Source organism: Oceanobacter sp. 5_MG-2023 (assembly GCF_030548165.1).
GTDB lineage: Bacteria > Pseudomonadota > Gammaproteobacteria > Pseudomonadales > Oceanobacteraceae > Oceanobacter.
This window is the reverse complement of sequence record NZ_JAUORS010000012.1, coordinates 1-57,671: the sequence shown is the minus strand read 5'-3', so window position 1 is coordinate 57,671 and position 57,671 is coordinate 1. Positions and strand designations below refer to the sequence as shown.

Sequence of the window (57,671 nt, the reverse complement as noted above, 5' to 3'; positions counted from 1 at the left end):
GTCCATTTTGGCGGATACGGTAGAGGCTCTGATTGGTGCCATCTATCTGGACGCTGGCCTGGATGCTGCGCGTCGCTGTATTCTGAGCTGGTATCAGACCCGGCTGGATGAACTGTCTCTGGAAGACCCGATCAAGGACCCCAAAACCCGCTTGCAGGAGTATCAGCAGAGCAAACACTTGCCTCTGCCCAAATACAATGTATTGGCGTTGACGGGGCCAACCAACGAGCAGATATTCAAGGTCGAAGTCCAGATTCAGGATGCTGAACCCCAGGTCGCCGAAGGTGCCAGTCGTCGGGCTGCAGAACAGGCTGCGGCGATGCAAGTACTGACCGAGCTCGGTATCCGAGAGGAAGAAAAATGACACAACGCACCGGGTTTGTTGCCATCGTCGGTCGCCCCAATGTGGGCAAGTCGACACTGCTCAATCGTATTCTCGGGCAGAAACTGTCCATTACCTCCCGCAAGCCACAAACCACTCGCCACCAGATTCTGGGTATCAAGACAGAAGAAGATGTGCAGGTGGTATATGTCGATACACCAGGCATACACCTGCATCAGGAAAAAGCCATCAACCGCTATATGAACAAGGCGGCCACAACGGCAGTAAAAGATGTTGATCTGGTTGTTATGGTCGTCGACCGGACGCGCTGGACGGAAGAAGACGACCTGGTGTTACAAGCCGTCAGCCAACAGCGGGCGCCGGTGGTGCTGGTGGTCAACAAGGTCGACTTTATCAAGGATAAAGACGAAGAATTGCTGCCGTATCTGCAAACCCTGTCCGAGCGGTATGCCTTCGCCCAGATCGTTCCGCTGAGCGCCAAAACCGGCCGTAACGTCGATCGGCTGGAATCCTTGATCAACAGTTATTTGCCAGAAGCCGGGTATTTTTATCCGGAAGACCAGATTACTGATCGCAGCTCCCGCTTTCTGGCGGCAGAACTGGTGCGCGAAAAAATCATGCGTCAGCTGGGAGATGAGCTTCCTTACGCCATGACGGTTGAAATCGAAGAGTTTACCCACGACGGTCGGCTGGCAGAAATCAGCGCCCTGATTCTGGTCGAACGCTCATCGCAAAAGCGTATCGTGATCGGTGATGCTGGCTCTCGTATCAAACAAATTGGCCAGGATGCCCGTAAGGATATGGAGATTCTGTTCGACTGCAAGGTGATGCTGAACCTGTGGGTCAAGGTCAAAGCCAACTGGTCTGATGATGAGCGTGCCTTGCGTAGTTTGGGTTACGACGACCGCGTCTGATGCAAGCACTGGTGGTGTTACACCGGCAACCGGCCGGAGAATCCGGCTGGCTGCTGTCTGCCCTGTGTGAGCAAGACGGTTTTCAGCTGTTGCTGGCTCCCCGGCGCAAAACATTACACCTGCACCAGGTTTATCAGGGGGTTTGGCAAGCCGAACAGGATTGGCCCCGATTGGTGCTGGCTGACCCTCAGCAGACGTTTTTCCTGACAGGAGAGGCGCTGTTTTGTACCGCTTACCTGAACGAGCTGTTGTTACGTCTGTTACCTCAGGGTGAATCGTTTCCCGGCTTGTATCAGCGTTATACCCATACCTTGAGGGCACTGGCCGACGGGCAGGCAGCGGAACCCTGGTTGCGTATGTTTGAGTATCAGCTGCTGTCGGATTTGGGGCTGGGTTTTCATTGGCATCGGGATCAGACTGGCGCTGCAATCCAGGCATCGGCTTATTATGCTTTTGAAGCGCAGGCCGGGTTTGCCGTAACCCGAGATCCTGCTGGTTTCCCCGGCTCGATATTACTGGCGATTCATCAGGGCCAGTTAGGCATAACCGAACTGCGGCTGGCCAAGTGGGTATTGCGGCAGGCGTTATCGGAATGCTTGTCACGGCCGCTAAACAGCCGCCGCTTGTTTGACCTGCCTGGTCATGCGGTACAGGCACCGGATGCCGGACGCCTCGCTGCTGTTAAATTCCCCGCTGGTGATTTACCCTCTGATTGTCATTGAGCTGTTCAAAGACTGCTTGTTCAGTGACTTATCCCCTATTGATTGAGGAAATTGTTGTGATTAAAAACGGCCGTGTTCTTCTTGGCGTTAATATCGATCATATAGCCACTTTGCGGCAGGCTCGTGGTACCCGTTACCCTGACCCGGTACAGGCTGCTTTTGTGGCTGAGCAGGCCGGTGCCGATGGTATTACCATTCATCCCCGTGAAGACCGTCGTCATATCCAGACCCGCGATGTGTACGTCTTGAAAGAAACTCTGACTACGCGCATGAATCTGGAAATGGCCGTTACCGAAGCCATGTTGCAACTGGCAGAAGAAGTAGAGCCGGAATGTGTTTGTCTTGTGCCAGAAAAGAGAGAAGAACTGACCACGGAAGGTGGCCTGGATGTGGTGGGGCAAGAAGACCAAATCCGGAAAGCCGTGGCCCGTTTGCAACAGGTCGGCAGTGTGGTGTCCTTGTTTATCGACCCGGATACCGCCCAGATTGACGCTGCGGTTCGCACAGGAGCCCCTGTAATTGAGTTGCACACCGGTCGTTATGCCGATGCCTCTGCTGCTGTGGTTGATGAAGAGCTGCAGCGGATTCAGGAAGCGGCGCGTTATGCTCATGGCTGTGGATTGGTGGTTAATGCCGGACATGGCCTGAACTACCACAATGTGGAGCCAATCGCGGCTATTGCTGAAATCAATGAATTGAATATCGGCCATGGGATTGTTGCCCAGGCGCTGTTTGTTGGTATGGAACGAGCGGTTGCCGATATGCGTAGCTTGTTGGCTGCTGCTTCAGCGTGATGCCAGACAGCCTGCCCGTTGGCGAGTCAGCGGTGGTTGGTGTCGGCACGGATATCCTTCAGGTGGAGCGTATCGGGCTGGTCTTTCGCCGCAAGGGTGAGCGATTGGTGACGCGTATCCTGACGCCGGCGGAGCAGGCCTTGTGGCGACAACGTGGTGGCACGGTGAACTTCCTTGCCAAGCAGTTTGCCGCCAAGGAAGCCCTCGCCAAGGCACTGGGTACCGGGATTGCCAAAGGAGTGGGGTTCCAGCAGCTGGAGGTGTTGCGGAACGCTGCAGGGGCGCCGCGCGTGTCACTCTACGGCGCGGCCGCCGACCGCTTGCAACAGCTGGGAGGCAAACAGGCCTGGGTCAGCTTGTCGGATGAGGAAGCGCTGGTATTGGCATTTGCGGTGCTGTCCCGTTAATCCAGACAGTGGGTTGGGGTTTCGGTGATTTAATCCCGGTTACTGTTACTGAGGTCGCTGCGCCAGTCGTGCTGATCTGCCCATTGTTGCAGTTTTTCAGCGCTTTCAATCATCGCTCGCAACCGTCCTGGCAAGTGACTGTGTTGTTTGCATTTGAGTGCTGTCTCAAGCGCATCAAGATCATGTCGCAGGGCTGGTATGCCGCAATAACGTGAGGCGCCATGCAGACGGTGCACTGCCGCCTGCAAATCTTCCAGTGCTTCTTCTTCCCACAGTGTGCGGATGTTCATGATCTCTTTGGGTAATGATGTCAGTAGCATTTCCATCATGTCACACGCCAGGCCAGGTTTGCCGCTGGCACAGCGCAAGGCCAGCTCCAGCGAAAACAGACAGGGCTGATCGGTTTGCTCACCTTGCTGTCGGTTATCGGCGCTTGTTTCTGCCGCTGTTTGCATCGGCTCCGTCGGTGGCATATACCCTGTCCAGCGATGAATGCACTGCACCAGCTGATCCATGGAGATCGGTTTGGTTTGATAGTCGTTCATACCATTATTGAGCAGTTGCTGGCGTTCATCGGCCATGGCGTGAGCGGTGAGGGCAATGACAGGAATACTTTGTTTGTTTGGTAACAAACGAATTTTGCGGGTGGCTTCCAGGCCATTCATCCCCGGCATCTGAATATCCATAAACACAAGATCAATAGATTGCTGCTGGATAATCTGGATGGCCTCCTGGCCAGAGGAGGCACCATAAGTGGGTAAGCCAAGCTCTCTCAGTAGTGTGACCACCAAACGTAAATTGGCTTCATTATCGTCGACTGCCAGCACGTGTGGAGGTAGGCCACTGGCCTGGTTGAGTTGATGCAGGGCCGTGGAGGGTTCGTCCTCTACGGACTCACCCTTCAGGATGCTGGCCAGTAGCGCGTGCAGTTTGCGGCTGCTGAATGGCCGGGTCATACAGGCGAATGCACCAATGCGGCGGAACTGATCTTGCTGGTCGTGATCGAGGCTGTCTATCAGGGTAATAATCGGAACATCATAGGGCAGCAGTTGCCGGGTAATTTGCTGGTATAAATTGTTGTTCAGGTGATCATGATCGACGGTGATAATAATGACATCCGGTCGATTGCCTTGAGCCTGTAGCCGTTGCTCCAGTTCCGGGATGGAGGAGCAGGGAGTACCAACCAGTTGCCATTCCTTGAGCAAAATACACAGGTTGCGGTTACTACCCGGATGTTCATCCAGTACCGCGATCTGGCCCGGTTTCAGGCTGCACAGCGGTGGTGGCGGGTTCTGGTCGATATCCGCACTGACGTAAAAACTGAACTCGGACCCCTCGCCTGGTTTGCTACTGACACTGATATCACCGTGCATGGACTGCACCAACGCGCGTGAGATAATCAGCCCCAGCCCGGTGCCGCCAAACTGGCGGGCGGTACTGGCATCGGCCTGGCTAAAAGCACTGAACAAGCGTTTCTGCTGCTCCGCTGACATGCCGATACCGGTATCCTTGATGGTAATACTGATGTTGGCCTGACTGTCGCGGACATTAATCAGACTGATATCAACGGCGACTGAGCCGGACGGGGTGAACTTGATGGCGTTCCCCACCAAGTTGGTCAGCACCTGCTTCAGGCGTAATTCATCGCTGAGCAGTTGGCAGGGGACGTCGTCCGCAATCGAGAGAGACAGTGCCAGCCGTTTGTTGATGGCGTCCGGCGTCAGGGCAATCAGTACATCCTCGGTGAGTTCCCTGAGGTTGACCGGATTGTGCTCGATGATCAACTTGCCTGCTTCGAGTTTGGAAAGGTCGAGAATATCGTTAATGATGCGCATCAGGTCATCGGATGATTTGCGCATCGTGTCGATATAATCACTTTGTCGTTCACTGAGGGTGGTGCGCTCCATCAGTTGTACGTAGCCTTTAATCCCTGTCAGCGGGGTACGTAGTTCATGGCTGACATTGGCAAGGAATTCGGATTTCAGGCGACTGGCTGCTTGAGCCTCTTGCTGGTCGAGCTGTAACTGGCGGTTACGGATTTCAAGGTCATCCATGGTTTCCAGTATGTCGCGCGTTGCTTCTTCGATCTGGCGCTGCTGCTCGACCGCGTTCTGATGCAGACCAGCGGCAAGACTGTTGATCGCACTGGCCATCTCACCCATCTCGCCACCTTCTTCAACCCGCACCCTGACTTCATGTTTGCCTTCTTCCAGTGAGCGGATTGCTTGCAGGATGCTGGTAATGGGGCGGGAAATCAGGCGGCTGATATAAGCTGCCGAGATAAAACCGCAGATCAGCGCAAACAGAATAATCAGTATTGAGGAGGCGGCGTAATGGTAGCGCTGCAGGCGAGTGTTGTTGGATGACAATTCCAGCTCTGCCCATCCCAGTAACTTGGGTTCGGCCACCTGCTCGGCAAAAAACTGGGTGGATACCTGATCCGAAATAACCAGATTCTGTGCCAGTACCGGAGTGCGTACCCGTACCGACTCGCTGGTATGCATCAGATGTAATTGACCGCGCTTCAGTGTGGAATCGGACAGCTGGTGGCTGATCATTCGCGGCCCAGCGTGGGCCATCAATTCCATATCCTGGTTATAGATACTGACGGAACGAACGTCGGGCTCTTCCAGCATGTTATTGGCAATATTTTGCAGAATGGCCACATTGCCAATGGTGACGCCATATTCGCAGACCGGCGCCAGCTGTTTGGCCATGGCCAGTGCGCGTTGATCGAGCAAATCATTGAGGTCGCGGAAACGCTGGCTGATAAAATAACCGCCAAGAGTGACAGAGGCGATCAGGACAGGCACCAGCCCCATTAATAACGCGCGCTTTTGAATCTTCCAGGTTTTCATGGTGTTCGCCAGACAACCTGAACCAGCAGGTCGATAAATGAACCTGAAGAGTACTGAGTAATAGCGCTATACGCAATCTTCGAACATCTGTCTGGCGCAGGTTGACGGTAATCACAATGGCTACTTGCATTGGTGAGAGGATAAGTGAGGGCTATATGGAAATCAGTAATTGTTATTAACGAATTATTCAGCCAACACGTACTATATCGCGTATTTGGTTATATGAATAACAGGCAAGGTGACGACGGTGATAAACCAATCCGATTGTAACTACCCAACCATTGCAGATTGCATTGGTCATACGCCGTTGGTACGGCTGCAGCGTATGGGGATCAACAGCAAGGGTAATCAGATACTACTGAAGCTGGAAGGTAATAACCCGGCCGGTTCGGTTAAAGACCGGCCAGCACTGTCGATGATCCGGTTGGCTGAGCAGCAGGGTAATATCCAGCCTGGAGATACACTGATTGAAGCGACCAGCGGTAATACTGGCATTGCGCTGGCGATGGCCGCGGCAATGATGGGGTATCGCATCATTCTTATCATGCCAGACACCAGTACCATGGAGCGGCGCTGGGCCATGCAAGCCTATGGGGCGGAACTGATCCTGGTCAGTAATGGGATGGAAGGCGCTCGTGATCTGGCCCTGGCGATGGAGGCCGAAGGTCAGGGCAAGGTGCTGAACCAGTTTGGCAACCTGGCCAACCCGGAGGCGCATTATGTCGGTACGGGGCCGGAAATCTGGCAGCAGACTGGTGGGCGAGTCACTCATTTTGTCAGCTCGATGGGAACAACCGGTACCATCATGGGCATCTCGCGCTACCTCAAGGAGCAAAACCCGAATGTATGTGTTGTCGGTTTGCAGCCGGCAGATAACGCCTCCATCCCGGGAATCCGGCGTTGGCCGGAAGAGTATTTGCCTACCATTTTTGAGCGGCAGCGGGTCGATCAAATCCTTGATATCGGCCAGCAAGAGGCTGAAAACACCATGCGACAATTGGCCCGGGAAGAAGGCATTTTTTGTGGCGTGTCGTCCGGTGGTGCGGTATACGCTGCGTTGCAGTTGGCGTTACAGCTAGAGGACGCCACGATTGTAGCGATCGTCTGTGACCGGGGTGATCGTTATTTGTCGTCCGGGATTTTTGCGCCCGAGCAGGAATAAACCCGGAAATAGCCACCAATCCGGTCGTGACAGGGCTTCAGGGTTGCAATCCCGCTGAGAGTACCAATACTGTGCGCCGTTACCGCCAGCGGAGCTATATCCAGCTGGCATTTGCTCAGGAGATACGGGTGGCTACGGCAAAAACCTTGCAGCTGAATATAGATAACATGACATCGGATGGACAAGGGGTCGCACGCCTTGGCCGCGATGTCTATTTTGTACCGGGCGCCTTGCCTGGAGAACAGGTGACTGCCCGCCTGGATGGTCGCCGCAAAAAAGTCTGGATGACCAAGCTGACCACGATCGACACCATGTCCCCCGACCGGGTGACACCAGCCTGCCCACACTACCAGCGTTGTGGTGGCTGCGACTTGCAGCATCTGTCATACCCCGCCCAGGTTACTTTCAAGCAGCAACGTGTTGAGCGCGAGTTCAGTCGGCAGGGCCTGATCGTGCCCGAATGGACCACACCGATTACCGCGGAACCGTGGGGCTATCGACGCAAGGCCCGCCTGGGCGTGCGTTTCAGTAAAAACAAGCAGCGTAACTTTCTTGGCTTTCGTGAAGCCGCTTCCGAACATCTGACCAATATCGATCGTTGCCCGGTGTTACCAGCCTTACCGGCGTTGGATTGGAGCCGTTGGCGTGAGTGTATTTCGACCTTGCAAGGCCGGGATCATATTACCCAGATTGAAGTGGTGGCGGCAGATAGCGCGCTGGCACTGGTGTTCCGCATCCTCAAGCCGCTGTCATTGGCTGACCAGAAAATCTTGTGTGCCCAGGCCGAAGCCTTGACGGGGGATTCGTTATTGCAGCTATGGCTGAACCCGGGGCGTGATGAGCCATCGGTGTGCATTTTTCCCGACCAGCCGGTCGATCTGGTTCATTTTGTCGATGAGCAGCCATTAAAAATGCAACTGAGCGACTTTTTTCAGGTCAATGGCCCGGTTAATCGGGCAATGGTGCAACAGGCTTTGGACTGGCTGCAGCCTCAATCTGAGGACGTCATCTGGGATTTGTTTGCCGGACACGGCAATTTCAGTATGCCGCTGGCGCGGCGTAGCCAACAGGTCTGTGCTGTCGAGGTGCAAGAGAGCATGATTGGCAGTTTGCAGCGTCAGGCAGAGTCTCTGGCGCTGTCTTTGCATGCGATTGAAGCCGATTTATCAAATACTGGCGTGCTGGCTCACCTGCCGGCCCCCGACAAAGTGCTGCTGGATCCGCCACGAGCAGGTGCGGCAGCCCTTATGCAAGAATTGAACACCCGTCAGGTATCGCAGGTACTTTACGTGTCTTGTGACGCTGCGACCCTTGCGCGGGACTTGAGTACGCTGGTGGCTGGTGGCTACCAGATAGAAAAGGCAGGAATTATGGATATGTTTCCCCAGACGCATCATGTCGAAACCATGGTGCTGCTCCGCTATAAGGACAAGCGTCGTGGTTAAGGTAAGAGAAGATCTTCCTCTTTGGCACGATGGTTCCCTGGACGCTGAACGCTGGTTGGAGCGGGCCGCCCAGAGATATGAAATCCGCGATCCTGATGTGTTGTTAAAAGCACTGCAGCTGGCCAAGCAGTTGTCCGATGAAGCCATTGCCAACCAGACCTACTGGTCGGTCGACAGTGTGCAGATGGGCATTGAAATGGCTCAACTGTTGATGGATCTGCGACTGGACACCGAATCGCTGGTGGCAGCTATTCTGTACCGTGCGGTACGGGAAGGGCGCTTGTCGCTGCCACGCGTCGAACGTGACTTTGGTGGCACGGTGGCCAAGTTGATTGAAGGCGTGCTGCGCATGGCCGCCATCAGTGCCATTCAGAACTCAACCGATGATGTAGTGCTGGGCCAGCGTGAAGCCCAGGTTGATAACCTGCGCAAAATGCTGGTGGCCATGATTGATGATGTCCGGGTGGCACTGATCAAACTGGCAGAACGCACCTCGGCCATCCGTGCCGTCAAGGATGCACCACCGGACCGGCGTCAGAAAGTGGCCGAAGAAGTGTTTAATATTTATGCGCCACTGGCTCACCGGTTAGGGATTGGTCATCTTAAATGGGAGCTGGAAGACCTGGCATTTCGCTATCTGCAGCCGGACTCCTATAAACAGATTGCCAGTTTGCTGGATGAAAAACGGATTGCCCGGCAAGACTATATTGAAGATGTCGTGCAGCGCCTGCGGGAAGAATTACTGGATTACGGTATCCGTTGTGATGTGTATGGCCGGGTCAAGCACATCTACAGTATCTGGCGCAAAATGAGCCGCAAGAATCTCGACTTCTCGCAGATCTATGACATTCGGGCTGTCCGGATTCTGGTACCGGAACGACGCGACTGTTACGCCGCTCTCGGCACAGTGCATACGCTCTGGCGTCATATTCCCAATGAATTTGATGACTACATCGCCAACCCGAAAGAAAACGGCTATCGCTCTTTGCATACGGCGGTGATTGGTCCGGAAGGCAAGATTCTGGAAGTGCAGATTCGTACTCATGAAATGCACGAAGACGCCGAGCTGGGAGTCTGCGCCCACTGGCTATACAAGGGCACGGACACCAACGGCAAGGATAACGGCTACGAACAGAAAATTACCTGGCTGCGTCAGGTACTGGAATGGCACGAAGAACTGGATGATCTGCCCGAGCTGGCGCAGGCCTTGCGCAGTGATATCAACCCGGACCGTATCTACGTGTTTACGCCGAGTGGCCATGTGGTGGATTTACCGCCCAATGCGACCCCGGTGGATTTTGCCTATCGGGTACATACCGAAGTGGGTAACAAGTGTCGTGGTGCCAAGGTCAACGGCCGGATTGTGCCTCTGACCTACACCCTTAAAACCGGTGAGCAGATCGAGATTCTGACCCATCCCGACGCCAACCCCAGCCGTGACTGGCTGTATGTCGAATCCGGCTATATCCACACCAACAGAGCCAGAGCCAAGGTGGCGCACTGGTTCAAGTTGCAGGCCAGGGATCAGAACATCGAAGAAGGCCGTGCGCTGGTGTTACGGGAACTGGATCGCATGGATCTGGCGCAAGAGCCACTGCATGACATCGCCCAGAAAATGAACATGAAATCGATAGATGACATGTTTGCCGCCGTGGGTGCCGGTGATATGCGTGTTGGCCAAATAGTGAACGCTGTCTTGCGGCAGACCGATGCAGGCCAGTCACAGCAAGAATTACCCCTTATCCGCAAAGCATTGGAAGCAACCGTCAAACCGGGTAAGGATGATATTTACATCGAAGGCGTTGGCAATCTGCTGACCCAGATGGCGCAGTGTTGCCAGCCGCTGCCCGGTGATGATATCCGGGGCTACGTTACCATGGGGCGAGGAGTGACCGTGCATCGCAGCGATTGTGAAAACCTGCTGCATCTGGAAGCAATCGAACCCAGCCGAGTGCTGCAAGTTACCTGGGGCGTCAAACCGACCCGCACCTATCCGGTCGAGTTATCGATCCTGGCGTATGACCGTACGGGTCTGCTACGGGACGTCAGTGCGGTGTTGGCCAATGAACGGGTCAACGTCGTCGGTGTTACCACCCAGTCAAACCAGGGGGACAATACCGCCAGCATGCAGCTGATGGTCGAGGTTGAAAGTCTGGAAAATCTGGGTCGCCTGATGAACAAGGTTGAACAACTGCCCAATATTATGTCAGCGCGGCGTATTCGCGGAGAGAAATCCTGATGTATCAACTGGAAGACCTGGTCACCCTGATGGCCCGTTTGCGTCACCCGCAAACCGGCTGTCCCTGGGATCTGCAACAGGATTTCGCCAGTATTGTGCCGCACACACTGGAAGAAGCCTACGAAGTAGCCGATGCCATTGAACGTCAGGACTGGCCACACCTTGAAGAAGAGCTGGGTGATTTGCTGTTTCAGGTGATTTTTTACGGGCAGTTAGGGGTTGAAAAACAGTATTTTTCCCTTGCTAGCATTATCGACCGCCTGGTGGCCAAACTGATCCGTCGCCATCCTCATGTGTTTCCTGAAGGGACCCTGGAGAGTGAACGGGAGGCTGGGCTTGCTCCACAGGAAGTGGATATCAGCCGTCAATGGGAAGCCATTAAAACAGCCGAGAAAGCAGCCAAATCACAACAGCCAGATCGATTGCTGGATTCGGTCCCGGCGAATCTGCCGGGGCTTACCCGGGCAGTCAAACTGCAGAAAAAAACCGCGACGGTCGGTTTTGACTGGCAAGACCCACAAGCGGTCATGGATAAAATCCGTGAAGAACTGGAAGAAGTAAGCGTGGAAGTGGAGGCCAATGATCGTCAGCGTCTGGAGTCTGAAATTGGCGACTTGCTGTTTGCGGTAACCAATCTGGCGCGTCATTACCAAATTGACCCGGAAGTGGCCATTCGTGGTACCAACCAGCGCTTCAGTCAGCGTTTTGCCGTGGTTGAAGAGCGGGCACTGGCGGCTGGTGGCTGGCAGCAGGCCACACTCAGCGATATGGAAGCATCCTGGCAAATCGCCAAACAGCAGGAAAAACAACAGGCCGATTGACGCAGTCGCTTATCCGCCCTGTTGTTGATCTGCTATTGTCCCGCGGTTGGTTTTTAATGCTGGCCGGGATCCATCCTGGCCCGATGTTTACGGCTTAACGCCAGAAAGGTCGGTGTTGGGCCGATATCCTCATAGAGCGGAAATCCTTCTTCGTCCCGTGCAACAATCGTGTTGCCAGCGACATAAGGAAAACCGCTGGTCAGATCGTTTAATGCCGCCTGTACCAGGTCTGCCAGTAATCGCTCTCGCGACAGGCCGGGAAACATATCCAGTAACGCCTCCACCCGGGCGGCATCCTTGATGTTGAGTGAAACGGGATAGTGGTGCTCAGCCACCGGGTCGCCATATTCCTGCTGCCAGTGAGCCATCAAAGCTGACGCTTTCATATTAATCTCCTTTCACAAGGTCCCTTTATTTTGGTATGAATTACAGGGATGGTTCAGAAAATTTATGGATATCACGGGGCAACCTGAGCAGCACAAGACCACTGCCAGCTCTGTCGCGTCACTATTGGACGTCAAACCGATCAGTCAGGAGGGAGCGTGATGAGCGAACTGGATCCACTATTACGAGACAAGGTAAAAATGCTTGGCACCATGCTGGGCAAGACCATTCAGGCCAGTCAGGGCAGTGATGTACTGGACTCGATTGAATCGATACGCCAACAGGCCAAGCGAGCTCGCCAGGGGAACCCGGCAGAACGGGAGCAGTTGCTGCAAACCCTGAAAAACCTGCCTGAAAAAAACTTGCTGCCGGTTGTACGGGGATTTAACCAGTTTCTTAACCTCGCCAATATTGCCGACCAGCAACATGGCAGCAGCTGGCGTCGGGCCGGAGAGTTATCGCCCGGTCTGGATACCATGTTTCCGGATTTGCTCGAACGGCTTGAGGCCGCCGGGGTCAAGGCCGACGGCTTGAGTGAGCGTATCGCCGACCTCAATATTGAACTGGTATTAACAGCCCATCCTACCGAAATCACGCGTCGTACCCTGATTCAGAAATACGACACCATCACCAGTTTGCTACAGCAGCGTGATGATTTGCATGACCAGCATCCACTGCTGCAGGAACTGGATCAACGTCTGGCGAGATTGATCGAAGAAGTCTGGCATACCAATGAAATCCGCAAGACCCGGCCAACTGCCATTGATGAAGCCCGCTGGGGGTTTGCCGTGGTGGAAAACTCGCTTTGGGCAGCGGTGCCGAAAATGATGCGTGACCTCGACCAGCAGCTATTGGCACATGGTGGCAAGGTACTGCCGCTGGATTCTGCGCCGGTACGATTTGCTTCCTGGATGGGCGGTGATCGTGATGGCAACCCTAATGTAACGGCACCAGTAACACGGGAAGTACTCTACCTGGCGCGTTGGATGGCGGCCGACCTGTATTTACGCGACATCGATAAACTGGGGAACCAGCTGTCGATGATGGCAGCGTCAGAGGAGCTTTTGCAGGCCTTTCCACAAGACCCTGACGAACCTTACCGGGCGTGCTTGCACGTCTTGCGCTCGCGGCTGGAAGATACCAAACAATGGGCAACAGACTGCATTCAGCAGCGGGAAACCAGTGGTAATCCCCTGACCCGGGATGAAGAACTGCTGGAACCGTTAACCCTGTGTTACCGCAGCTTGCTTGAGAACGGTATGGAGACCATTGCCGATGGCCAGCTGCTCGATACCATTCGCCGCGTGGCTTGTTTCGGGGTCTCACTGGTACGACTCGATGTACGGCAGGAGTCATCCCGTCATGCCGGAGTGATGCAGGCCATTTGCCAGTATTACGGCTGGGGTGATTACCTCAGTTGGAACGAAGACGAAAAACAGGCGTTTTTACTGCGTGAGCTGGCTTCCCGGCGACCGCTGGTGCCCAAGCACTGGCAACCGTCCGCAGAAGTGCAGGAGGTGCTGGATACCGTGGCAGTACTGGCAACCGAAGCCGGTGAAGGGGTGTCGTGCTACATTATCTCGATGGCCAGCGAGCCTTCGGATATCCTTGCCGTGATCCTGCTGCTACAGGACGCCGGCGTGCGGGCGCATTTTCCGGTGGTACCGCTGTTCGAAACCCTGGGCGACCTGCAACAGGCATCGTTACGCATGAGCAAGCTGTGGGCGGTGGACTGGTATCGCGACTATTGTCAGCACCGTCAGCAAGTGATGATTGGCTATTCGGATTCATCCAAGGATGCCGGTCAGCTGGCGGCAGTTTGGGCGCAGTATCAGGCTCAGGAAGCCTTGACCCGGACTGCCAGTGACGCCGGGATCTCACTGACCCTGTTTCATGGCCGTGGTGGTACCGTTGGTCGCGGAGGTGGCCCGGCGCATCGGGCGATTCTGGCACAGCCGCCGGGGTCTGTTGCCGGTGGCTTGCGGGTGACGGAACAGGGCGAAATGATTCGTTTCAAGTTTGGCCAGCCAGACGTTGCACGGCGTAACCTGAAGATCTATGTGTCGGCGGTATTGGAAGCCAATTTACTGCCACCGGAGCCTGCGCGGGATGAATGGCGGGCACAAATGACCCGATTGGCCGAGCGAGGCGTGGCATCGTATCGGGCGATGGTGCGCGATACGCCGGAATTCGTACGCTACTTTCGTAGCGCCACACCGGAACCGGAGCTGGGAAAACTGGCTCTGGGCAGTCGTCCGGCCCGCCGTAAAGCCGGTGGCGGTATCGAAACCTTGCGGGCTATTCCCTGGATTTTTGCCTGGACCCAGATGCGGCTGATGCTACCGGCCTGGTTAGGGTCGGATGACGCATTGAATGACTGCCAACAACGGGGAGAGTTACCGGTTTTGCAGGGCATGTACCGGGATTGGCCTTTCTTTCGTACCTATATCGATATGCTGGAGATGGTCGTTTCGAAAGCCGACAGTGCAATCGCCGAGTATTATGAATCACGTCTGGTTGAGCCAGGCTTGCAGCCACTGGGAGAGCAACTGCGTCAGCGGCTGGATAACGTCAAGGCGCGGGTACTGGCCATCAATGGCCAGCAGGCATTGCTCGACAGTCAGCCGGTATTGCGTGATTCCATGACGGTACGTGATCCATATACCGACCCGTTACACTATTTGCAGGTGGAATTGTTATATCGTGAGCGGCGACATCCGGAAATGATCAATCCGGAAGTTGAGCAGGCATTGATGGTCACAATGGCCGGTATTGCTGCCGGTATGAGGAATACCGGTTAAGAATAAAGTATGGCCGGTTCGATGGATCACCAGATTGCCTGCCCCTGTTTTCTGAGCAAGAAACAGGATTTTTTGACCAAGACAAGCGGGCCAGATTGATTGATTATATACGACCTGGGGATAGCACCTCAGGTCGTAATACGCCGCGTTAAAATGATAACAATCAATGCGGTATACCAAAGTCGGGCGTTACTCCCACAGGATTTTGGTCACAATAAGTTGAGATCAGACCTGTGCCAGAGTAAGGTTACAGCTATTTTTTGGCTGGTTAAAAAATAACCATAAATTAACCAGATGGATCCAAACCAATCTAACAACGAGGGGAAGCGCATGCGCGTAATTCTTTTGGGCGCACCAGGTGCCGGCAAAGGCACTCAGGCCAAGTTCATTTGTGAAAAGTACGATATTCCACAAATTTCAACCGGTGACATGCTGCGTGCCGCAGTCAAGGCAGGTTCTGAGCTGGGCCTCAAGGTCAAGGAAATCATGGAGACCGGTGGTCTGGTTTCGGATGAAATCATTATCGGTCTGGTCAAGGAACGTATTACTCAGGAAGACTGTGTTAACGGTTTTCTGTTTGATGGATTTCCTCGCACTATTCCTCAAGCGGAAGCCATGCTGGAAGCTGGCGTGGTGATCGATCATGTCGTTGAAATCGATGTTGATGATGAAGAAATCGTCAAACGTCTGAGTGGCCGTCGTGTGCACCCAGGCTCTGGCCGTGTCTACCACGTAATCTACAATGCGCCAAAAGTGGCCGGTAAAGACGATGAAACCGGTGAAGATCTGGTACAACGTGACGACGACCAGGAAGTGACCATTCGCAAACGTTTGTCTATTTACCACGAACAAACCGAGCCGCTGGTTGCTTTCTACAAGCAACTGGAAGCCAAGCAGGATGCCAGCTCACCCAAGTACAGCCATATTCCGGGTGTAGGCTCCATGCAAGACATTACCAATACCGTGATGTCTGCGCTGGGTTAACCACCTGCCAGCCATAAAAAAAGCTCCTTCGGGGGCTTTTTTTATGGCTGCTGTTTGTGCGCCGTATTTATGTCCGGTGTTTTGCCAGCGCGTCGGATTGGCTCTGCTATACTGCGCGCTTTTTACGAGAGGGCAGGGTTTGGAATGGCCAATTTGCTGATTGTTGATGCCTCGTCGGCATTATGTTCCGTCAGCCTGATTTCCGCCGCGGGTGTCCAGGATCTGACCGAAAGACAGCCCCGCCGCCATGCCCAGCGCTTGTTGCCGATGATCGATGAGGTGCTGGTAGCTGCCGCAGTGGACAAGTCAGCGCTGGATGGTTTGGCGTTTAGCCGTGGTCCGGGTTCGTTTACCGGTATTCGTATTGCCGTCAGTGTGATTCAAGGGATTGCCCTGGGTTTGAATGTGCCGGTATATGGCTTTTCTACCCTGCAACTGTTGGCGCAACAGGCGCTGACGCAGACAACAGCAGGCCGGGTGGTAACTGTGCTGGATGCTCATATGGGTGAAGTATTCTGGGCTGTGTACGAGCGTAATGGGCCGCTTTGTCGGCTGCTGGGTACTGAGCAAGTCAGTCAGCCCCGACACTGTGTCGAACAGTTGCAGGCGTTGCTACAGACCCGGCAGCTTGATCCGAATGACTGTGTGATGGCTGGCAATGGCGTATCGCTGCTGGCTGCGCTGGATGATAACCCGGTCGCGCTAGCGCTGATCGAAGGGATTGAGCCTTTGAGCCACTACGCCGCAGATCAGGTCATGGCTGCCTGGCAGCAAGGGGAATTTGCTGGCATCGAGGATTTCCCCCCCGTATATTTGCGCGATTCCGTCGCATGGAAAAAACTGGACGAGCAACCAAGCCTGCTCAAACGCTGAGGAACCAATCGTGGGAATTTTTGAAACTGTTGTCTTGGCAATTCTGCAAGGGATTACCGAGTTTTTACCGATCTCCAGCTCGGCTCACCTGATTTTACCCTCACAGGTGTTCGGTTGGCCGGATCAGGGACTGGCGTTTGATGTCGCGGTGCATTTTGGCACCTTGCTGGCGGTTGTCTGGTATTTCCGCAATGAGCTGCAACGCATGATTGTCGGTTGGGTCACGACCGGGTTTAGCCGCACCCCCAATGAAGATGGTCGCTTGTCCTGGATGGTGGCGATTGCCACGGTACCGGCGGTGATTGTTGGCTTGCTGGGTGAGAGTTTTATTGAAGCCAACCTGCGCTCGACCATGGTGATTGCAACCACGACAATCCTCTTTGGTGTGGTACTGGGGCTGTCGGACCGCTGTCAGTCACGCCGTCATAGCCTGGTCGAGATGACCGTTGCCCTGGCTCTGATTATCGGGGTGGCTCAGGCGCTGGCACTGATTCCAGGGACTTCGCGTTCTGGTATCACCATGACGGCGGCGCTGTTTTTGGGTTTTCATCGCCTGGATGCGGCCCGTTTTTCCTTCCTGTTGTCGGTCCCGCTGATTTTGGCAGCATCCGGCCTCAAAGTGGTGGAGCTGATTCAGGCTGCCGATGGAGTGGACTGGTTTAGCCTGTTGCTGGGGATGGCGGTGTCGGGCATCAGCGCCTGGGCGGGGATTCACTACTTCCTGCAGCTGGTCGACAAGCTGGGTATGCTGCCGTTTGTGATTTACCGCTTGTTGCTGGGTGCGATGCTGTTTCTGTTTTTTGTCTGAGTGGCAGCACCATGGCTGAGTTGATTTGTTTGGCGCCAGAGTATGCGGCTGAAGCAGCGGTCTGGTCTGAACGTTATGGCCTGACGGCGGCCACTGTGGAGCGGCTGCAGCAGCCCGGTTTTCATTTGTGTCTGGGTGGCGATGGCTTGTCGCTGCGAGAAGGTGCAGGTGGCAAGGCGGTGGTGCGAGTTGATTTTGCGGCCGGTGCTACGGCGCATCGTCGCCGTTTTGGTGGCGGGCTGGGTCAGGATATCGCCAAAGCGGTTGGCGTTTCCGGGGCTTATCAGCCAAGTGTTATCGATGCAACCGCCGGCTTGGGACGCGACAGCTTTGTGCTGGCAACACTGGGCTGCCAGGTGGTTGCCCATGAACGGCAACCGGTCGTGGCGGCCTTGCTGGACGATGGGTTGATACGTGGTCGACAAGATGTTGAAGCCGGGGACATTGTGCGCCGTATCCGTTTTTCGTTTGGCTCCAGCCATACGTTACTGATCCCGGAAGCGGATATGGCACGTCGGCCGGATGTGGTCTATCTCGACCCTATGTTTGGCGAGGATGCCAAGGGGTCGGCCCAGGTTAAAAAAGACATGCAGGCATTCCGGTCGCTGGTGGGGGGTGATGCGGATGCCGATGAGTTACTCGATGCTGCGTTACAAGCGGCGCGTTGCCGGGTGGTGGTAAAGCGGGGCCGCAAGGCGGCACCGCTGGCCAATCGTGCTCCTTCCTATGCCCTGAGGGGCAAGTCCAATCGCTTCGATGTGTATGTGTTGGCGAAAGTGGCGCCATTGGCTGAGTCAGCTTCTGGCGCTTGTATATGATCGGTTTCTGTCTATATACAGCGCAGGATGCTGTGACGCATGGGGCCGTCGAGCGCCTGTTCGAGCTGCTCGGTCAATGTGACCAGGGCTTCACCAAATACCAGTACCCCATGGTTGTCTTGTCGGGTCAGAATCTGCTGTTCCAGTAGCTCTGCAACCAGAGTCCGGAACAAGCTGGTATCAAAGAACTCGGGGGCATTCAGGCCATGTAGCAAGCTGATTCGCTGAGCGATCAGTGAGCATTGCCGCTCCAGCTGCTCTGCCGTCAGGGTAGCGGACCGCCGCTGACGCAGCAGGGCCAGTGTCAGGTAATAACGTTCCAGGGTTGGCATCATCAGGGTTGCCAGTGCCGTGAGTTCGGTATAACTGGCTTCACGGTCATCCACGGCGCAATAGTGATGGTTGCTGCATTCGAGATAGTCGGCCTGGCACAGGGTGTCGAGCCAGTCGTTAATCACTGCTTCCAGTTGTGCCTTTGACCAGGGTAAAAACAGCTCGGCCTGCAAATAGGGGTAAAGGGTCAGCACCAGAGCGTGTAATTGTTTGGCCTGGTGTGGCTGGCGGTGCACCAGCAGGCAACTCAGTACCGACGGGATGGCCAAGAGGTGTAAGACGTTATTGCGATAGTAGGTCAGGGCGATCGCGCGGCGATCGTCGGCGTATATCAGGTCGCCCATGCTGTGGCTCTGGCGCTGGATGCTGCCAAGTGTCTCGGCTTGCTGAATCCAGTCGCTGGCACTGCCTTCTGTTACCTGGGTACGATTGCTGAGTGGTTGTTGCCGAATCAGGGCTGCCCAGTTTTCCAGTCGCTGGATCAGGACGCTTTCTTCCATGGCTTCACGAGGGCTGGTCAGTAGTGCCATGGCGACCAGGTTGATGGGGTTGACGGAGGTAGCCTGATTGATACCTGTGACGATACGCCGGGCCAGTTGATCGACCACTGGCCGTGCCCAGTCCGGGCGGTAATGATGATCGGCAGCAGTCTGTTGACGCCAGTCGGGGTACTGCTGGTTCAGGAATTCGGTCAGGTAGATCGGTTCGCCGAAAGTAACCTGTACCTTGCCAAAATGGCGTCGAAAGGACTTCAGTGTGGCGAAAACACCAAGCAGGCTTTCTTGCCGTTTTTTCTTGCCATTCAGTTCTTTCTGGTAGCTGCCTGCTTCAAAGACCTTTTCGTAGCCCAGATACACGGGCATAAAGAGAATGGGTTTGCGGCAGTCACGCAGATAGCTGCGCACCGTCATGGCCAGCATGCCGGCTTTGGGCTGCAGGGTTCGACCAGTCCGACTGCGGCCTCCTTCAACAAAATACTCGGCTGCATAACCCCGGGTAAAAATACTGTGTAAATACTCGTCGAACACCGCGGCATACAAGGGGTTGTCACGAAATGAACGACGCATGAAAAATGCCCCGCTTCGACGTAATATGGGTCCCGCCACTGGCAGATTCAGATTGATACCAGCAGCGATTTGCGGCAGTTGCAAGCCATTGTGATACAGCACGTAAGACAACAACAGGTAGTCAATATGGCTGCGGTGACAAGGGACGTAGATGATCTCGTTATCGCGGGCGGCTGTTTTGAGCGGGTCGATATGGTTGACCTGAACGCCGTCATAAAGGGTATTCCAGACCCAGCTGAGCAGGACATCCATAAACCGCACCGTGGTATAGGAAATATTGGAGGCGATTTCGTCGGCATACTGGCGTGTTTTCTGACGCGCCTGGGGCAGGGTCAGGTTCTGTTCCTTTATCGCCTGTTCAATGGCTGTCTGCACCAGTGGGCGATTCGGAATCTGGCTGATCAGGGTACGACGGTGAGAGAGATCAGGGCCAATGACAGTGGCGGAGACCTGACGGAAATGGATACGCAGCAAGAGCGCGGTTTTACGGGCCAGGCGGTGGGGAGTGCGAGCCTTTTGCGCCAGCTGTTGCAGTGATAACGGTTGGCTGAAATGGACAAAGGTATTGCGGCCATTAAATAAAATCGCCAGCAGGGTCAGAAGACGGCCACCAAACGAGCCGCTGTTTTGCAGCCAGATACGCAGGAAAGAGCCTTCTTTTTGGGGGCCTCGGCCCCAGAAAACCCGTACAGGAACCACTTCAAGAGGACGATCCGGGTGGGCCAATTGCCATTCGGCCAGCATTTTCAGTGAATCGCAGATGACCGGTTTGCCAGCACGGTGGAAAAGGCTTCTTGAACGGCCGTAAACATGGAAAAACGATGGCAGTCCCGTCTGGTTGAGCGAGTTGGCGGCATCCAGGGGGCTGGCCCAGTTCAGCTCCTGTACTTCGCGGTCAATGACCAGGGTTTCTGAGAGCGAAGGATAAAGCAGGGCATAAACCCGCAAGGTATTGTGGGTGGCGGGTTGTTGGGCCGGGCCAATCAGGCGGGTTTTGATCAGGCTGTAAAGTAGTGCCTGCAGCCATCCAAGTGGCCGCAGTTGCCAGCGAGAGAACCGGTTCATCGATACTGTCCTTTTGTGTGATCCCTTTGGGGTGATCGGGCGGGCACAGATTAATAGTGTGGAGGTGGGGCATCATCCTGGCTGGATTTGAGGTCGCCGGTATTGGCTGCCAGTTGTTCCAGACGGCGATTCATCAGCTGCATGGCCTGACGAGCAAGGGTGAAGTCTGCCGACAGGTGAGTGATTTGCTCATTCAGGGTGTCGACGGTTTCATCCATATAGCTCAGCCGGGTTTCCAGCTCAGTAATACGGTCGAGCAGCTGCAGTGTGTCAGAACGGTGCTGATCGGGGGTCTTTGTACTACTATTCATACGGGTTTGCTCACTGTGTTGGGGGGCAATGGCTATCATATTGATTTTTTAAGGGATTTAGGATTTCATGCGGAGAGGCCCGATGGCCTCATGATCCAGAATTAAAAACAGTTTTAAACGTTAATTATAGGTATCGCAATGGTTCGTAAATTAAGTTTGGCATTACTGACAGCTGTTATTGTGTCAGTCGCTTTGTGGTTGTCGTTTCAAGGGCTGATGGATGGTGTTTCATTGCCCGCTGGTTTGGTCTTGATTGTCTTTGCCGCTGCCTTTGGCGCTGGCTTGCTGGTGGTTTCACTGGGTAATGCCAGTGTTGAACAGCCAGTCAGCAGTCGCAGCAGCACCGGCACTGTGGTGGAGGAAGATGTTGAAGATGGACGTGAACGAGGCGTAGTGAAATGGTTTAACGTCAAAAAAGGATTTGGCTTTATCACCTGGGATAACGGTGAAGATGTGTTTGTGCATTTCCGTTCGATTCGTGGTCAAGGGCATCGTTCCTTGGCAGAAGGGCAGCGAGTCAAGTTTACTGTGGTGCGAGGCGATAAAGGCCCTCAAGCCGAAGATGTCTCTGCGGTGCAGTAAGCCTGCTGATACTGCACAAAAAAAGCGGCCTTGGCCGCTTTTTTTGTGGGACCTGCCAGACCATTGGATAGAAAATACCCAAGGATGGCAGTCGAATGCCTGTTAGTCTTTGAACATCAGGCTTTTGAGCAAGCGTGGGTTGCTGACCAGCAAGTTACCGCCCTGGCGCACACGTGGTTCACCATGGATATCTGAGATCAGACAGCCCGCTTCAGAGGCGATCAGACCGCCAGCGAGCAGGCTGAATTCGTCAACGTTGCTTAATGCGGCGGCCTGGAAACGGTCGGCGGCGACATAGGCGATAGACAAGGCATTGGAACCGATATTACGCAACTCATAGGTCTTGCCCATCAGTTTCATAATACGTTCGCGCTGGACGTAGGCATCTTCACCAACACCAACGGGCTGGGTATAGCCAACGATGGCATCGGACAGATTGTTGATCTGGCCGCAGCGGATACGACGGCCACTCAGTTGGGCACCACGTCCACGGGAAGCCGTAAATTCATCGCCATTGATTGGGTTGGTTACCACCGCATGCTCGGTTTTGCCATTGATCTGGCAGCCAACGATAATGGCAAACGCAGGGATACCGACACGGAAGTTGGCGATATCATCAATGACACAGATCTGCCAGATTGGCTGTTTCTCAACACCTGAGTTCACACCGGTTTCACGGCCGTTATAGCTGTGCTCCGGATAGGACTTTTTCAGTTCAAAGATGATGCTTTTTTCCAGACCAATGGTGCAGTCTGCAATAAACTTCGCTTTTTCCTGATCCGTACTCTGGTACGAATCGAAGCGGTCCAGTCGGCGGACCAAATCCTGACCCGCATTGCGCGCAGCGCGCAACGCCAAGTTCACCATGGGCTGCATTGCGATAACTATCTCTTAAAGAACGGGGAACCGGTGATTATATCAGTACTGCTCTGGTTGGCGAAGCATGTTTTCGCTACACTTCGCGGTTTTTAGCAGTTCCTGCCACATAAATCAGACGATTGGCGGGTGCTGCGTCCAGCAAGCCATCCTTGATGGTTGCACAGTGAAAGGTGGGTGAAGTGATTTCAGACGCAGGTGACCATTATCCTCTGCTCGATGCCATTGACATCGTGATGGTAAATACCACGCATTCCGGCAATATTGGCGCTGCTGCCCGGGCCATGAAAAACATGGGGCTGGGGCAATTGATTCTGGTTGATCCGATCGCGACCGTTAACGATGAGGCCCTGGCACGTTCATCCCGGGCGGAGGATATTCTGCAGCGGGTGCGTATTGTACCAACCCTGGAAGAGGCCATTGCCGATGCCAGTCTGGTCGTCGGCACCAGTGCTCGCAGTCGGCATATTCCCTGGCCTTTGATGACCCCAAGGCAAGCGGCCGAGAGTGTGTGTCAGGTAACAGGAACCGGCGCTCGTGCGGCGTTGGTGTTTGGGCGAGAGTCCCGCGGCCTGACCAATGAAGAACTGCACCTCTGCCATGCCCATGTTCATATTCCGACGGTGGAATCCTTTTCCTCCTTGAATGTTGCGCAGGCCGTTCAGGTGTTGTGTTACGAAATGCGACTGGCAGCCATTGCGGCGGCGGATAACCATGCCGACAACACGGCGGCGGTGATGGGGCAACGCTGGGGAGTGGAATGGGATCACCCGCCAGCCACACACAAGGAGCTGAACGGCATGATGTTGCACCTTGAGCAAACACTGGTGGATATCGGCTTTCTGGACCCAAATACCCCCAAGCAACTGATGACCCGATTACGTCGCCTGTATCAACGGGCGGAGCCAGACAAGATGGAAATCAATATGGTGCGCGGTATGTTGGCAGCGATACAGCAACATGCTGGACGTCGCCAGGATCAACCAGTCACCGATGTATCATTCTCACCTCAGACACCACCGCGATCGGATGCCCAGCTACCGATGGATGATGCCATTGATGGTGCTACCCAAGGGAGCCATTCTGATGTTTAAACAACTCCGTGAAGATGTCGCCTGCGTCTTCGAGCGCGACCCCGCAGCCCGTAATACGTTTGAAGTCCTGACCACTTATCCGGGGGTTCATGCCATTTTGCATTATCGGCTGGCCAATGGTTTATGGCGTCGTGGCTTCAAATGGTTGGCACGGCTGTTATCGACCGGCAGTCGCTGGCTGACGGGTATCGAAATCCACCCGGGTGCGACGATTGGTCACCGCTTTTTTATCGATCACGGCATGGGCGTGGTGATTGGGGAAACCGCAGAGATCGGTGATGACTGCACCCTGTATCACGGCGTCACCCTGGGTGGCACCAGCTGGAACAAGGGCAAGCGTCACCCGACCTTGCACAACGGTGTTGTCGTGGGTGCCGGTGCCAAGGTATTGGGGCCAATTGAAGTGGGCGAAAATGCCCGTATCGGCTCCAATGCGGTCGTGACCAAGCCCGTGCCGGACGGCGCTACCGTGGTGGGGATTCCTGGTCGTATTGTACGGATGGCAGGCAAGAAAAATCCCTTGCCAGAAGGGACTGTCCGTATGGCTGAAAAACTGGGATTTGACGCCTACGGTATTGCCGATGGTACCCCGGACCCGATTGCTCGCTCGATCCACAATATGATGGATCATATGGATGCGGTGGACAGCAAGATTGATCGCATGTGCAAGGCCCTGCATCAGGTGGGTATTCATAACTGCGACGACGCACTGCCAGAGCTGGAGCGGGAGCATTTTGTCTGCCTGGGGGATGATCAGGATGAGGCAACGCCAGATTCGCTTGGCGCATCCAAACAAGGCGCGGTGGATAAGGATGAATTACCAGCCACCGAAGCACCAAACACTGCAGCAACAGAAGCTGAACCTGAACGGACTACTGAACGGACTTCTGATTGAAGCCCCTCAGAGGGCTGATCAAAAGGCCTGTGTGGGTGGATCAGAGCGGTGAGAACTGAAACCGGGGCAACGGACAGGCTTTACCGCTTACTTTACGTTTTACTTAGTTGACTGTATTAGTCGGATATAAACATAATACCGACCCGATCGGAGGAATTGTTATATGCGACTGACAACCAAGGGCCGCTACGCGGTGACAGCCATGCTGGATCTGGCCATACACGCAGAAGATGGCCCTGTCAGCCTGAACGATATATCTGGACGGCAGGGCATCTCCCTGTCGTATCTTGAGCAGTTGTTTGCTCGTTTGCGACGTCGTGAACTGGTTTCCAGTGTCCGTGGGCCGGGAGGTGGTTATCGTCTTGGCCGGGCAATGGATACCATCAATGTGGCAGAAATTGTTGATGCCGTGAATGAATCCATGGATGCCACGCGCTGCAGTAAACGCGGAGATTGCCAGAAGGGTGATGAATGCCTGACCCATCATCTGTGGCTGGATCTGAGTGAGCAGATACACGATTTTCTGTCGGCCATCAGCTTGCAAGAACTGATTGCCCGCCAGGAAATCCAGCACACGGCACACCGTCAGGATATGCAGACCGGCAATCGTATCAATGCATTTTTATCGGATGCCATGAACGGCTAGCCCTTGCAGCCTTGCAGAACTGTTCTTTTCTGGCGCTGACAGCAACGCAACAAGCGTATGGCAAACACGGTCAAACACGGCCTTGTTTGATCATCTTCACCGTTGGCACTCGGTAACAGCCAGGGGCAGTGACAGACAAGCGGGTGTTTGAACGGTGTCTTTGGGTTAACGGATCGACCTGCTTGGTTTGATTGGATGGTTTGATTGAACGGTTTGATTGGATGGTTAGGTTAGCCGGATCAAAGAGGTCCGCGACGCCATAAGCCGACCAGTCGTATCAGGAGAGTAAACTGCGGTTGTTGTCGATCAGCGGCAATTTTGCGTTATTATTCCCCGTTGCCGCCATGTGTTTACTGTATTCTGACGCTCTTGGTGGCAGCGCTACACTATCTGTTATCTGTTTCGCCCGATGTGATTTGGATCTGCAATGAAAACCCTTTATCTTGATTATGCTGCCACGACGCCAGTTGACCCGGCGGTGGCTGAGGCCATGACGGCTTGCCTTACCATGGATGGCAATTTTGCCAACCCGGCTTCACGCTCCCATCGCTTTGGCTGGCAAGCGGAACAGGCGGTTGAAAAAGCCCGGCGTCAGGTGGCTGACGTATTGGGTGCCGAACCGCGTGAAATTGTCTGGACCTCCGGTGCAACAGAAAGCAATAACCTGGCCCTTAAAGGGGTGGTTGAATATTACCGCCGCCATCATCCGGGCAAATCCTGCCATATCATCAGTTCCGCCATTGAGCACAAGGCGATACTCGATACCCTGGCCTGGCTGAAGCAACAGGATGTCGCCATTACCCTGCTGACGCCAGATGCCGATGGTCTGATCCAGCCGCAACAGGTCGCCGATGCCTTGCGGGACGATACCGTACTGGTTTCCCTGATGGCGGTGAACAACGAAATCGGTACCCTGACGGATATCGCCGCAGTGGCAGAGCAGTTGAGTGATCACCCGGCGCTGCTGCATGTGGATGCTGCCCAGGCGGTTGGCAAGCTGCCGGTGAATGTTAACCACTGGCGGGTAGATCTGTTATCGGTATCGGCCCACAAGTTTTATGGCCCCAAAGGCATCGGCGTGTTGTATGTACGCCGTCAGCCACAGGTGCATATTGATGCCCAGATTCACGGTGGTGGCCATGAGCGCGGCATGCGCTCAGGCACCTTGCCAACCCACCAGATCGTCGGTATCGGTACGGCTGCGCAAATGGCCGCGACCCTGCTGGCGGAAGAGTTACCGCGTATCACGGCCTTGCGCGAGCGGTTACAGCAGGCCTTGCTGGAGTTGGGGGATGTCTATCTGAATGGCCATGCCCAGCAGCGGGTTGCTGGTCTGCTTAATCTGTCATTTGACGGGGTTGACGGTGAAATCCTGCTCGCTTCATTGGCGCAAGTGGCGGTATCGTCCGGGTCGGCCTGTACCTCTGCCAGTATCGAGCCTTCTTACGTGTTAAAAGCCATTGGACGCAGCAATGCGCTGGCTCATGCCGGGCTGCGTTTCAGTGTCGGCCGTTACACCACTGAGGACGATATTGACTTTGCCATTGAGCAGGTGAGCCGGATTGTAACGCGGTTACGTCAGCAGACCAGCCGGGGTTGAGACGGGGTTGGGTCTGACAGCGGTTACATGCGTACACCTTTTACCAAAACGTGCGTATAATCCGCCGGATTTTTAACCCCCTGAATACATTTACTATTGGAGTTACACATGGCTGTTGAACGTACACTGTCTATTATCAAACCAGATGCCGTTGCCAAAAATGCAATCGGTGACATCATTGCCCGTTTCGAAAAAGCTGGCCTGAGTGTTGTTGCTGCCAAAATGGTGCGCCTGGATGATGATAAAGCAGGCGGTTTTTACGCTGAGCACAAAGAACGTCCTTTCTACAAGGATCTGGTTGGTTTCATGACTTCTGGTCCTGTCGTTGTACAGGTTCTGGAAGGTGAAAACGCTATCCTGCTGAACCGCGAACTGATGGGTGCAACCAACCCTAAAGAAGCTGAAGCCGGTACTATCCGCGCTGATTTCGCTGAAAGCATTGATGCCAACGCAGTACACGGTTCTGATTCTGCAGAATCTGCTGCTCGTGAAATTGCTTATTTCTTCTCTGCTGACGAAATCTGCGCACGTTGATTTTGTCTGAACGGGAGCGGTTTGCTCCCGTTCGTTCTGTTTTTTCCTGCTCGGAAGCGCTACGCCAGGTAACTGCTTGATGACCGATACCACTCAAAAGATCAATTTGCTGGGCTTGTCTCCAGTAAAAATGGAAGCTTTTTTCACCGATATTGGTGAAAAGAAATTCCGTGCCCAGCAAATGCTGAAGTGGATTCATCAGTATGGCGAAGCCGACTTCGAAAAAATGACCAATATGGGCAAGCCTTTGCGTGCCAAACTGGCTGATCTCGCCGAGATCCGTCTGCCTGAAGTGGTCTATGAAAATATTTCTGCCGACGGTACCCGCAAGTGGGTAATGCGTATGCCTGGCGGCAGCTCGATTGAAACCGTGTACATTCCGGAAAAAGAACGCGGCACCCTGTGTGTCAGCTCACAGATAGGTTGCTCGCTGGATTGCAGCTTTTGCTCCACCGGCAAGCAGGGCTTTAACCGTGATTTGACAGTGGCGGAAATTATTGGCCAGGTCTACGTCGCCTCGATGAGTTTTCATGAGCCTGGTGAACGCCGTGAACGTCGTATTACCAATGTGGTGATGATGGGCATGGGCGAACCGCTGTTGAATTTTGATAACGTCGTCGATGCCATGCATCTGATGATGGAAGACAATGCCTACGGTTTGTCGAAACGTCGGGTAACGCTGAGTACTTCCGGTGTGGTGCCGATGCTGGATAAGCTAGGAGAAGTCACTGACGTCTCGCTGGCGGTATCACTGCATGCCCCGAATGACGAGTTGCGTAACCAGCTGGTACCGATCAACCGCAAATACCCGATTGCCGAGTTGATTGCTGCTACCAATCGTTATCTGGCAAGGTTGCCGGATCGACGCAAGGCGACCATTGAATACACCATGATGGATGGTATCAACGACAGTCTGGAACAGGCGATTGAGCTGGCAGAGTTGCTGAAACAGGTACCTTGCAAGATCAATCTGATTCCATTTAACCCGTTTCCTAATTCTGGCTACAAACGTCCAAGCAATAATCGCGTGTACCGTTTCCGTGATTATCTGGTCAGTCAGAATCATATTGTGACAATACGTTCGACACGCGGCGATGATATCGACGCCGCTTGCGGCCAGCTGGTCGGCAAGGTCGAGGATCGTACTCGCCGCAGTGAGCGTTATATCAATGCGGTGCAACTGGATTCCAACCAATAAGGCCCTCAGGTATGAGACAGCTCCGTAATATCTTGCAGCAATTGGTCATGATTACCCTGGCACTGGTTTTGACGGCCTGTGTAACCACCACCGAAAGCCGCTTGCAAAAAAACAAGAACCCGGACAAGGCGCTGGAAAACTACACCCAGCTTGGCTTTGGTTACCTGCAACAGAATCGCCCGGACCTGGCCCGCCAGAGGTTGCAAAAAGCACTGGCCATGGACCCGAATCATGCCCCTGCCAACGACGCCATGGGGCTGGTGTGGCAAATGGAAGCCGAGTACGACCTGGCGGAAGATTTTATGCGTAAGGCCATTGCCAACGACAGCTCGTATACCGCCGCCAAACATCATCTGGGACGGCTGTATATCCAGATGAAAGAGTATGACAAGGCGAAAAAATGGCTCGAAACGGCAGCCGGAGATCGTTATTACGACAGCCGCGCCAGTGCGTATAACGACCTGGCGATGAACTATTACCGCCAGAACCAGCCGTCCAATGCCATTGACAGCTATATGGAAGCATTACGTTTGTCGCCATACAGTGTTGATGCGCTGGTGAATGTCTCCACCCTGTTGTTTGAAGCCCAGCGCTACGATGAGTCACGCAAGTATTTTGACCGTCTGGATCGCCTGGTCAGCAAGGGTAACACCCGTCATACATCGCACAGCCTGTGGCTGGGTATCAAGCTGGCGACGATTCGTCAGGATACCGACAAGGTCATTACGCTGGCGACGCAACTGAAAAAACAATTTCCGAATTCCAACGAATACCGTCTGTACCAGGAATCCCTGGACAGCAGCAACGATTGATAACCGGTACGAGCGAGACTGACTGATGCATTTTGAAAATCCGATCAAACGTCGAAAAAGTCGCAAGATCATGGTCGGTGACGTCGCGGTTGGCGGTGATGCACCGATCTCGATCCAGACCATGACCAACACCGAAACCACGGATGTCGCGGCTACGGTAGCGCAGATTCAGCAGGCTCAGGATGCTGGTGCCGATATCGTGCGGGTTTCTGTCCCTTCTATGGATGCTGCCGAAGCCTTTGGCCGGATCCGCAAGCAGGTCAATATTCCGCTGGTGGCCGATATTCACTTTGACTACCGCATTGCCTTGCGTGTGGCTGAACTGGGAGTGGATTGTTTACGTATCAACCCCGGTAATATTGGCCGTGAAGACCGTGTGCGTGCGGTAGTGGATGCTGCTCGTGACCATAATATTCCGATTCGGATCGGTGTGAACGCCGGTTCGCTGGAAAAAGATCTGCAAAAAAAATACGGCGAGCCAACCCCGGAAGCGCTGGTGGAATCGGCCATGCGCCATATCGATATTCTCGATCGCCTCGACTTCCAGGAATACAAGCTGAGTCTGAAGGCCTCCGATATTTTTATGACGGTGGCCGCTTACCGCCAAATCGCCAGCCAGATCGAACAGCCGTTACATTTGGGTATCACGGAAGCTGGTGGCTTGCGTGGTGGTACGGTCAAATCCTCCATCGGTCTGGGCCTGCTGCTGTGGGACGGTATCGGTGACACCATTCGTGTGTCGCTGGCAGCAGACCCGGTACAGGAAGTCAAAGTCGGCTGGGATATGCTGAAGTCACTGAAAGTGCGCTCCCGAGGCATCAACTTTATTGCCTGTCCCAGCTGCTCACGACAAAACTTCGATGTTATTAAGACCATGAACGACCTGGAAACCCGGGTCGAAGATATTCGCACCAATATGGATGTAGCGGTGATCGGTTGCGTGGTGAACGGTCCTGGTGAAGCCAAGGAAGTTGACCTGGGTCTGGCCGGTGGTCAGCCCAACCTGGTGTATATCGATGGCAAACCGGCCGGAAAGCTGAACAACGAGACGCTGGTGGATGATCTCGAACGTCTGATTCGTGAACGTGCCGACCAGCTCGACAAAGAACGTGACAATCTGATTGTCTCCGGCTGAGACCGCAGAAAGCAGAATTTGAGACTGCAGAACTACAGGAATAACCCAGAGATTATGTCCAAGAAAATAAAAGCCATTCGCGGCATGAACGATATCCTGCCAGCGCAAAGCCCGGTGTGGCAGTACCTGGAAGGTACCGTCAAGGATCTGCTGGCTGGACATGGCTATGATGAAATCCGGATGCCGGTTGTTGAGAGCACCAACCTGTTCAAGCGCTCGATTGGTGAAGTGACGGATATCGTCGAAAAAGAAATGTACACCTTCGATGACCGTAATGGCGACAGCCTGACGCTGCGCCCGGAAGGTACCGCCAGCTGCGTACGTGCCTGTGAAGAACATGGCTTGCTGTACAACCAGACCCAGCGGTTATGGTACACCGGCCCGATGTTTCGTCATGAGCGGCCACAAAGAGGCCGCTATCGCCAATTCTTTCAAGTGGGTGTGGAAACCTTCGGTATTGCCACCGCAGATATCGATGCCGAACTGATTTTGATGACAGCCCGCTTATGGCAGCAACTTGGCCTCAAGGATGTGGTCACACTGCAGCTGAACACTTTGGGCAGCAACGCCGCCCGGGCTGAATATCGGGCCGCTCTGGTGGCGTATCTCAGTCAGTTCAAGGACCAGCTTGACGAAGACAGTCAACGTCGTCTGGAAAGCAACCCGCTGCGGGTATTGGATTCGAAAGATCCCAACACCCAGGCGCTGCTGGCTGATGCCCCGCAGTTGCACGACCATCTCGATGACGACAGCCGGGAACATTTTGCCAAACTGCGTGCCATTCTGGATGCCGCCGGGGTTGCTTATGAAATCAACCAGCGTCTGGTACGTGGGCTCGATTACTACAACAAGACCGTGTTTGAATGGGTCACGGACCAGCTTGGCTCCCAGGGCACTGTGTGTGCTGGTGGCCGTTACGATGGTCTGGTGGAACAGCTGGGTGGCAAACCGACCCCGGCGGTGGGTTTCGCCATGGGGATTGAGCGGCTGATCCTGCTGCTGGAAACCCTGGATGTGATTCCTTCGGCGGTCACCCAAACCGTCGATCTGTACCTCTGCGCCATGGGTGAAGGGTCAGACATGGCCGCACTGTTGCTGGCCGATCGCTTGCGCGAAGAACACAGCTGGCTGCGGATACAGTGCCACTGCGGCGGTGGCAGCTTCAAGAGCCAGATGAAAAAAGCCGATAAAAGTGGTGCTCGTTTTGCCTTGTTACTGGGTGAGAATGAATTGGCAGCAGAACAGATCACCATCAAGGATTTACGGAATGATGCTGAGCAGCAAACCATTGCCCAGTCCGGCTTGTCTGATTGGCTGGCTGAAGCAATGCTGTAACAGCCTGACGGCTGAACAGTGCTTACACTGGCATTAATAGATATCGAATGAACATAACGAATACGAATAAGGTAGCCAGGTCATGACAGAACTGCGTACGGATGAAGAACAGGCAGAAATGCTCAAACGCTGGTGGGATGAAAATGGCAAGAGCACGCTGATAGCCATTGTGTTGGTTGCGGCTGGCTGGTTGGGCTGGAATTATTATCAGACCCAGCAACAGACCACCGGAGAAGCGGCATCAGCGCTGTATTCCTCACTGACTGAAAAAGCCTCTGCAGCTATCATGTCTGGTAATGAGGCCGCCCAGCAAGAAGCAATTGCCCTGGCTGAGCAGCTGAAAAGTGATTTTGGCAAAAGCACTTACAGTCAGTTTGCCAGCCTGTTTCTGGCGCGCTTTGCTGCGGATAACGGTGATATGAACAGTGCGGCTGCCGAGCTGAGAGCCTTGGTTGATAGCGCTGAAGCGCCAATCAAATACCTGGCCACCGCGCGTCTGGCTGATGTACTGGTTGAACTGGATGATACCGATGCGGCGCTGGCTCTGGTGAGCGATGTACCGGACCCGGCTTATGCCCCCCAGTATCTGGAAGCCCGTGGTGATGCCTTGTTCCGCAAAGGCGACCGCGCAGCAGCCCGGGTGGCCTATCAGGAAGCGCTGGATGCTGCTGCCGTACTGGGTGTGGATACCCAGCTGCTGCAACGCAAAAGCGATTTTCTGATCGCCGCTGAGGACGCCTGATGCTGAGCGGTCTGAAATTTGGCCGCCAACGGCTGGTCGCTGGCAGAGTCACCCGCACCGGGTTACTGTTGGCCGCCGTTCTGGTCAGCGCTTGTTCTTCGCAACCTCAAACCGATGCCGAGAGCCTGCCTTCATTGGGCAGTAATGGCCTGGATATTGTCTGGCGCACTCATATCGGGGATGGCCCGGGTAGCAATTACAGCCGTTTGCAAGCCGTGGCTGCGGACGATGTACTGTATGCCGCCGATACCTCCGGCTCTGTCTGGTCGCTGGCGTTGGACTCCGGTCGCACGCTGTGGCAACAGGCGCTGGAAAAACCGGTATCGGCCGGTGTTACGCTGGCCGGTGAGCATCTGTTTCTGGTAACGGTTGATGGCGTGCTGCATAGCCTGACAGCTGATCAGGGCCAACCTGTCTGGCAAGCCCAATTGTCCAGTGAAGCGGTGGCTGCTGCGGAAGTGGATGACGAGCGCGTCTATGTTCACACCATTGATGGTCGGGTCTCGGCCTTTGATCGTTATAGCGGGGAACAACGCTGGTCGTATGAAACCGCGATGCCGATTCTGTCGGTACGCGGCACCGCCGCCCCTGTGGTATCCGGTGAACTGGTAATACTGGGTTTGGCCAATGGCAAGGTGATTGCGCTGGACCGGCGTTTGGGTATTCCGCGCTGGGATGTCCGCCTGGCAACACCGGAAGGTCGTTCCGAGCTGGAACGCCTGGTGGATGCAGACGGCACCGTAGTGGTTGAAAACCAACTGATTTATGCCGCCAGTTATCACGGCAAGGTAGCCGCCATCAGTGCCACAGGTGAAACGCGCTGGGAAGAAGATGGCTCAAGCTATACCAGCCCGGTGTTATCTCTGGGTAACGTTTATCTGACTCTGGATGACAGTAGTATTCGCGCATTTGATGTGTATGGTGGTGACCCGGTCTGGACCCAGGGCAGTCTGAAAGGTCGCCAGCTGGGAGGCGTCGAAGCTTACCAGAACAATCTGGTCGTCACCGACAGCGAAGGCTTCCTGTATCTGCTCAGTCAGGTGGATGGTGCCTTGCTGGCGCGTTTGTCTCTTATTCCCAATGCTTTACACGTCAGCTATCCTAATCAGTCGGAAGCCACTCGCTGGCGGCAGCTGCATGGCCGTGACTTTGGTGTGCGTAGCCCCTTGCTGGTCACCGACAGGGGCGTAGTGGTCTATACCAATGCCGGTGACGTTATGCTGGTCACTGCAGAAGAATAGTCTTGCTGCTTTCATAGTGATCAGCGTTGTTTTTCCGGGGAGCTTATTGGCTCCCCTTTTTATCTGAGGTATTTCATGGTTCCAGTCATCGCTTTGGTGGGTCGTCCCAATGTTGGCAAGTCCACTCTGTTTAATCGTCTTACCAAGTCTCGCGATGCACTGGTAGCGGAAATCGCCGGGCTGACCCGCGATCGTAAATATGGTGAAGGCAAGGTCGGCGAGCGGCCGTTTATTGTTATTGATACCGGCGGTATCAGTGGTGAAGAAGTCGGTATCGATGAAGCCATGGCTTCCCAGAGCTTTCAGGCGATACAGGAAGCCGATATCGTCTTTTTTATGGTTGATGCCAGCGCCGGTATTCTGGAAGGCGACCGGATGATCGCCAACTACCTGCGTAAAAGCGGCAAGTCGGCTTATCTGATTGCCAACAAGATCGACGGCAAAAACCCCGATGTTGTATTGGTTGAAATGTACGAACTGGGCATGGGCGAACCGCTGGGCATTGCCGCAGCACATAACCGTGGTGTTTCCTCACTGATAGATCATGTGATGGATGAGCTTCATGGGGTCTCCGACGAACCGGTTACTCACCCTGAAAACGACTGGCACTACGTTTGGGATGAAGGCGAAGAAAGCCCGGCGGAAGAAGTCGTACACGAAGAGCTCGACGTCAAAGGCATCAAGATCGCCGTGGTCGGGCGTCCGAATGTGGGCAAGTCGACGCTGGTGAACCGCTTTTTGGGGGAAGACCGGGTTGTGGTCTATGACGAAGCCGGTACCACGCGTGACAGTATTTACATTCCCTATGAGCGTCATGGCCAGGATTACACCCTGATCGATACCGCCGGGGTGCGACGTCGCAAGAATATCAGTGAAGCCGCCGAAAAATTCTCTATTATCAAAACCCTGCAAGCCATTCAGGATTGTCATGTCTGTATTCTGGTGCTGGATGCCCGTACCGGTATTGTTGAACAAGACCTGCATATGCTCAGCTTTGTGCTGAACGCAGGCCGGGCTCTGGTGATTGCCATCAATAAATGGGATGGCATGGAAGCGGATGAAAAGCAGCGCGTCAAAGATGAAATTGACCGCCGCTTTGATTTTCTGACGTTCGCCGATATGCACTTTATTTCGGCCTTGCACGGTACGGGTGTCGGCCATCTGTATGAATCGGTTGACCAGGCCTACGAATCGGCCATGGGCAAATGGCAAACCAATATGCTGACCCGGATTCTGGAAGACGCTGTGGCAACCCATCAACCGCCGATGGTACGTAATCGGCGGCCGAAATTGCGTTACGCGCACCAGGGTGGCTCCAACCCGCCAGTGCTGGTGATTCACGGTAATCTGGTGAATGACTTGCCGGATGATTACAAACGTTATCTGGCCAATACCTTCCGCCGGGTACTGGCCATCAAGGGCACGCCCATTCGGGTTGAGTTCCGTCAGGGCGAAAACCCGTTTGCAGACAAGCAGAAAGAGGTTCGCCACCGTCGCAAGAGTCGGGCAGAGGCGGTGGTCAAAACGGCGAATATTCGTCAGATCAAACTCGATAAATATCGTAAAGCACGTAACAAACCCTGAGTTGTTGCCGGGCTTAATGTTTGAAATCTTGCCCCTTACCGGTGTTGTGATAGGGTGAGCGCAAACCGCCGTTACGATTGTCGTAGCGGCGGCGCTTTTTTTGAGGTTGTCATGCCATCTCCCACTGCCAGTGTTGATTTTTACCATCGCCATGCCAAACGGCTGGCGGACTGCTATGACGGCCTGACCGTTGAGCAGGTTCACGGTAGCTGGCTGCCTCTGGTGCCTGTGCAGCCAGGAGCACGAGCGCTGGATGTCGGAGCCGGTTGCGGCCGGGATGCCTGCTGGTTAGCGCAACAAGGCTGGCATGTCACTGCGGTGGAACCGGCAGCCGGCATGCGTGAAATAGGTCAACAGCGGTCAACGGCACTGGAATTGGGATCAGACCAGCTGCAATGGATTGATGACTCCTTGCCAGCCCTGAAAAAAGTACCGGATGAGCGTTATCAGCTGATTCTGCTGTCAGCGGTCTGGATGCATTTGTCCATTGCGCATCGGCCAGTCGCTTTGCGGCGACTGGTACAAATGCTGGCTGATACCGGTGTGATTGTGATGACCTTGCGCAGTGGTTCCGGAGATCCTGAACGGCCGATGTACCCGGTCAGTGCCGTTGAAGTCAGAGCCATTGCCAAGCCGCTGAAAATCTCGGTAGAAGAGTTGACCCCAAGAGCTGATCGGGGCGACCTGCTTGAACGCCCTGAGGTCAGCTGGCAAACGGTGATTTTACGGCGCGACCGGGATAGCTGACGATGGCCGCTGGCCGGTCGGTTCAGACGGGGGTTACTTCGACCATCAACTCATCACTCAGCTGTTCCAATGCGGCGGTCAGTGTTTCGTGATCCAGAGTGTCGGGAACCTGTAATTCTGCCCGGGCTTTGAACAGGGATAACGCAGACATTTCTGCCTGGGCGCATTCGCTGCTTAATTCCAGTACATTCACCTCCAGGGTGGCCAATACCCTGGATACGGCCTGGACAATTCCAGGGCGGTCATTACCCACCAGACTCAGGTTCAAATGGTGGCTGCTGCGGTGATCTGGCAAGCCAGCTTCGGCCCGAATCTCGATGCCCTGGCTTGCAAGTGCTGCCAGTTCGGTTTGTAACTCATTGGCAGCGGCAGACTCTTTGAGAGTCACCAGAATAATACCGGCAAACTTGCCCGCCAGATTGGCAAGATGGCTTTCGGTCCAGTTGCCATGGTGGCGACTGATCACGGCGGCAATTGTTTCAACAATGCCGGGCTTGTCATCGGCAATGACAGTCAGAACCAGAGATAACGTCATAAATAAAAAGTACCTGAAAAAATGAAAAGGGCATTTTGTGATCAGGGAGGTGTCGTCAAACGCCCTGAGATCAAAAGACTAGCAAGGAGATAGGCCCTTGTCTTGGTTGAATACAAGCCGCTTGTTCTTTCCCCGAACGAGCCTGGCAGCAGGGTGTCAGTACTGACTGACGCTATGGTCGCTGCCCGCTGTCTGGTGGCTCCGGGGCATTGGCCCTACAATGCTCAGCCCCGGATAGCCTGGCTGATCTTCGACTTGACAGTCCTGTCGGAGATGACGGGATGATACAAAGAGATGGTGGATTATGAATATGAATGCAAGCATAACGGCGCTCGCGATCGCAGGCCTGGTATTGCTGATGCCAATGACAGTCCGGGCCAATGACGGTCTTGAACTGACCAGCCGCGCATTTTCCGATGGTGGTGCATTACCGCTTCAATTTACCTGTGACGGTGGTGGCATGTCTCCACCGCTAAGCTGGAGTGGGGTGCCGGATGGAACCCGGTCGCTGGTGATCATTATGGATCATCAGCCCAGGCCAGGGCCGGAACCACAGCTTCCGCGAGCACCCGAATCCAGTTCCAGGCCCAATCCTGACACTGGCAGTCGGGCAGACGGTGGCACACAGCCACCGCCATCAAAAGGACCGGAGGGCATACGCTGGTACTGGAGCATGTACAATATTCCACCAACGGTGGCGGGTACGGAAGCCGGGCAGTCGGTTGGTACACTGGGGAATAATATTGTGAACCAGAAAAACGAATATGCTCCGCCTTGCTCGAAAGGTCCGGGCATCAAAGTCTATACCTTTCATCTTTATGCCCTGTCAAAATCCTTGGATTTGACGCCCGCAGACAAGGTTTCTGCCACCATGTTGCGAAAACACATGCATGATTGGGTGCTGGCATCGGATTCGTTAAGCGTCAGCTTTGAACGGACAGCCATTCCGGCGCATGACAAAAAACCGTAAACATATCGGCTGTGAAACAGAGTCGCTTCGATAAACAATCGCTTTTTCAGGAAAATGGACACATGTTAGGACGCATTATTGTAGGACTCGTGATCGGCATGTTCGCTGGGTTTGTCTTATCCAGTGATTCAACACTACTCAGGGATAAAAGAAACCTGATGCTGGCGTTTCTCGCCTTGATCATTATTGCCTTTATCGGTTCTTCGTTTATGTTCGGCGCACTGTACGGTGTGATGGCCATCGGGGAAGTGGCGTTGGGTCATTGGCTGATACGTAAAATAAAGACGATGCCAAAATCATAATATTGCAGGCTTTCACGGCATCGACACGGAAGCCCCGACGGTGCTTCCTACATGGCTCCATGCCCGTCGTTGCCTTGCGCTACAGCACCAGGCGTGGGCGTAACGGCACGCCTTCCATTGATCAAAGCGCCGCCATCCAGTAGCCTGTTGGGCTTTTCTGCCATTGATGAAAGAGTCCACCATGAACAAGCATTTTCCGCGTATTGAGCGTTTGCCCCCTTATGTTTTCAACGTTATCGGTGAGTTGAAAATGGCGGCGCGAGCCCGTGGTGAAGACATCGTGGATTTATCGATGGGGAATCCGGATCAGGATACGCCACAGCATATTGTCGACAAGCTGGTTGAAACGGTGCAAAAAGAAGGCACGCATCGTTACAGCCAGTCGAAGGGCATTCCACGGCTGCGCAAAGCCATGGCTAACTGGTATAAAAACCGCTACGACGTTGAGCTCGACCCGGACACTGAAGTGATTACTACAATAGGCTCCAAGGAAGGTCTGGCGCATTTGGCGCTGGCGACGCTTGGCCCCGGGGATGCAGTACTGGTGCCCAATCCGGCTTACCCGATTCATCCTTATGGTTTTGTATTGGCCGGTGCGGATATTCGCCATGTGCCAATGACTCCGGACGTGGATTTTTTTGCCGAGCTGGAAAAAGCCATCAAAAACAGCTGGCCCAAACCCAAAATGCTGGTGCTTAACTTTCCCGGTAATCCGACCGGGCAATGTGTTGAGCTGGATTTTTTTGAACGGGTGGTCGAGATGGCCCGCGAACACCAGATCTGGGTAGTGCAGGATTTGGCCTATGCTGATATCGCCTTTGATGGTTATCAACCGCCGTCGATTCTGCAAGTTGAAGGTGCCCGGGATGTGGCGGTCGAATTTTTCTCGTTGTCCAAAAGCTACAATATGCCGGGATGGCGGGTCGGTTTCTGTTGCGGTAATAAAGACCTGATTCACGCCCTTGGCAGGATCAAGTCTTACCTTGATTATGGTACATTCACTCCCATTCAGGTGGCGGCTATTGCGGCTCTGGAAGGCGACCAGTCGGTGGTGCACGAGATCTGCGAGATGTACAAACATCGGCGTGATGTGTTGTGCAAAGGCTTGAATGATATGGGCTGGCAGGTCGATATTCCCAAGGCCACCATGTTTATCTGGGCACGTATTCCTGAGCCATATCGGGCGATGGGATCACTTGAGTTCAGCAAAAAACTCTTGCTGGATGCCAAGGTCGCTGTGTCACCGGGTATCGGTTTTGGTGAATACGGCGACGACCATGTACGTCTGGCCCTGATTGAAAACGACCAGCGTACCCGTCAGGCACTGCGTGGTATCAAGCATATGCTGCGCAAGGATGGCCATTATCAGGGTGACTGAACTGGGCTGACAATTCGCACCAGGCAGCGCGATATGCGGCAAGGCAAGGCATTACAGCCGCTAAAATACAGTGAACAATATATAAAGAACGGTGATCAGCCACTGCGCTATAGCGTTCGATTTTATCCAGCAAAGAGGAGAAGACCTTGAAACCGGTAAAAGTAGGTATCTGCGGTTTAGGTACAGTCGGTGGCGGTACATTTGATGTACTGACGACCAATGCGCAAAACATTGCACGCCGGGCAGGTCGCGAGATTATTGTGGCGCAGATCGGAGCTCGTCGTCCGAATCCCGCTTACGACACCAGCACTATTCCCATGACTAACGATATTTTTGAGGTGGCCAAAAACCCTGAAATCGATGTAGTGGTGGAGTTGATTGGTGGTTATGAGGTCGCTCGTGAGCTGGTATTAACGGCGATTGAGCACGGCAAGCACGTGGTGACTGCCAACAAGGCATTGATTGCCGAGCATGGCGCAGAGATTTTTGCCCAGGCAGAAGCCAAGGGCGTGTCGGTGATGTATGAAGCCGGTGTTGCCGGTGGTATTCCTATCATCAAGGCGCTGCGGGAAGGGCTGGCCGCCAACCGTATCAACTGGCTGGCAGGTATCATCAATGGAACCGGCAACTTTATCCTGACCGAGATGCGCGATAAAGGCCGGGATTTTAACGATGTGTTGGCAGAGGCCCAACAGCTGGGTTATGCCGAAGCAGACCCTACCTTTGATGTTGAAGGCATTGATGCGGCCCACAAACTGACAATTCTGGCATCGATTGCGTACGGTATTCCGTTGCAATTTGATCGTTGTTACACCGAAGGCATCAGCAAGATTACCCGGGATGACGTTGAATTTGCAGAAGAGCTGGGCTATCGCATCAAGCACCTGGGGGTCAGTCGTCAAACAGAAAAAGGCATTGATTTACGTGTGCATCCGACCCTGATTCCGGAAGCCCGGCCGATTGCCAAGGTAGATGGCGTATTAAACGCTGTGATGGTGAACGGTAATGCCGTTGGCGATACGCTGTACGTTGGTGCGGGAGCCGGTGCTGGCCCAACAGCCTCTGCTGTTGTTGCGGATATCATTGATCTGGCGCGGACGCTGGAAGCCGATGCCTCGGTGCGGGTGAACCATCTGGCGTACAACGAAATCGAAGATGAGCAGGTCCTGCCGATGGAAGAAGTGGTCACTTCGTATTATCTGCGCCTTCAGGTGCAGGATAAAACCGGGGTGCTGGCATCGGTAGCCACGATTCTGAGTGAGCGCGGCATTAATATCGAAGCCATCATTCAAAAAGAACCCAAGGAAGGGGAAGAGCTGGCGCAGATTATTTTGCTGACTCACCGTATTGTGGAAAAAGCCATGAATGCGGCGATTGCAGCGATTGAAGCGCTGGAAAGCACCGTGGGCGCAGTAACCCGGATCCGGGTTGAGCAGCTTGACTGACAGACACTGATAGCAGACAGATGATAGACACAGGCGGCCGTTCTGGCCGCCTTGTTGGTTTTTCTCCGACGCTTTTTCTCCGCATGCAGTCAGGCGGCCGAAAGGACTCAGGCGCTGGTCAGCAACGCAATCACATCATCGTGATGGCTTTTGGTTTTTACCTTCGGCATCACATGCTGAATGATACCGTCTGCACCAATAATAAAGGTGATGCGGTTGATCCCCATATATTCCTTGCCCATGAATTTTTTCAGGCCCCATACCCCATAGGCTTCGGCAATCTGATGGTCTTCATCCGAAAGCAGGTCGAAGTTGAGTTGATCGCGGTCGATAAATTTTTGTAACCGGGCGGGTGCATCCGGACTGATACCAACGGCAACGGCGTTGTGGGCCGCCAGCTCTGCCTGACTGTCCCGCAGTCCACAGGCCTGGGTGGTACAGCCTGGCGTCATGGCTTTGGGGTAGAAATAAAGAATCAGGGTTTTACCCTGGTAATCGCTGAGTGACACGGTGTCACCGCGCTGATTCAGTGTGGTAAAGGCTGGTGCCGGAGTTCCGGCTTCTGGTAAGACAAGTGCGCTGCACATAAGGCTCTCCTTATATTCGTTGGATTCATTAGCGCTGCTACAACCGCTACAGCTTGATCTTGACGTCGCTGCGAGGGATACAGCAGCACAACAAGATCTCGCCTTCATTCAGCCAGGCCAATGGGTCGTTGGCGTAATGCACTTCACCACTGAGCAGCTGGGCACGGCAACTGCCACAATAGCCTTCCCGGCATTGAAAGTGGACATCGATCTGCTGGGCTTCTAGAGACTCCAGCAAGTTAGCTGCGTATTGGAAACGGGCCTGATGCCCATCATTGAGAGTAATGGCAAAAACAGGCGGAGCCATACCCTCCAGCTCGAGCTGGGGTGTCAGCTCCGGCTGTTCGGGGTCACGCTCCGGCAGATATAACTCAACCTGTTGGGCAGAGCTGTCGGAGGTAGCCGGAGGGGGCTCCAACTCGAACGGCGGCAGTCCGGTGCCGCTGTCCGGTTCGATGTTGCCATCCAGCTCAAAGCTGTCGTTCGCTGACGAAGACAGATCCTGGTGGTTGCTCTCCGGGGGTTGACTCATGGGGTATGGACGACTCATCAAAGATCAAAGTCGCCGAGATCGTTGGTGTCAACTTCACTGTCGAGAGCACCGACCAGGTAGGAGCTGATTTCAGATTCCTGTGGAGCGACCTGGACGTTGTCGCTGTTTAACCAGGAGTTGATCCAGGGCAGCGGGTTGGAGCGGGCTTCAAAAATACGATCAAAGCCCAGGGCGGCGATACGCTGGTTGGTGATGTATTCAACGTACTGACAGAGAATATCCTTGTTCAGGCCAATCATGGAGCCGTCCTTGAACAGATAATCGGCCCATTCTTTTTCTTGCTGGGCGGCTTCGGCAAAGATACGGACAACATCGGCCTTGCACTCTTCGGCAATCACGGCAAAGTCGGCATCATCTTTACCGCGAGCAATAATTTGCAGCATATGCTGGGTGCCGGTGAGATGCAGCGCTTCGTCACGGGCAATCAACTTGATGATTTTGGCATTACCTTCCATTTTGGCCCGTTCGGCAAAAGCGAAAGAGCAGGCAAAGCTGACGTAAAAACGGATGGCTTCCAATACGTTGACGGACACCAGGGTCAGATACAGACGACGCTTGAGCTCGTGCATATTGACTTCAACGGTCTGGCCGTTGACGGTATGAGTACCTTCGCCCAGTTGCTGGTAATAATTACTCAGTTCAATAAAGCTGTCGTAGTAATGTGTCACTGAGACCGCCCGGCGAGTGATGTGCTCGTTACGGGTGATGTCGTCAAAAATCGTTGCCGGATTGGGCACGATATTACGGACAATATGGGTATAAGAGCGGCTGTGAATGGTTTCACTGAATGACCAGGTTTCAATCCAGGTCTCAAGTTCCGGCAGCGAGACTACGGGCAAAAATGCCACGTTGGGAGAACGCCCCTGAACCGAGTCGAGCAGGGTTTGGTATTTCAGGTTGCTGACGAAGATGTGTTTTTCATGATCGGGCAGATCAAGAAAATCCTTACGGTCGTTAGTCAAATCCACTTCTTCAGGGCGCCAGAAAAACGACAGTTGTTTTTCGATCAGATTTTCAAAAATCTTGTGTTTCTGTTGATCATAACGGGCAACATTGACGTGCTCGCCAAAAAACATGGGCTGTTTGAAGGTATCAAATTCGTTGCGGTTGAAGGTGGTGTAGGCCATAGCCAGTATCGTCTCGCTGGCCTGTTCGGCCGTTGTCATTCTTCGGATTGAAAAGACCCGTGTGCGCTTCCTTACACAGCGGGTTGTTGCCGGTACTATCAACATAGCGTGTTGATTGTACCGGCCTTGTGCAGTGTTAAAAGAGAATCAGTAGAAAGTACGTTGAATTTTTCGTACTAGATTTTACAGGCTCCGCCTGCGCAGTCATCGTCTTCTTCGATCACGTCTTTCTGAGGGTCTTCCATGCCATCACGGGTGTTGTGATAGTACAGGGTTTTGACGCCGTATTTATAGGCCATTAACAGGTCGCGCATCAGTTGCTGCATGGGCACCTTGTTGCCACTGAACCGGGCGGGGTCATAGTTGGTATTGGCAGAAATCGACTGATCAACAAATTTCTGCATGATACCGACCAGTTGCAGGTAGCCCTGGTTGCTGGGAATTTGCCATAACAGTTCGTAGGCATCCTTGAGGTTTTCGTACTCGGGTATTACCTGTTTGAGAATACCATCTTTACTTTGTTTGACGCTGATATAGCCCCGTGGCGGCTCAATACCGTTGGTTGCATTACTGATCTGGGAAGAGGTTTCCGATGGCATCAGCGCTGTTAGCGTGGAGTTGCGCAGGCCATGTTCCTTGATTTCCTTGCGCAGGGTTTCCCAGTCGTAGTGTAGCGGCTCATCACAGAAAGTATCGATATCTTTCTTGTAGCTATCGATAGGCAAAATACCCTGAGCGTAGGTGGTTTCTTCAAACAGCGGGCAGGCCCCCTGTTCTTTTGCCAGGCCGACGGAAGCTCGCAGCAGCCAGTACTGAATGGCTTCAAACGCTTTGTGGGTCAGGCCATTGGCTGAGCCATCAGAATAACGGACGCCGTTTTTGGCCAGATAATAGGCGTAGTTGATAACGCCAACACCCAGGGTGCGACGACCGAGACTGCCTCGTTCGGCGGCCGGGACCGGGTAATCCTGATAGCTGAGCAGGCTGTCGAGTGCCCGTACTATCAGGTCGGACAGCTCTTCGAGTTCATCCAGGTTGTCCAGGCTTCCAAGGTTGAAGGCTGCCAGCGTACATAGGGCAATTTCGCCACTCTCGTCGTTAATATCCATCAATGGCTTGGTTGGCAAGGCAATCTCAAGACACAGGTTGGACTGGCGTACCGGGGCTTTTTTCGGATTAAACGGGCTATGGGTATTGCAGTGGTCAACGTTCTGGATATAGATACGGCCGGTACTGGCCCGCTCTTGTAACATGCTGGAGAACAGATCGACGGCCTTGATGGTTTTTTTGCGCAGGCTGTCGTCTTGCTCGTATTTGGTATACAGCTGCTCAAAACGTTCCTGATCTTCAAAAAACGCGTCGTAGAGGCCCGGGGCATCGGATGGCGAGAACAGGGTGATATTGCCGTTTTTGATCAGGCGTTCGTACATCAGCTTGTTGATCTGTACGCCGTAGTCGATATGACGCACGCGGTTTTCTTCAACGCCCCGGTTGTTTTTCAATACTAGCAGGGATTCGACTTCGTAATGCCAGATTGGGTAGAACAGCGTGGCAGCACCACCGCGAACACCGCCCTGAGAGCAGGATTTCACCGCAGTCTGGAAGTGTTTGTAAAACGGGATACAACCGGTGTGGAAGGCTTCACCACCACGAATCGGGCTACCCAGAGCACGAATACGGCCGCCATTAATACCAATGCCTGCCCGTTGGGAAACGTATTTGATAATGGCGCTGGCGGTGGCATTGATGGAGTCGAGGCTGTCTCCGGCTTCAATCAGCACGCATGAGCTGAACTGGCGTGTCGGTGTCCGTACGCCTGCCATAATAGGAGTGGGTAGCGATAGCTTGAAGGTCGAAATCGCATCGTAAAAACGTTTGATGAAATCGAGGCGCCGATCCTTTTCATAGCTGCTGAACAGACAGGCTGCAATCAGCAGGTACAGAAACTGGGCACTTTCGAACACTTCACCGGTAACGCGATTCTGTACCAGGTACTTGCCTTCCAATTGTTTTACCGCGGCATAACTGAAGTTCAAGTCGCGGCTGTGATCGAGGAAGGTTTCCATCTCGGCGTAATCGGCTTCGCTGTAATCGTCCAGCAGATGGCTGTCGTAGCGTTTGTTGTCGACCAGTTTGCGCACATGATCCAGTAACGCCGGTGGCTCGTATTGGCCGAAGGCTTTTTTGCGCAAATGAAAGATATTCAGGCGCGCAGCCAGATATTGATAATCCGGTGCCTGGTCGGAAATCAGGTCGGCAGCGGCCTTGATCAGGGTCTCGTGGATTTCTGAGGTCTGGATGCCGTCAAAAAATTGCAGATGGGCACGAAGTTCAACTTCGGAGACGGAGACGTTATCCAGTCCTTCTGCGGCCCAGGTAACCACTTTGTGGATCTTGTCCAGATCCAGCAGTTCCTGACGACCATCGCGTTTACTGACTTTGAGAGCGCTATTCATGTTAAGTGTGCCTGTACTCGAAGGTATTCTGATCACGTCCATGCCTGATAGTGACTTGTCTCCGGCCATTGTTCTTGCTGCTACCCTGATCTGGTATCAGCGGATGGCGGCAAGTTGGGCGCAAAAGGGAAAGTCCTGATGTGTGTCTGTTTCAATCCTGGCCATCAATCAGCAGCGATCGCCTGGCTTTGGATTGTGGCCAGCTCATGGCGTGTTCGTGCTGAATGTAAATTGCTGTGCCTGATTTTAGCATCAAGCAAGCCTGAAGAACGGAACGATTTGATGACATAGCGTGTTCCACAAGCCGAAGAAAGCGGCACAAGATAATGGGCCTTGGCTATGGTTTCAACCCCACATCTAGTGTGGCCTACTTGTCAGGGAGGATCCCGCTTGTGAATAACATGTGTATTAGATGTGCATGAGATGTGGGTGATTTTTAGTATCATATTGGCCCGTTACCGCGGAACAAGCTGCAAGCCGCATTGCTTCTGGTGTGTTAACGGTTGCTGGTTTGTTATCAGGGTCGATCGTTTTTGGTACCAGGGACGGAGGCGCTTGCTGATGGCTTGAATAACTTTTGTGACGGAATGCACAGGAGTTAACAGACGGTTTGACTGCTCCGAGCTATAAGCACGATCGGCTGTTAATCTGACAGGTCGCAGTAAATGTTGCGGCAGAACCCCGTAACGGAGAAATCTCTGGATGGCAGACGAAAAAATGGCATATGACTCGGATGATCACTGGCGCATCCTGATTGTTGAGGATGATGAGCGACTGGCAGCATTGACCAAAGACTATCTGGAAAGTAATGGCCTGGTTGTTGCCATCGAAGGTGATGGCAGCCGTGCAATTGAACGTATCAAGACGGAACAGCCCGACCTGGTGGTATTGGATCTGATGCTGCCTGGGGAAGACGGTCTGGCGGTGTGCCGTTTGGTGCGTCCTCACTATCGCGGTCCGATTCTGATGCTGACCGCCCGGACTGAAGATCTCGATCAGGTGCTGGGTCTGGAGATGGGGGCGGATGATTACGTGGCCAAGCCGGTACGCCCACGGGTACTGTTGGCCAGAATTCGAGCCTTGTTGCGCCGGGTTCGTCATCTTGAGGAGACAGTGACCGACACGCCTAATCAGGAAAATCGTTTGACGTTCGGTAATCTGGTGGTTGATAGCGCCATGCGGGAGGCTTGGCTGGAAGGGCGCAGCATCGATTTGACCAGTGCCGAGTTCGATTTGCTCTGGTTGTTGTGCAACAGCGCCGGGCGAGTATTAACACGTGAAGAAATTTTCCATCAGCTGCGGGGGATTGAATACGATGGGCAGGATCGCTCGATTGATGTCAGGGTGTCTCGTATTCGTCCCAAGGTCGGCGATGATCCGGTCAATCCTCGCCGTATCAAGACGGTGCGCAGCAAGGGATACCTGTTTGTGAAAGAGCTGTAATGACCTTTCTTCCTGATACGCGGGCCATGCTGTTTCGGCCGGTTGGCTGGTGTTGTGGTGTTCGTATTGGCCTGGGTCTGAGGGTGGACGGATGAGCATCATGTTCTTGCGCGTCTATGGCACCCTGATAATGACCATCAGCGGTATTGTTGTATTTTGCCTTTTGTCGCTGAGTCTGATTCGGTATATCAGTTTGCATGAATACTGGGAGCAGGATCTGGGGCGTCCTTTGCAGGTGCTGAATAGTGGGGACATGGGAGAACGCTTTCGCCAGTCACTGCAACATGGCTGGGTTGAACAGGCTGGTCTGGGGACTCTGAACAGCTATGAACGCTACCGTTTATTACGAGGCCGAGTGATTACGGTACTGGACGATAGCGATATGCAGTTTCGTTTTTTGAGTGGGGGTACCAGCTCGCCTGATGCATCGTTGTTGTCTGCCTATCCCTCGTCCGTCCCCAATATTGACGATTTGAGTCGTGTCGTATCCGGCGCTGTGGTGACCTTTTATTTTGATGGCAATATCGAGCTGGCCTGGGCGCAATTTGCGGATTTGATCCGGCATCACTACCAGGTGTCCGGGATGGATGCGGTCAGTTATGAACAGTGGTTGGCAGAGCAGCTGACGGTGCCTGTCCGTCTGGCCGTGATGAAATCGGCTCCAACTTATCCTGTGTCTTCCCGGCTGGTCGATGTACGGCTGGGGGATAACTATCATTTGATGATTGGGCCGTTGAATACTCCGCGGCAAACTCCCGCTTACACCTGGCTGATTCTTGGTTTAATGGCAGTACTGGTGCTGGCTCTGGTGGTTTTCTGGCTGGTTACAACGCTGGAGTCGGGGCTGCGGAATCTTGACCAGGTAACGGGACGTCTGGCGCAAGGGCATTTGTCGGCCCGTATTGCGGTGACGGGAGTTGATCCGGTCAATCGCCTGGGCAGTTCCTTTAACAAGATGGCTGAGCATATTCAGCGGCTGATTGATATCCAGCGAGAGATGCTGCGGGCCGTTTCCCATGAGTTAAGGACGCCGGTGGCCCGCTTGCGTTTTGGATTGCAAATTATTGAAGATGAAGTTGAGTCTCCGTACCTGAAGCAGCAGATACAGGGGATGGATACGGATATTCAGGAGCTGGACCAACTGATTGATGAAATTCTGACGTATGCCCGCCTGGAGGAAGGTGGGCCGTTATTGGAGTTTCATGAAGTAGTCTTGACGGATATTGCTCGTCAGGTTGCTGCGGAAGCGCGACCACCGGCCCATATCGAGGTGCTGTTTCTGGAAACCGAACGGTTACAGAATACGCTGGTGGAAGTAGAGCCTCGCTATATTCATCGGGCGGTACAAAATCTGGTGAGTAACGCTTGTCGTTACGCCCATTCCCGCGTCCAGGTGCGTTGCAGTGTTGCGGTGGATACATGCCGTATTGATGTCGAAGATGATGGCCCGGGTATTCCGGAAGCCGAATGGCCAAAGGTTTTTGTGGCTTTTGCCCGGCTGGATGACAGCCGTACCCGCAGCTCAGGTGGTTATGGTTTGGGTCTGTCGATTGTACGGCGTATCGCTTATTGGCACGGTGGGCGAGCCATCGTTGGTCGCAGTGAACAATTGGGCGGTGCCAGATTCAGCCTGATCTGGCCGCGCTACCATATGGACTAGATTATTATGCCATCGATCAGATCATTTGGTCTGGCGTATAGGCTCAATCCCTTGCAGGCGATCGAAACAGGTATCAATTGACAGGTCGAGAAAATCCTTGATGTAACTGTCATCTTGCTGATCAGTACGAATCGCTGCATACAGGGTTGGCCATATGCCCTTGCCCAATGGCAAGGCACTGATCAATTTGGCATCCAAGTAGGGCTGTAAGGCCCAGTTGGGCAAACAGGCGACACCGCGGCCACTGGCAACCAGCTGAATCATCATCAGGGTCAGCTCGGTCTGGCGATTGGCAACTGGTTCTACACCTGCCGGCAGTAGAAAATGCTGATAAATATCCAGCCGTTTGCGTTCAATCGGATAGTGAATCAGGGTTTCGGGGGCGAGGTCTGTTGCCGTTACTTGGGCCTGGTGTGCCAGTGGGTGCTGGTTGGAAACGGCCAGTAACGATTGATAGCGAAATAACGGTCGATAGTGGATACGGCTGTCGGGTTCCGGGTCGGAGGTGATTACCAGGTCGATATCCCCTCGGGTGAGCGCCGGTAACGGGTCAAAATGGAAGCTGGTGGTGAGGTCTATTTCGACATCGGGCCAGTGATCCCGGAAACGGTTGATCGCGGGCATTAGCCATTCAAAGCAGCTGTGGCATTCAATCACCATATGCAAGCGGCCGGTTTCACCACCGGCCAGCTTTTTTAATGCCAGCTCACATTGCCGTAACTGCGGCAGGATCTGATCAGCCATTTGCAGCATTTCCAGGCCGGCACGGGTGAAACGTATCGGTTTGGATTTACGTACAAACAAGCGCACGCCCAGCTTGTCTTCGAGATCCTTGAGCTGATGAGAAAGCGCCGACTGGGTCAGATACAGCCGCTTGGCGGCTTCGACCAGCGTACCGCCATCACGCAGTGCTACCAGAGTTCTGAGATGTTTGATTTCTAGCATGGTTTTGAATTTAATTCATCTTGTTGATTAACAGTATGATATTAGTTCAAGCATACCCGAAAGCACAGAAGGATTTCAGAATGGCAGTTGTTAAGGATAAAAAAGAGTCGCGACTTGCTGTCGATATGATTCTGATACCCGCTGGCAGAGGCCCAATCAAGGGCCATCACCAGTGAGCGAGCGGGGTTAACGGCTATTTGTTTTGGGCCTTGTTGAGCAAGAATTCCATCAGCGCTTTTTGCGCATGCAAGCGGTTTTCAGCTTCATCCCATACAACAGCCCGGGGGTCATCCATCAAGGTCATACTGATTTCCTCACCGCGGTGGGCAGGCAAGCAGTGCATAAACAGGACGTCATCGGTAGCCTTGTCGAGCAATGCTTCAGTTACCTGGTAATGCTTGAATTGACGCAGTCGCTCGGCTTGTTCTTCTTCCTGGCCCATGGATGCCCAGACATCGGTCACAATCAGGTGCGACTGGGTGGCCGCTTCTTCCGGAGATGTCATCAGGGAAACATGATCACCACACTTGGCCAGCAAATCGGCATCAGGCTCAAACCCTGGCGGGACGGCAATATTGAGGTGGAAGTCGAACTGCACCGCGGCGTTCATGTACGATTGGCACATATTGTTGCCATCGCCAATCCAGGTAACGGTCTTGCCCTTGATCGAACCGCGGTGCTCGATAAAGGTCTGCATATCGGCCAGCAATTGACAGGGGTGATAATCATCCGTCAGCGCATTGATGACAGGGACGGTCGAATGCTTGGCAAACAATTCGATATCGGCATGATCGAAGGTACGGATCATAATGATATCGACCATGCGAGACAGCACACGAGCGCTGTCTTCGATGGGTTCACCGCGACCCAGCTGGGTATCCCGAGGCGACAGAAAAATAGCTGCGCCGCCAAATTGTGTCATGCCAGCTTCAAAAGATACCCGGGTACGAGTGGACGATTTTTCAAAAATCATCCCCAGCACCTGGTTTTTGAAGGGCTCATAGACTTCATGGCGATGTTGCATGGCCTTGAGTTCTATTGCTCGTTGTAATACCTGGTTCAGCTCTTCTGAAGTCAGATCCATCAGAGTTAAAAAGTGTCTCACAGCAATTCCTTCGTTATATCGATCAATCTAGCGAATCAATCAGGTTGCACACGATATCGATGATCTTGTCAGCATCATCCTTGTTGAGGTTCAGCGCTGGCAACAAGCGGATCACATTACCTGCGGTGACGTTGAGCAGAATGCCGTACTCCAGACCCCGGGCCATCAGCTCAGGGCAATCCTGATCCATCACCAGTCCCATCATCAGGCCACGACCACGAATGTCGACCAGGTGTGGGTTGTTGCTCAGCCGCTCCCGGAAGCCAGTGGCCAGGTAGTCGCCCATCTCTTGGGCATTGGTACAGAGATTGTCCGTTTCGATGGTTTCGACAACAGACAGGGCGACAGCACAACACAGCGGGTTGCCACCATAAGTACTGCCATGATTGCCTGGCTGTAATACATCGGCGGCTTCGCCACGGGCCAGACAGGCACCAATAGGGACGCCATTACCGAGGCCCTTGGCCGTTGTAACAACATCAGGGACAAAACCCAGTTGTTGATAGGAGAAGTAGCTGCCGGTACGACCATTGCCGGTCTGGACTTCATCAACCATCATCAGCCAGTGATGCTGGTCACACAAAGCCCGAATGCCTTGCAGATAGTCGGCGCTGGCAGTGGCCAGGCCACCTTCGCCCTGAACGGTTTCGAGCATTACGGCGACGACGTTCGGGTTGGCGCTGGCGACCCTGGTCAGGGTATCGAGGTCGTTGTAGGGGACTCGGAGAAAACCATTCAACAGGGGTCCGAAGCCTTCTTGCGCCTTGGTGTTGCCAGTGGCCGTCAAGGTGGCCATGGTACGGCCATGGAAGGCCTTGCTCATGACAATGATGACAGGTTCATGGATACCACGTTGATGGCCGTATTTGCGGGCAATCTTGATGGCTGCCTCGTTGGCTTCTGCTCCCGAATTGGAGAAGAAGACATTGTTCATGCCAGAGATGCGTATCAGCGCATCTGCCAGTGCTTGCTGTCGTTCAATGCCGTACAGATTGGAGGTGTGTATCAGGCGGCCAGCTTGCTCAGACAGTGTTGCGCTGATAGTCGGGTGGGCATGACCCAATCCACATACGGCAATACCGCATAAGGCATCCAGGTAGGTCTTTCCATCAGTATCTGTCAGCCAACTCCCTTTACCAGAGGTAAAGGTAACGGGCAGGCGGCCATAGGTGTTCATGATCGCAGTCATTCGGGACAGTTCCTTAAAACGCAAAAAGGCAGCCTTGGCTGCCCGGTAGGACATTGACTATACGAAAGCCTCTGGCTGAAGTAAACGGTTTTAGCGGCCAGAATGGTCGCCTGTTATTGATATGCGACAGGGAAGGCCGTGCCAGGAGGGTATGCAATCACTTGTCAGGAATAACGCCATATAGCGAGATATATGGCGGGTATGGGCGGTAACTATTGCTGCCTGCTGCTGCCTGGCTTGTGGATGGCTGATATCACCGCAATACCCGTGGGCTGGTTGTGCTTGCCATATCACCAGCAGCGGCGTTGGTGCAGAGTCGTTATCTAGCCTTGCCCGCGGGTACGGGTGTGATTCGCGCGGGCGTTTTTTTCGATAAACATGATGATTTTGTTGGCGACATCAATGCCGGTGGCTTCCTCAATCCCCTGAATGCCAGGAGAAGAGTTAACTTCCATCACAACCGGGCCATGATTCGATCGTAAAATATCGACACCGGCGACGTTCAGTCCCATGGTGCGTGCTGCCCGCACGGCCGTTGCCCGCTCATCCGGGGTGATCTTGATCAGACTGGCAGAGCCTCCCCGGTGCAGGTTGGAGCGGAATTCGCCATCGGCGGCCTGGCGCTTCATGGCGGCCACCACGCGGTCGCCAACAACAAAACAGCGAATATCAGCGCCACCGGCTTCCTGAATGAATTCTTGCACCATGATATTGGCTTTCAGCCCCATAAAGGCCTCGATAACACTTTCTGCGGCCTTGCGGGTTTCCGCCAGTACCACCCCGATGCCTTGTGTACCTTCCAACAGTTTGATGACCAGCGGTGCACCACCCACCATGGCAATCAGGTCGGGAATATCATCCGGGCTGTGTGCGAATCCGGTGACGGGCAGGCCTATGCCTTTTCGTGACATTAATTGCATAGATCGCAGCTTGTCGCGTGAACGACTGATGGCGACCGATTCATTTAATGGATATACCCCCATCATTTCGAACTGGCGCAGCACGGCAGTACCGTAAAAAGTGATGGAAGCACCGATACGCGGTATCACGGCATCATAGTCTTTGAGCTCGTTACCCTGATAATGCATGGATGGCTCGACACTATTGATATTCATATAACAATGCAGCGTATCGAAGACGGTCACTTGGTGACCGCGCTGTGTGCCGGCCTCAACCAGTCGCCGGGTCGAATAGAGCCTGGGGTTGCGCGAAAGGATCGCGATTTTCATGGTATTTATTTGCTCAAATAGGTGTGTTCAACATCAACGATGAAACGACCGCTAATGGCTTCTCTCCCCAATAGCATAGGATATTTCATGCTACCGCGAGGTGTCAGGCTGAGTTCGATGGGCCATTGCTGGTTGCCGATAGTAACCGGTGTCTTGATGACATAGCGATAACTGCGGGAGCCATTGGAACTGGCGATGCGCTTGCGGGTGAACAGCGGTGCCTCACAGCGTTGATCAATACGCATTTTTTCTCGACTGAACAGCACATGAAAGCTCACCCAGTCCTGGCCATCACGCTGGAAGACCTTGATGTCTTCCGCATGTAAACTGCTGGAGCAGGCACCGGTATCAACCTTGGCGTGACATTGAATACCGACGTCAGGCAGCGCCAGTACTTCCAGGTACCCCAGTGTCGGCTTAGTCATCGGTGTCGATGGCTTCACTGACACCGTCGGTGACGGCCGCTGAGGAGGCGGTAAAGTAAACCTGTTTGCGGTGTAGTGCCGACAGGTACAGAGTCCAGGCTTTTTCTATATCGGTAACAGCTTGCTCTTTACCCTGGCAGACCATGACAAAGTGCGCTTCAACTTCATCTTCAGGTTCCTGGGTGCCTTCGTGCAGTGCTTTTAAAACAGTGCCAAGTGACTCAAGAATCTCGGCCTGGGCGCGAGTAAAGTCACCTGAACGATGAAACCCACGCGGAAAGTTGCGATCATCAAAGTATTTTTTCGGGCTGGCAAAACTCATGATTCAATTCCCCTGTAAATAACATCTAGTGAGTGGCTGGACAGCCAATGTGGTTTCGGCGGAGTATGGTCAGGGCACTTTGCGCGGTAAAACAAAAAATACTTATCGTAACGAACATATAAATTGGTCAAATGGATACAGAACTGCTTAAAACCTTTATGGAAGTCTCTCGCACCCGACACTTTGGTCGCGCGGCAGAAAACCTTTATCTGACCCAATCTGCGGTCAGCTTTCGTGTGCGACAGTTGGAAGGGTTATTGGGCGTTGAGTTGTTCTCACGCCAACGTAATAACATCCAGTTGACGGCTGCTGGCGAAAAGCTGATGCCGCTGGCAGAAAGCACTGTACGGCTGGAACAAAAAATTCGTCAGGAAGTGGCTGCAGAAGCAGGGCAAAGCCAACAAATGGCCATCGGTGCCACTCCCAATTTATGGGACGGTTTTTTACAGCAGCAAATGGCGGGCTTGCTGGATCGGGTTGATGGCTTGTCGTTGACAGCCGTTGCACACAGCAGTGGCAACCTGATTCGTCAGATACTGGAGCGTACTCTGGACCTGGCTTTTCTGTTTGATGCGCCGAAAGTCGATGAACTGACGACCCTGGAAGTAGCACATTTGCCCCTGTACCTGTGTTCGTCAGTGGAAGGCGTGACGATTAACGAAGCGTTGGGGCAAGGGTATGTGCTGGTGGACTGGGGAACTGCTTTTCAGGCACAGCATAACCGACAGCTGAAATTACCAGGCACGCCAGCGTTGCAAACCAATACTGGCCGAATAGCCCTTGATTGTATTCAGTCGAGAGGCGGGGCGGCTTACCTTCCCTGGGGCCTGGTCGCCACCGCATTCGATCAACAAACCCTGTTTCTGGTAAAAGATGCCCCTGTGATCTCCCGAACGGTTTATGCCAGCTTCCACTCCAATGGCGGCAGCGAGCACCTGGTCGATATGGTTATTCGCCAGATCGCCGCAGCAGAAGCCAACACCCACCCACTGGTTCACCATCTTGACGATGGGATAGGAACAGAATCCTGATGATTAATACCAAAGCCATGGTGTTTACTGAATATGGCTCCCCGGATGTATTGACGCTCCAAACGATTGACGTCGCCGACCCAGGTCAAGGGGAATTATTACTGAAAGTACTGGCCGCCGGGTTTAACCCGTTGGATACCAAGGTGCGCTCCGGGCTGGCACCGGTTGCCACGGAATCCGGCACCACTGGTTGTGATGTCTGTGGTGAAGTAATCGCACTTGGTGAAGGCGTTGATGGTTTTGCCATCGGCGACCGTGTTTATGGCATGACGGGTGGCGTGCGCGGAACCATGGGGACAGTGTGTGAGTATGTGCTTGCCGATGCGCGCCTGCTCGCTCGTGCCCCAGCCAATCTGACCAATGAGGCTGCCGCCTGTTTGCCTGTGGTGGCGCTGACGGCGATGGAAATATTCCAGCGTTTGCGACCCTCGTCAGACAGTCAATTGCTGGTGCTGGGAGGGCTTGGTGGTGTTGGCCGCATGGTCTTGCAGCTGGCGTTGCATCAAGGGTTAACCGTGACTGCCACGGCAGGTAGTTCCGAACGACTGGATATATTGCGTACCATGGGCGTTGAAGCCTTGGCGCATCATGCCGTTGCGGACCTGGTCGCCTCAGGTAAAAGCTTCGACTGTGTTGTTGATACACATGGTGGTGACAGCCTGACATCCGCATTGAATGCCGTTGCCGCATGGGGTGATGTGGCGACCATCAATGCCCGTGGCACTCATGACTTGTCTCCGGCGCACGCCAAGTCCCTGACGCTCCATGCGATTTTCAAGGCATTGCCATTGTTGACCGGCAAGGGCCGGGAGCAACTCGGTCGGGATCTGGTGCAGTTTGCAGCCTGGGTTGAAGAGGGTGTTATTGATGTACCCGAGCCTGAATCTGTTGCAGCCATCGAATTGGCATCGGTTCATAAGCGGTACGAGCAGGGACAGTTGCAGGGTAAAGTGGCGCTGGTATGGACAGACCAGACGGTTGCTGATTGATGATCGGCGTCAGCCTGGCCCAATAATCCTCACCCAGAGGTGAGGAGTCGTAACTGTCAATCCGTTCTCGCGTTTTCAGGTGAGTTTGAGCGGGCGGTTAGTCTATCCCGATCCATTTATGGGCCTGAGTACTTAGTTTCCACTGCGGGTTGGCCAGACAATAACTGACGGCCGCTTGTACCGGATTGGCAGGCTGTACCGAGAACAGGGGGATATGATCGCGTTTGGGTGCTTGCTGCAGCGCGGTCATGTCCATGGGCTGCAAGTAGCGATGTGTTGCTTTTATATGCTCGAACTGTTCGGGCATCGCTCCCGGTTGGGGGTATACCAGCTTGAGCTCATCGCATTGCTGCAGCACAACCTGAGAGTTTTCCTTCGGGCTCAGGCAGATCCAGTCAATATTGGCAGGTAGCGGTAACGTACCATTGGTCTCGATGGCGATTTCAAATCCTTGTTGGTGCATGGCCTCGATCAGATCCTCATCCAGCTGCAACGCCGGTTCGCCACCAGTACATACTATATAAGGTGGAATATCCGACGCTGGCCAAAGCGCCCGAAGCAGGGAACACAACTCGTCTTGTGAGTAACGGCCGCCATTTTGCCCGTCGGTGCCAACAAAGTCGGTATCACAAAACTGACAGCTGGCGCTTGCCCGGCCATCTTCTTTGCCATTCCACAGATTGCATTTACTGAAACGACAGAAGACAGACGGGCGTCCGGCGTGTGTGCCTTCGCCCTGGAGTGTGTAAAACGCTTCTTTTATACGGTACACCTTTGATGGGGTACTCTTGCTGCTCATGTTGCTGTGCCTGTTTCATAAGCCAGTGGATCAGTAACGCCATTTATCGCAAAAGCTTCCAGACGTTCGACGCAAGAGCCGCATTTGCCGCATGCTTTTTCCCGGCCGTTGTAGCATGTCCAGCTCTGGCCGTAATCCAAACCCATGGCCAGGCCATCTTTTAATATGCCAATTTTGTCGCTGTTGAGATAAGGAGTCACAATCTCTACCGCTTCATAGTTGGCGATTTTGGCGACGTCGTTCATGGCGTGGACAAATTCAGGCCGGCAATCAGGGTAAATGGCGTGGTCGCCGCTGTGCGCACCGTAAAAGACCTTGCTGGCACCGATATCAACGGCATAACCAATGGCCAGCGATAACAGGATCATATTGCGGTTGGGGACCACGGTAGACTTCATGTTGTCGGCTTCGTAATGACCTTCCGGAATATCCTGATCAGAGGTCAATGATGAACTCTGCAACAACTGATTGATGGCGGTGATGTCGATGACTCGATGAGGCAGCCCCAGCTCGTCACAAACATCGGCAGCGAAACGAATTTCCTTGCTGTGTTTCTGGCCATAATCGAAGGTGAGCGGGAACAACTCATAACCTTCTTTATAAGCGCGTTGAAGAATGGTGAAGGAATCCATGCCACCGGAGTAGATGACAACTGCTTTTTCAGACATAAAAACTCCAAGGTTAGCCAAACGGAAAACAGTCCGAGTGGCTCGTAAGAAACAACCTGCTGCTATTGGTAGAAGAGGTCACCTGTTGATGAAGCGTGATTATACGCACATCTTAAAAAGTTTATAAAAAGGATTGACTCAAAATAATCCATCCCTATAATGCGCGCCTCCCTACTGCTGATGCAGCAGGGAATGGGGCAAGACTCATCGTTATTGGATGAGTCAGCTTCAGTTCTGGTTTGGCAACCTATCCTTTGGATTCGAACCGCCAATCAGAAAAAACGGATTTAAGGGTTGAATTACTGATTTATCAGTGTATTATTCGCCACCTTGATTCGGGAAG

The 57,671-nt window shown here is 53.8% G+C and carries 54 protein-coding genes (1 of these 54 running past the window's edge); 36 read left to right on the top strand and 18 right to left on the bottom strand.

Annotated features, from left to right (window positions below; genetic code table 11):
* The 5 genes in view from rnc to acpS are tightly spaced (at most 56 nt apart) and all read left to right on the top strand, a layout consistent with a single transcriptional unit that may run on beyond the window.
* On the top strand, positions 1-364 hold the 3' portion of the coding sequence (gene rnc, locus Q4551_RS09800) for a ribonuclease III (protein WP_303433403.1). Its footprint begins 323 nt before the window's first position; only the last 364 of its 687 coding nucleotides appear in the window; the start codon falls outside the window, past its left edge; it ends in the stop codon at positions 362-364.
* Positions 361-1,257 carry a GTPase Era gene (gene era / locus Q4551_RS09795; RefSeq protein ID WP_303433400.1) on the top strand — a complete coding sequence of 299 codons (897 nt, stop codon included), beginning with the start codon at positions 361-363 and terminating at the stop codon, positions 1,255-1,257. Before rnc ends, era begins: the two co-directional genes overlap by 4 nt.
* Complete coding sequence (locus Q4551_RS09790; protein WP_303433398.1) at positions 1,257-1,979, top strand: DNA repair protein RecO; 723 nt, start codon at positions 1,257-1,259, stop codon at positions 1,977-1,979. The genes era and Q4551_RS09790 overlap by 1 nt, the downstream gene beginning before the upstream one ends.
* 56 nt (positions 1,980-2,035) lie before the next feature.
* Positions 2,036-2,773 (top strand): pyridoxine 5'-phosphate synthase, encoded by a 738-nt coding sequence (pdxJ, locus tag Q4551_RS09785; RefSeq protein ID WP_303433396.1) that lies wholly within the window; start codon positions 2,036-2,038, stop codon positions 2,771-2,773.
* Positions 2,773-3,180 carry a holo-ACP synthase gene (acpS, locus tag Q4551_RS09780; RefSeq protein WP_303433394.1) on the top strand — a complete coding sequence of 136 codons (408 nt, stop codon included), beginning with the start codon at positions 2,773-2,775 and terminating at the stop codon, positions 3,178-3,180. The genes pdxJ and acpS overlap by 1 nt, the downstream gene beginning before the upstream one ends.
* Positions 3,181-3,209: 29 nt before the next feature.
* Here the strand turns inward: acpS and Q4551_RS09775 are convergent, their stop codons facing one another.
* Entirely contained in the window at positions 3,210-6,038 is a 2,829-nt protein-coding gene (locus Q4551_RS09775; RefSeq protein WP_303433393.1) for a response regulator, read from the bottom strand.
* A 250-nt stretch (positions 6,039-6,288) separates the two neighbouring features.
* Between Q4551_RS09775 and cysM the strand changes: the two genes are divergently transcribed.
* The 4 genes from cysM (at position 6,289) to mazG (ending at position 11,705) form a co-directional block, all read left to right on the top strand.
* Positions 6,289-7,200: a cysteine synthase CysM gene (cysM, locus tag Q4551_RS09770; RefSeq protein WP_303433524.1), complete on the top strand. Its 912-nt coding sequence runs from the start codon at positions 6,289-6,291 to the stop codon at positions 7,198-7,200.
* A 128-nt stretch (positions 7,201-7,328) separates the two neighbouring features.
* The gene (gene rlmD / locus Q4551_RS09765) at positions 7,329-8,645 is read left to right on the top strand and encodes a 23S rRNA (uracil(1939)-C(5))-methyltransferase RlmD (protein ID WP_303433392.1); all 1,317 of its coding nucleotides are present in this window, start codon (positions 7,329-7,331) and stop codon (positions 8,643-8,645) included.
* The gene (gene relA / locus Q4551_RS09760) at positions 8,638-10,884 is read left to right on the top strand and encodes a GTP diphosphokinase (RefSeq protein WP_303433390.1); all 2,247 of its coding nucleotides are present in this window, start codon (positions 8,638-8,640) and stop codon (positions 10,882-10,884) included. Before rlmD ends, relA begins: the two co-directional genes overlap by 8 nt.
* The gene (gene mazG, locus Q4551_RS09755; RefSeq protein WP_303433389.1) at positions 10,884-11,705 is read left to right on the top strand and encodes a nucleoside triphosphate pyrophosphohydrolase; all 822 of its coding nucleotides are present in this window, start codon (positions 10,884-10,886) and stop codon (positions 11,703-11,705) included. Before relA ends, mazG begins: the two co-directional genes overlap by 1 nt.
* A 53-nt stretch (positions 11,706-11,758) precedes the next feature.
* On the opposite strand, the gene Q4551_RS09750 is transcribed toward mazG, so the two are convergent.
* On the bottom strand, positions 11,759-12,091 hold the full coding sequence (locus Q4551_RS09750; RefSeq protein WP_303433387.1) for a hypothetical protein: 333 nt from the start codon (positions 12,089-12,091) through the stop codon (positions 11,759-11,761).
* 159 nt (positions 12,092-12,250) lie between these two features.
* Here Q4551_RS09750 and ppc point away from each other — a divergent pair, with 159 nt between their 5' ends.
* The 5 genes from ppc to Q4551_RS09725 all read left to right on the top strand — a co-directional run bounded on the left by ppc (position 12,251) and on the right by Q4551_RS09725 (position 18,373).
* Positions 12,251-14,890, top strand: a complete 2,640-nt coding sequence (gene ppc, locus Q4551_RS09745; protein WP_303433386.1) for a phosphoenolpyruvate carboxylase — start codon at positions 12,251-12,253, stop codon at positions 14,888-14,890.
* Positions 14,891-15,220: 330 nt separating this feature from the next.
* The gene (adk, locus tag Q4551_RS09740) at positions 15,221-15,874 is read left to right on the top strand and encodes an adenylate kinase (RefSeq protein WP_303433384.1); all 654 of its coding nucleotides are present in this window, start codon (positions 15,221-15,223) and stop codon (positions 15,872-15,874) included.
* Between the two features lie 144 nt (positions 15,875-16,018).
* Complete coding sequence (tsaB, locus tag Q4551_RS09735) at positions 16,019-16,747, top strand: tRNA (adenosine(37)-N6)-threonylcarbamoyltransferase complex dimerization subunit type 1 TsaB (RefSeq protein ID WP_303433382.1); 729 nt, start codon at positions 16,019-16,021, stop codon at positions 16,745-16,747.
* 10 nt (positions 16,748-16,757) lie between these two features.
* Positions 16,758-17,555, top strand: coding sequence for an undecaprenyl-diphosphate phosphatase (locus Q4551_RS09730; RefSeq protein WP_303433380.1), 798 nt, complete (start codon positions 16,758-16,760; stop codon positions 17,553-17,555).
* Between the two features lie 11 nt (positions 17,556-17,566).
* Complete coding sequence (locus Q4551_RS09725) at positions 17,567-18,373, top strand: class I SAM-dependent methyltransferase (RefSeq protein WP_303433379.1); 807 nt, start codon at positions 17,567-17,569, stop codon at positions 18,371-18,373.
* Between the two features lie 11 nt (positions 18,374-18,384).
* Here Q4551_RS09725 and plsB read toward each other — a convergent pair whose 3' ends face one another.
* Both plsB and Q4551_RS09715 read right to left on the bottom strand, forming a co-directional pair.
* Entirely contained in the window at positions 18,385-20,838 is a 2,454-nt protein-coding gene (gene plsB, locus Q4551_RS09720; RefSeq protein ID WP_303433378.1) for a glycerol-3-phosphate 1-O-acyltransferase PlsB, read from the bottom strand.
* Positions 20,839-20,888: 50 nt separating this feature from the next.
* Positions 20,889-21,149 (bottom strand): SlyX family protein, encoded by a 261-nt coding sequence (locus tag Q4551_RS09715; protein ID WP_303433376.1) that lies wholly within the window; start codon positions 21,147-21,149, stop codon positions 20,889-20,891.
* Positions 21,150-21,287: 138 nt separating this feature from the next.
* Here Q4551_RS09715 and Q4551_RS09710 point away from each other — a divergent pair, with 138 nt between their 5' ends.
* Positions 21,288-21,731, top strand: a complete 444-nt coding sequence (locus Q4551_RS09710) for a cold-shock protein (RefSeq protein ID WP_303433375.1) — start codon at positions 21,288-21,290, stop codon at positions 21,729-21,731.
* 102 nt (positions 21,732-21,833) lie between these two features.
* Here the strand turns inward: Q4551_RS09710 and Q4551_RS09705 are convergent, their stop codons facing one another.
* Positions 21,834-22,598: an inositol monophosphatase family protein gene (locus Q4551_RS09705; RefSeq protein ID WP_303433374.1), complete on the bottom strand. Its 765-nt coding sequence runs from the start codon at positions 22,596-22,598 to the stop codon at positions 21,834-21,836.
* 191 nt (positions 22,599-22,789) lie between these two features.
* On the opposite strand from Q4551_RS09705, the gene Q4551_RS09700 reads away from it, so the two are divergent.
* From Q4551_RS09700 to Q4551_RS09640, 13 genes are all read left to right on the top strand, one after another.
* Positions 22,790-23,701 carry an RNA methyltransferase gene (locus tag Q4551_RS09700; RefSeq protein ID WP_368501382.1) on the top strand — a complete coding sequence of 304 codons (912 nt, stop codon included), beginning with the start codon at positions 22,790-22,792 and terminating at the stop codon, positions 23,699-23,701.
* Positions 23,694-24,596, top strand: a complete 903-nt coding sequence (gene cysE / locus Q4551_RS09695) for a serine O-acetyltransferase (RefSeq protein WP_303433373.1) — start codon at positions 23,694-23,696, stop codon at positions 24,594-24,596. The genes Q4551_RS09700 and cysE overlap by 8 nt, the downstream gene beginning before the upstream one ends.
* Before the next feature lie 163 nt (positions 24,597-24,759).
* Complete coding sequence (gene iscR, locus Q4551_RS09690) at positions 24,760-25,242, top strand: Fe-S cluster assembly transcriptional regulator IscR (protein ID WP_303433372.1); 483 nt, start codon at positions 24,760-24,762, stop codon at positions 25,240-25,242.
* Positions 25,243-25,669: 427 nt separating this feature from the next.
* The gene (locus Q4551_RS09685) at positions 25,670-26,842 is read left to right on the top strand and encodes an aminotransferase class V-fold PLP-dependent enzyme (protein ID WP_303433371.1); all 1,173 of its coding nucleotides are present in this window, start codon (positions 25,670-25,672) and stop codon (positions 26,840-26,842) included.
* A 108-nt stretch (positions 26,843-26,950) separates the two neighbouring features.
* Positions 26,951-27,376, top strand: a complete 426-nt coding sequence (gene ndk, locus Q4551_RS09680) for a nucleoside-diphosphate kinase (RefSeq protein WP_303433370.1) — start codon at positions 26,951-26,953, stop codon at positions 27,374-27,376.
* A 79-nt stretch (positions 27,377-27,455) separates the two neighbouring features.
* The gene (gene rlmN / locus Q4551_RS09675; protein ID WP_303433369.1) at positions 27,456-28,574 is read left to right on the top strand and encodes a 23S rRNA (adenine(2503)-C(2))-methyltransferase RlmN; all 1,119 of its coding nucleotides are present in this window, start codon (positions 27,456-27,458) and stop codon (positions 28,572-28,574) included.
* An 11-nt stretch (positions 28,575-28,585) separates the two neighbouring features.
* On the top strand, positions 28,586-29,386 hold the full coding sequence (locus Q4551_RS09670) for a tetratricopeptide repeat protein (protein WP_303433368.1): 801 nt from the start codon (positions 28,586-28,588) through the stop codon (positions 29,384-29,386).
* Positions 29,387-29,411: 25 nt separating this feature from the next.
* Positions 29,412-30,521 (top strand): flavodoxin-dependent (E)-4-hydroxy-3-methylbut-2-enyl-diphosphate synthase, encoded by a 1,110-nt coding sequence (gene ispG / locus Q4551_RS09665; RefSeq protein ID WP_303433367.1) that lies wholly within the window; start codon positions 29,412-29,414, stop codon positions 30,519-30,521.
* Positions 30,522-30,575: 54 nt separating this feature from the next.
* Complete coding sequence (gene hisS / locus Q4551_RS09660) at positions 30,576-31,856, top strand: histidine--tRNA ligase (RefSeq protein ID WP_303433366.1); 1,281 nt, start codon at positions 30,576-30,578, stop codon at positions 31,854-31,856.
* An 82-nt stretch (positions 31,857-31,938) separates the two neighbouring features.
* Complete coding sequence (locus Q4551_RS09655) at positions 31,939-32,598, top strand: tetratricopeptide repeat protein (protein ID WP_303433365.1); 660 nt, start codon at positions 31,939-31,941, stop codon at positions 32,596-32,598.
* Complete coding sequence (gene bamB / locus Q4551_RS09650) at positions 32,598-33,839, top strand: outer membrane protein assembly factor BamB (protein ID WP_303433364.1); 1,242 nt, start codon at positions 32,598-32,600, stop codon at positions 33,837-33,839. Before Q4551_RS09655 ends, bamB begins: the two co-directional genes overlap by 1 nt.
* 75 nt (positions 33,840-33,914) lie before the next feature.
* Positions 33,915-35,423 carry a ribosome biogenesis GTPase Der gene (gene der, locus Q4551_RS09645; protein ID WP_303433363.1) on the top strand — a complete coding sequence of 503 codons (1,509 nt, stop codon included), beginning with the start codon at positions 33,915-33,917 and terminating at the stop codon, positions 35,421-35,423.
* Between the two features lie 111 nt (positions 35,424-35,534).
* Positions 35,535-36,170, top strand: a complete 636-nt coding sequence (locus Q4551_RS09640) for a bifunctional 2-polyprenyl-6-hydroxyphenol methylase/3-demethylubiquinol 3-O-methyltransferase UbiG (protein ID WP_303433362.1) — start codon at positions 35,535-35,537, stop codon at positions 36,168-36,170.
* Positions 36,171-36,192: 22 nt separating this feature from the next.
* Here the strand turns inward: Q4551_RS09640 and Q4551_RS09635 are convergent, their stop codons facing one another.
* Positions 36,193-36,705, bottom strand: coding sequence for a glycine cleavage system protein R (locus Q4551_RS09635; protein ID WP_303433361.1), 513 nt, complete (start codon positions 36,703-36,705; stop codon positions 36,193-36,195).
* Positions 36,706-37,015: 310 nt separating this feature from the next.
* On the opposite strand from Q4551_RS09635, the gene Q4551_RS09630 reads away from it, so the two are divergent.
* The 4 genes from Q4551_RS09630 (at position 37,016) to Q4551_RS09615 (ending at position 40,800) form a co-directional block, all read left to right on the top strand.
* A complete protein-coding gene (locus tag Q4551_RS09630; protein ID WP_303433360.1) occupies positions 37,016-37,675 on the top strand; it encodes a YbhB/YbcL family Raf kinase inhibitor-like protein in 660 nt (219 codons plus the stop codon).
* 62 nt (positions 37,676-37,737) lie between these two features.
* Positions 37,738-37,977: a hypothetical protein gene (locus Q4551_RS09625; RefSeq protein WP_303433359.1), complete on the top strand. Its 240-nt coding sequence runs from the start codon at positions 37,738-37,740 to the stop codon at positions 37,975-37,977.
* 166 nt (positions 37,978-38,143) lie between these two features.
* Positions 38,144-39,355, top strand: coding sequence for an alanine transaminase (gene alaC, locus Q4551_RS09620; protein WP_303433358.1), 1,212 nt, complete (start codon positions 38,144-38,146; stop codon positions 39,353-39,355).
* A 146-nt stretch (positions 39,356-39,501) separates the two neighbouring features.
* The gene (locus Q4551_RS09615) at positions 39,502-40,800 is read left to right on the top strand and encodes a homoserine dehydrogenase (RefSeq protein ID WP_303433357.1); all 1,299 of its coding nucleotides are present in this window, start codon (positions 39,502-39,504) and stop codon (positions 40,798-40,800) included.
* A 107-nt stretch (positions 40,801-40,907) separates the two neighbouring features.
* On the opposite strand, the gene bcp is transcribed toward Q4551_RS09615, so the two are convergent.
* The 4 genes from bcp to nrdA all read right to left on the bottom strand — a co-directional run bounded on the left by bcp (position 40,908) and on the right by nrdA (position 45,523).
* Entirely contained in the window at positions 40,908-41,387 is a 480-nt protein-coding gene (bcp, locus tag Q4551_RS09610) for a thioredoxin-dependent thiol peroxidase (protein ID WP_303433356.1), read from the bottom strand.
* Between the two features lie 46 nt (positions 41,388-41,433).
* Positions 41,434-41,919: a class I ribonucleotide reductase maintenance protein YfaE gene (yfaE, locus tag Q4551_RS09605; protein ID WP_303433355.1), complete on the bottom strand. Its 486-nt coding sequence runs from the start codon at positions 41,917-41,919 to the stop codon at positions 41,434-41,436.
* A gap of 17 nt (positions 41,920-41,936) precedes the next feature.
* Positions 41,937-43,067 (bottom strand): class Ia ribonucleoside-diphosphate reductase subunit beta, encoded by a 1,131-nt coding sequence (gene nrdB, locus Q4551_RS09600; protein ID WP_303433354.1) that lies wholly within the window; start codon positions 43,065-43,067, stop codon positions 41,937-41,939.
* Positions 43,068-43,243: 176 nt separating this feature from the next.
* On the bottom strand, positions 43,244-45,523 hold the full coding sequence (nrdA, locus tag Q4551_RS09595) for a class 1a ribonucleoside-diphosphate reductase subunit alpha (protein WP_303433353.1): 2,280 nt from the start codon (positions 45,521-45,523) through the stop codon (positions 43,244-43,246).
* Between the two features lie 702 nt (positions 45,524-46,225).
* Here nrdA and Q4551_RS09590 point away from each other — a divergent pair.
* Both Q4551_RS09590 and Q4551_RS09585 read left to right on the top strand, forming a co-directional pair.
* Positions 46,226-46,966 carry a response regulator gene (locus tag Q4551_RS09590; RefSeq protein WP_303433352.1) on the top strand — a complete coding sequence of 247 codons (741 nt, stop codon included), beginning with the start codon at positions 46,226-46,228 and terminating at the stop codon, positions 46,964-46,966.
* Positions 46,967-47,057: 91 nt separating this feature from the next.
* Positions 47,058-48,626 carry an ATP-binding protein gene (locus Q4551_RS09585; RefSeq protein WP_303433351.1) on the top strand — a complete coding sequence of 523 codons (1,569 nt, stop codon included), beginning with the start codon at positions 47,058-47,060 and terminating at the stop codon, positions 48,624-48,626.
* Between the two features lie 21 nt (positions 48,627-48,647).
* On the opposite strand, the gene Q4551_RS09580 is transcribed toward Q4551_RS09585, so the two are convergent.
* The 6 genes from Q4551_RS09580 to maoP form a co-directional block, all read right to left on the bottom strand.
* A complete protein-coding gene (locus Q4551_RS09580; RefSeq protein WP_303433350.1) occupies positions 48,648-49,571 on the bottom strand; it encodes a LysR family transcriptional regulator in 924 nt (307 codons plus the stop codon).
* 193 nt (positions 49,572-49,764) lie between these two features.
* The gene (argF, locus tag Q4551_RS09575) at positions 49,765-50,682 is read right to left on the bottom strand and encodes an ornithine carbamoyltransferase (protein WP_303433521.1); all 918 of its coding nucleotides are present in this window, start codon (positions 50,680-50,682) and stop codon (positions 49,765-49,767) included.
* 16 nt (positions 50,683-50,698) lie between these two features.
* Positions 50,699-51,865, bottom strand: a complete 1,167-nt coding sequence (locus Q4551_RS09570; protein WP_303433349.1) for an aspartate aminotransferase family protein — start codon at positions 51,863-51,865, stop codon at positions 50,699-50,701.
* 323 nt (positions 51,866-52,188) lie between these two features.
* Positions 52,189-53,094 (bottom strand): 30S ribosomal protein S6--L-glutamate ligase, encoded by a 906-nt coding sequence (gene rimK / locus Q4551_RS09565; RefSeq protein WP_303433348.1) that lies wholly within the window; start codon positions 53,092-53,094, stop codon positions 52,189-52,191.
* 5 nt (positions 53,095-53,099) lie between these two features.
* Positions 53,100-53,519: a RimK/LysX family protein gene (locus Q4551_RS09560; RefSeq protein ID WP_303433347.1), complete on the bottom strand. Its 420-nt coding sequence runs from the start codon at positions 53,517-53,519 to the stop codon at positions 53,100-53,102.
* Positions 53,512-53,841 carry a DUF413 domain-containing protein gene (maoP, locus tag Q4551_RS09555; protein ID WP_303433346.1) on the bottom strand — a complete coding sequence of 110 codons (330 nt, stop codon included), beginning with the start codon at positions 53,839-53,841 and terminating at the stop codon, positions 53,512-53,514. The genes Q4551_RS09560 and maoP overlap by 8 nt, the downstream gene beginning before the upstream one ends.
* 131 nt (positions 53,842-53,972) lie before the next feature.
* On the opposite strand from maoP, the gene hdfR reads away from it, so the two are divergent.
* Positions 53,973-54,872 (top strand): HTH-type transcriptional regulator HdfR, encoded by a 900-nt coding sequence (gene hdfR / locus Q4551_RS09550; RefSeq protein WP_303433345.1) that lies wholly within the window; start codon positions 53,973-53,975, stop codon positions 54,870-54,872.
* A complete protein-coding gene (locus tag Q4551_RS09545; protein WP_303433344.1) occupies positions 54,872-55,861 on the top strand; it encodes a zinc-binding dehydrogenase in 990 nt (329 codons plus the stop codon). Before hdfR ends, Q4551_RS09545 begins: the two co-directional genes overlap by 1 nt.
* 97 nt (positions 55,862-55,958) lie before the next feature.
* On the opposite strand, the gene queE is transcribed toward Q4551_RS09545, so the two are convergent.
* The gene (gene queE / locus Q4551_RS09540; RefSeq protein WP_303433343.1) at positions 55,959-56,660 is read right to left on the bottom strand and encodes a 7-carboxy-7-deazaguanine synthase; all 702 of its coding nucleotides are present in this window, start codon (positions 56,658-56,660) and stop codon (positions 55,959-55,961) included.
* On the bottom strand, positions 56,657-57,328 hold the full coding sequence (gene queC, locus Q4551_RS09535) for a 7-cyano-7-deazaguanine synthase QueC (RefSeq protein WP_303433342.1): 672 nt from the start codon (positions 57,326-57,328) through the stop codon (positions 56,657-56,659). Before queC ends, queE begins: the two co-directional genes overlap by 4 nt.
* Positions 57,329-57,671: the final 343 nt, after the last annotated feature.

Bases quoted from the DNA above. Each gene is read 5' to 3' on its own strand.
- era (WP_303433400.1), top strand. From the start codon at position 361: ATGACACAACGCACCGGGTTTGTTGCCATCGTCGGTCGCCCCAATGTG.
- Q4551_RS09790 (WP_303433398.1), top strand. From the start codon at position 1,257: ATGCAAGCACTGGTGGTGTTACACCGGCAACCGGCCGGAGAATCCGGC.
- acpS (WP_303433394.1), top strand. From the start codon at position 2,773: ATGCCAGACAGCCTGCCCGTTGGCGAGTCAGCGGTGGTTGGTGTCGGC.
- Q4551_RS09775 (WP_303433393.1), bottom strand. From the start codon at position 6,038: ATGAAAACCTGGAAGATTCAAAAGCGCGCGTTATTAATGGGGCTGGTG.
- mazG (WP_303433389.1), top strand. From the start codon at position 10,884: ATGTATCAACTGGAAGACCTGGTCACCCTGATGGCCCGTTTGCGTCAC.
- Q4551_RS09750 (WP_303433387.1), bottom strand. From the start codon at position 12,091: ATGAAAGCGTCAGCTTTGATGGCTCACTGGCAGCAGGAATATGGCGAC.
- ppc (WP_303433386.1), top strand. From the start codon at position 12,251: ATGAGCGAACTGGATCCACTATTACGAGACAAGGTAAAAATGCTTGGC.
- adk (WP_303433384.1), top strand. From the start codon at position 15,221: ATGCGCGTAATTCTTTTGGGCGCACCAGGTGCCGGCAAAGGCACTCAG.
- tsaB (WP_303433382.1), top strand. From the start codon at position 16,019: ATGGCCAATTTGCTGATTGTTGATGCCTCGTCGGCATTATGTTCCGTC.
- Q4551_RS09725 (WP_303433379.1), top strand. From the start codon at position 17,567: ATGGCTGAGTTGATTTGTTTGGCGCCAGAGTATGCGGCTGAAGCAGCG.
- plsB (WP_303433378.1), bottom strand. From the start codon at position 20,838: ATGAACCGGTTCTCTCGCTGGCAACTGCGGCCACTTGGATGGCTGCAG.
- Q4551_RS09715 (WP_303433376.1), bottom strand. From the start codon at position 21,149: ATGAATAGTAGTACAAAGACCCCCGATCAGCACCGTTCTGACACACTG.
- Q4551_RS09710 (WP_303433375.1), top strand. From the start codon at position 21,288: ATGGTTCGTAAATTAAGTTTGGCATTACTGACAGCTGTTATTGTGTCA.
- Q4551_RS09705 (WP_303433374.1), bottom strand. From the start codon at position 22,598: ATGGTGAACTTGGCGTTGCGCGCTGCGCGCAATGCGGGTCAGGATTTG.
- cysE (WP_303433373.1), top strand. From the start codon at position 23,694: ATGTTTAAACAACTCCGTGAAGATGTCGCCTGCGTCTTCGAGCGCGAC.
- iscR (WP_303433372.1), top strand. From the start codon at position 24,760: ATGCGACTGACAACCAAGGGCCGCTACGCGGTGACAGCCATGCTGGAT.
- Q4551_RS09685 (WP_303433371.1), top strand. From the start codon at position 25,670: ATGAAAACCCTTTATCTTGATTATGCTGCCACGACGCCAGTTGACCCG.
- ndk (WP_303433370.1), top strand. From the start codon at position 26,951: ATGGCTGTTGAACGTACACTGTCTATTATCAAACCAGATGCCGTTGCC.
- rlmN (WP_303433369.1), top strand. From the start codon at position 27,456: ATGACCGATACCACTCAAAAGATCAATTTGCTGGGCTTGTCTCCAGTA.
- Q4551_RS09670 (WP_303433368.1), top strand. From the start codon at position 28,586: ATGAGACAGCTCCGTAATATCTTGCAGCAATTGGTCATGATTACCCTG.
- ispG (WP_303433367.1), top strand. From the start codon at position 29,412: ATGCATTTTGAAAATCCGATCAAACGTCGAAAAAGTCGCAAGATCATG.
- hisS (WP_303433366.1), top strand. From the start codon at position 30,576: ATGTCCAAGAAAATAAAAGCCATTCGCGGCATGAACGATATCCTGCCA.
- Q4551_RS09655 (WP_303433365.1), top strand. From the start codon at position 31,939: ATGACAGAACTGCGTACGGATGAAGAACAGGCAGAAATGCTCAAACGC.
- bamB (WP_303433364.1), top strand. From the start codon at position 32,598: ATGCTGAGCGGTCTGAAATTTGGCCGCCAACGGCTGGTCGCTGGCAGA.
- der (WP_303433363.1), top strand. From the start codon at position 33,915: ATGGTTCCAGTCATCGCTTTGGTGGGTCGTCCCAATGTTGGCAAGTCC.
- Q4551_RS09640 (WP_303433362.1), top strand. From the start codon at position 35,535: ATGCCATCTCCCACTGCCAGTGTTGATTTTTACCATCGCCATGCCAAA.
- Q4551_RS09635 (WP_303433361.1), bottom strand. From the start codon at position 36,705: ATGACGTTATCTCTGGTTCTGACTGTCATTGCCGATGACAAGCCCGGC.
- Q4551_RS09630 (WP_303433360.1), top strand. From the start codon at position 37,016: ATGAATGCAAGCATAACGGCGCTCGCGATCGCAGGCCTGGTATTGCTG.
- Q4551_RS09625 (WP_303433359.1), top strand. From the start codon at position 37,738: ATGTTAGGACGCATTATTGTAGGACTCGTGATCGGCATGTTCGCTGGG.
- alaC (WP_303433358.1), top strand. From the start codon at position 38,144: ATGAAAGAGTCCACCATGAACAAGCATTTTCCGCGTATTGAGCGTTTG.
- bcp (WP_303433356.1), bottom strand. From the start codon at position 41,387: ATGTGCAGCGCACTTGTCTTACCAGAAGCCGGAACTCCGGCACCAGCC.
- yfaE (WP_303433355.1), bottom strand. From the start codon at position 41,919: ATGAGTCAACCCCCGGAGAGCAACCACCAGGATCTGTCTTCGTCAGCG.
- nrdB (WP_303433354.1), bottom strand. From the start codon at position 43,067: ATGGCCTACACCACCTTCAACCGCAACGAATTTGATACCTTCAAACAG.
- nrdA (WP_303433353.1), bottom strand. From the start codon at position 45,523: ATGAATAGCGCTCTCAAAGTCAGTAAACGCGATGGTCGTCAGGAACTG.
- Q4551_RS09590 (WP_303433352.1), top strand. From the start codon at position 46,226: ATGGCAGACGAAAAAATGGCATATGACTCGGATGATCACTGGCGCATC.
- Q4551_RS09585 (WP_303433351.1), top strand. From the start codon at position 47,058: ATGAGCATCATGTTCTTGCGCGTCTATGGCACCCTGATAATGACCATC.
- Q4551_RS09580 (WP_303433350.1), bottom strand. From the start codon at position 49,571: ATGCTAGAAATCAAACATCTCAGAACTCTGGTAGCACTGCGTGATGGC.
- Q4551_RS09570 (WP_303433349.1), bottom strand. From the start codon at position 51,865: ATGACTGCGATCATGAACACCTATGGCCGCCTGCCCGTTACCTTTACC.
- rimK (WP_303433348.1), bottom strand. From the start codon at position 53,094: ATGAAAATCGCGATCCTTTCGCGCAACCCCAGGCTCTATTCGACCCGG.
- Q4551_RS09560 (WP_303433347.1), bottom strand. From the start codon at position 53,519: ATGACTAAGCCGACACTGGGGTACCTGGAAGTACTGGCGCTGCCTGAC.
- maoP (WP_303433346.1), bottom strand. From the start codon at position 53,841: ATGAGTTTTGCCAGCCCGAAAAAATACTTTGATGATCGCAACTTTCCG.
- hdfR (WP_303433345.1), top strand. From the start codon at position 53,973: ATGGATACAGAACTGCTTAAAACCTTTATGGAAGTCTCTCGCACCCGA.
- Q4551_RS09545 (WP_303433344.1), top strand. From the start codon at position 54,872: ATGATTAATACCAAAGCCATGGTGTTTACTGAATATGGCTCCCCGGAT.
- queE (WP_303433343.1), bottom strand. From the start codon at position 56,660: ATGAGCAGCAAGAGTACCCCATCAAAGGTGTACCGTATAAAAGAAGCG.
- queC (WP_303433342.1), bottom strand. From the start codon at position 57,328: ATGTCTGAAAAAGCAGTTGTCATCTACTCCGGTGGCATGGATTCCTTC.